The organism is Duganella callida, from assembly GCF_004614165.1.
GTDB lineage: Bacteria > Pseudomonadota > Gammaproteobacteria > Burkholderiales > Burkholderiaceae_D > Rugamonas > Rugamonas callida.
Window position 1 is genome coordinate 1 of the sequence record NZ_SPVG01000260.1, and the last position, 55,341, is coordinate 55,341.

The 55,341-nt window shown below is 63.3% G+C and carries 55 protein-coding genes and 1 tRNA gene (1 of these 56 only partly in view); 36 read left to right on the plus strand and 20 right to left on the minus strand.

Annotated elements, in window-relative coordinates; translation table 11 throughout:
- Together E4L98_RS26835 and lpdA are read left to right on the plus strand one after the other, a co-directional pair.
- Window positions 1-1,010 (plus strand): 2-oxo acid dehydrogenase subunit E2 (locus E4L98_RS26835; protein ID WP_205746845.1); only part of this gene is annotated, 1,010 nt, incomplete at its 5' end.
- Between the two features lie 9 nt (window positions 1,011-1,019).
- Window positions 1,020-2,807, plus strand: coding sequence for a dihydrolipoyl dehydrogenase (gene lpdA / locus E4L98_RS26840; protein WP_135204599.1), 1,788 nt, complete (start codon window positions 1,020-1,022; stop codon window positions 2,805-2,807).
- A gap of 65 nt (window positions 2,808-2,872) precedes the next feature.
- On the opposite strand, the gene E4L98_RS26845 is transcribed toward lpdA, so the two are convergent.
- The 4 genes from E4L98_RS26845 to E4L98_RS26860 form a co-directional block, all read right to left on the minus strand.
- A complete protein-coding gene (locus E4L98_RS26845) occupies window positions 2,873-3,328 on the minus strand; it encodes a type II toxin-antitoxin system VapC family toxin (protein ID WP_167761465.1) in 456 nt (151 codons plus the stop codon).
- On the minus strand, window positions 3,270-3,533 hold the full coding sequence (locus E4L98_RS26850) for a hypothetical protein (RefSeq protein WP_135204601.1): 264 nt from the start codon (window positions 3,531-3,533) through the stop codon (window positions 3,270-3,272). Before E4L98_RS26850 ends, E4L98_RS26845 begins: the two co-directional genes overlap by 59 nt.
- A gap of 80 nt (window positions 3,534-3,613) precedes the next feature.
- Entirely contained in the window at window positions 3,614-4,912 is a 1,299-nt protein-coding gene (locus E4L98_RS26855; RefSeq protein ID WP_135204602.1) for a M20/M25/M40 family metallo-hydrolase, read from the minus strand.
- Window positions 4,913-4,953: 41 nt separating this feature from the next.
- Window positions 4,954-5,373: a PACE efflux transporter gene (locus E4L98_RS26860; protein WP_135204603.1), complete on the minus strand. Its 420-nt coding sequence runs from the start codon at window positions 5,371-5,373 to the stop codon at window positions 4,954-4,956.
- Between the two features lie 96 nt (window positions 5,374-5,469).
- Here E4L98_RS26860 and E4L98_RS26865 point away from each other — a divergent pair, with 96 nt between their 5' ends.
- On the plus strand, window positions 5,470-6,387 hold the full coding sequence (locus E4L98_RS26865; RefSeq protein ID WP_135204604.1) for a LysR family transcriptional regulator: 918 nt from the start codon (window positions 5,470-5,472) through the stop codon (window positions 6,385-6,387).
- On the opposite strand, the gene E4L98_RS26870 is transcribed toward E4L98_RS26865, so the two are convergent.
- The 4 genes from E4L98_RS26870 to E4L98_RS26885 form a co-directional block, all read right to left on the minus strand.
- Window positions 6,382-6,891 carry a GNAT family N-acetyltransferase gene (locus E4L98_RS26870; RefSeq protein WP_135204605.1) on the minus strand — a complete coding sequence of 170 codons (510 nt, stop codon included), beginning with the start codon at window positions 6,889-6,891 and terminating at the stop codon, window positions 6,382-6,384. The genes E4L98_RS26865 and E4L98_RS26870 overlap by 6 nt on opposite strands.
- Entirely contained in the window at window positions 6,888-7,826 is a 939-nt protein-coding gene (locus tag E4L98_RS26875) for an alpha/beta fold hydrolase (protein WP_135204606.1), read from the minus strand. The genes E4L98_RS26870 and E4L98_RS26875 overlap by 4 nt, the downstream gene beginning before the upstream one ends.
- The gene (locus tag E4L98_RS26880) at window positions 7,826-8,008 is read right to left on the minus strand and encodes a hypothetical protein (RefSeq protein ID WP_135204607.1); all 183 of its coding nucleotides are present in this window, start codon (window positions 8,006-8,008) and stop codon (window positions 7,826-7,828) included. Before E4L98_RS26880 ends, E4L98_RS26875 begins: the two co-directional genes overlap by 1 nt.
- Before the next feature lie 76 nt (window positions 8,009-8,084).
- Window positions 8,085-8,798 carry a TetR/AcrR family transcriptional regulator gene (locus tag E4L98_RS26885; RefSeq protein ID WP_135204608.1) on the minus strand — a complete coding sequence of 238 codons (714 nt, stop codon included), beginning with the start codon at window positions 8,796-8,798 and terminating at the stop codon, window positions 8,085-8,087.
- 132 nt (window positions 8,799-8,930) lie between these two features.
- On the opposite strand from E4L98_RS26885, the gene E4L98_RS26890 reads away from it, so the two are divergent.
- From E4L98_RS26890 to E4L98_RS26930, 9 genes are all read left to right on the plus strand, one after another.
- Window positions 8,931-10,055 carry an HlyD family secretion protein gene (locus tag E4L98_RS26890; RefSeq protein ID WP_135204609.1) on the plus strand — a complete coding sequence of 375 codons (1,125 nt, stop codon included), beginning with the start codon at window positions 8,931-8,933 and terminating at the stop codon, window positions 10,053-10,055.
- A 12-nt stretch (window positions 10,056-10,067) separates the two neighbouring features.
- A complete protein-coding gene (locus tag E4L98_RS26895) occupies window positions 10,068-11,684 on the plus strand; it encodes a DHA2 family efflux MFS transporter permease subunit (RefSeq protein WP_135204610.1) in 1,617 nt (538 codons plus the stop codon).
- Window positions 11,685-11,707: 23 nt separating this feature from the next.
- Window positions 11,708-13,171, plus strand: a complete 1,464-nt coding sequence (locus tag E4L98_RS26900) for an efflux transporter outer membrane subunit (protein ID WP_135204611.1) — start codon at window positions 11,708-11,710, stop codon at window positions 13,169-13,171.
- Window positions 13,172-13,348: 177 nt separating this feature from the next.
- Window positions 13,349-15,253: a methyl-accepting chemotaxis protein gene (locus E4L98_RS26905; RefSeq protein ID WP_135204612.1), complete on the plus strand. Its 1,905-nt coding sequence runs from the start codon at window positions 13,349-13,351 to the stop codon at window positions 15,251-15,253.
- A gap of 242 nt (window positions 15,254-15,495) precedes the next feature.
- A complete protein-coding gene (locus E4L98_RS26910; RefSeq protein WP_135204613.1) occupies window positions 15,496-17,196 on the plus strand; it encodes a dipeptidyl-peptidase 3 family protein in 1,701 nt (566 codons plus the stop codon).
- Between the two features lie 115 nt (window positions 17,197-17,311).
- Window positions 17,312-17,977 (plus strand): DUF2268 domain-containing putative Zn-dependent protease, encoded by a 666-nt coding sequence (locus E4L98_RS26915; protein ID WP_135204614.1) that lies wholly within the window; start codon window positions 17,312-17,314, stop codon window positions 17,975-17,977.
- Between the two features lie 85 nt (window positions 17,978-18,062).
- Entirely contained in the window at window positions 18,063-18,773 is a 711-nt protein-coding gene (locus tag E4L98_RS26920; protein WP_135204615.1) for a BON domain-containing protein, read from the plus strand.
- Between the two features lie 97 nt (window positions 18,774-18,870).
- Window positions 18,871-20,175 (plus strand): MFS transporter, encoded by a 1,305-nt coding sequence (locus tag E4L98_RS26925; protein WP_135204616.1) that lies wholly within the window; start codon window positions 18,871-18,873, stop codon window positions 20,173-20,175.
- A gap of 98 nt (window positions 20,176-20,273) precedes the next feature.
- On the plus strand, window positions 20,274-22,409 hold the full coding sequence (locus tag E4L98_RS26930) for a metallophosphoesterase family protein (RefSeq protein ID WP_205746846.1): 2,136 nt from the start codon (window positions 20,274-20,276) through the stop codon (window positions 22,407-22,409).
- A 94-nt stretch (window positions 22,410-22,503) separates the two neighbouring features.
- On the opposite strand, the gene E4L98_RS26935 is transcribed toward E4L98_RS26930, so the two are convergent.
- Window positions 22,504-24,618 carry a dipeptidyl-peptidase 5 gene (locus tag E4L98_RS26935; protein ID WP_135204617.1) on the minus strand — a complete coding sequence of 705 codons (2,115 nt, stop codon included), beginning with the start codon at window positions 24,616-24,618 and terminating at the stop codon, window positions 22,504-22,506.
- A gap of 88 nt (window positions 24,619-24,706) precedes the next feature.
- On the opposite strand from E4L98_RS26935, the gene E4L98_RS26940 reads away from it, so the two are divergent.
- The gene (locus E4L98_RS26940; protein ID WP_135204618.1) at window positions 24,707-25,552 is read left to right on the plus strand and encodes a PhzF family phenazine biosynthesis protein; all 846 of its coding nucleotides are present in this window, start codon (window positions 24,707-24,709) and stop codon (window positions 25,550-25,552) included.
- Here E4L98_RS26940 and E4L98_RS26945 read toward each other — a convergent pair whose 3' ends face one another.
- The 6 genes from E4L98_RS26945 to E4L98_RS26970 all read right to left on the minus strand — a co-directional run bounded on the left by E4L98_RS26945 (window position 25,553) and on the right by E4L98_RS26970 (window position 30,670).
- A complete protein-coding gene (locus E4L98_RS26945; protein WP_229257597.1) occupies window positions 25,553-26,338 on the minus strand; it encodes a substrate-binding periplasmic protein in 786 nt (261 codons plus the stop codon).
- An 8-nt stretch (window positions 26,339-26,346) separates the two neighbouring features.
- Window positions 26,347-27,126: a substrate-binding periplasmic protein gene (locus E4L98_RS26950; protein ID WP_135204619.1), complete on the minus strand. Its 780-nt coding sequence runs from the start codon at window positions 27,124-27,126 to the stop codon at window positions 26,347-26,349.
- 117 nt (window positions 27,127-27,243) lie between these two features.
- Window positions 27,244-27,319 (minus strand) — tRNA-Lys (locus E4L98_RS26955).
- A 51-nt stretch (window positions 27,320-27,370) separates the two neighbouring features.
- A complete protein-coding gene (gene tfpB / locus E4L98_RS26960; RefSeq protein WP_135204620.1) occupies window positions 27,371-29,167 on the minus strand; it encodes a type IV pilus assembly ATPase TfpB in 1,797 nt (598 codons plus the stop codon).
- Between the two features lie 26 nt (window positions 29,168-29,193).
- Entirely contained in the window at window positions 29,194-29,997 is an 804-nt protein-coding gene (locus E4L98_RS26965; protein WP_135204621.1) for a spermine/spermidine synthase domain-containing protein, read from the minus strand.
- 151 nt (window positions 29,998-30,148) lie between these two features.
- Window positions 30,149-30,670 carry a glycine zipper 2TM domain-containing protein gene (locus E4L98_RS26970; protein ID WP_135204622.1) on the minus strand — a complete coding sequence of 174 codons (522 nt, stop codon included), beginning with the start codon at window positions 30,668-30,670 and terminating at the stop codon, window positions 30,149-30,151.
- 444 nt (window positions 30,671-31,114) lie between these two features.
- Here E4L98_RS26970 and E4L98_RS26975 point away from each other — a divergent pair, with 444 nt between their 5' ends.
- From E4L98_RS26975 to E4L98_RS26995, 5 genes are all read left to right on the plus strand, one after another.
- The gene (locus tag E4L98_RS26975) at window positions 31,115-31,507 is read left to right on the plus strand and encodes a barstar family protein (protein ID WP_229257598.1); all 393 of its coding nucleotides are present in this window, start codon (window positions 31,115-31,117) and stop codon (window positions 31,505-31,507) included.
- 123 nt (window positions 31,508-31,630) lie between these two features.
- Complete coding sequence (purN, locus tag E4L98_RS26980; protein WP_135204623.1) at window positions 31,631-32,239, plus strand: phosphoribosylglycinamide formyltransferase; 609 nt, start codon at window positions 31,631-31,633, stop codon at window positions 32,237-32,239.
- A gap of 15 nt (window positions 32,240-32,254) precedes the next feature.
- Window positions 32,255-33,544, plus strand: a complete 1,290-nt coding sequence (locus tag E4L98_RS26985) for an RsmB/NOP family class I SAM-dependent RNA methyltransferase (protein WP_135204624.1) — start codon at window positions 32,255-32,257, stop codon at window positions 33,542-33,544.
- Between the two features lie 69 nt (window positions 33,545-33,613).
- On the plus strand, window positions 33,614-34,963 hold the full coding sequence (locus E4L98_RS26990; RefSeq protein ID WP_135204625.1) for a mechanosensitive ion channel family protein: 1,350 nt from the start codon (window positions 33,614-33,616) through the stop codon (window positions 34,961-34,963).
- 141 nt (window positions 34,964-35,104) lie between these two features.
- On the plus strand, window positions 35,105-36,301 hold the full coding sequence (locus E4L98_RS26995) for a DesA family fatty acid desaturase (RefSeq protein ID WP_135204626.1): 1,197 nt from the start codon (window positions 35,105-35,107) through the stop codon (window positions 36,299-36,301).
- 136 nt (window positions 36,302-36,437) lie between these two features.
- Here the strand turns inward: E4L98_RS26995 and rpmG are convergent, their stop codons facing one another.
- From rpmG to radC, 3 genes are all read right to left on the minus strand, one after another.
- Entirely contained in the window at window positions 36,438-36,608 is a 171-nt protein-coding gene (rpmG, locus tag E4L98_RS27000; protein WP_205746849.1) for a 50S ribosomal protein L33, read from the minus strand.
- A gap of 9 nt (window positions 36,609-36,617) precedes the next feature.
- Window positions 36,618-36,854 carry a 50S ribosomal protein L28 gene (gene rpmB, locus E4L98_RS27005; RefSeq protein ID WP_008451488.1) on the minus strand — a complete coding sequence of 79 codons (237 nt, stop codon included), beginning with the start codon at window positions 36,852-36,854 and terminating at the stop codon, window positions 36,618-36,620.
- Between the two features lie 161 nt (window positions 36,855-37,015).
- A complete protein-coding gene (radC, locus tag E4L98_RS27010; RefSeq protein ID WP_135204628.1) occupies window positions 37,016-37,690 on the minus strand; it encodes a RadC family protein in 675 nt (224 codons plus the stop codon).
- A 162-nt stretch (window positions 37,691-37,852) separates the two neighbouring features.
- Here radC and E4L98_RS27015 point away from each other — a divergent pair, with 162 nt between their 5' ends.
- From E4L98_RS27015 to E4L98_RS27040, 6 genes are all read left to right on the plus strand, one after another.
- Entirely contained in the window at window positions 37,853-38,305 is a 453-nt protein-coding gene (locus E4L98_RS27015) for an FKBP-type peptidyl-prolyl cis-trans isomerase (RefSeq protein ID WP_135204629.1), read from the plus strand.
- 7 nt (window positions 38,306-38,312) lie between these two features.
- A complete protein-coding gene (gene ispH / locus E4L98_RS27020) occupies window positions 38,313-39,278 on the plus strand; it encodes a 4-hydroxy-3-methylbut-2-enyl diphosphate reductase (protein WP_135204630.1) in 966 nt (321 codons plus the stop codon).
- 247 nt (window positions 39,279-39,525) lie between these two features.
- The gene (locus E4L98_RS27025) at window positions 39,526-40,455 is read left to right on the plus strand and encodes a branched-chain amino acid ABC transporter permease (RefSeq protein ID WP_135204631.1); all 930 of its coding nucleotides are present in this window, start codon (window positions 39,526-39,528) and stop codon (window positions 40,453-40,455) included.
- Between the two features lie 12 nt (window positions 40,456-40,467).
- Entirely contained in the window at window positions 40,468-41,685 is a 1,218-nt protein-coding gene (locus E4L98_RS27030) for an ABC transporter permease subunit (RefSeq protein ID WP_135204632.1), read from the plus strand.
- 10 nt (window positions 41,686-41,695) lie between these two features.
- On the plus strand, window positions 41,696-42,466 hold the full coding sequence (locus tag E4L98_RS27035; RefSeq protein ID WP_135204633.1) for an ABC transporter ATP-binding protein: 771 nt from the start codon (window positions 41,696-41,698) through the stop codon (window positions 42,464-42,466).
- On the plus strand, window positions 42,466-43,188 hold the full coding sequence (locus E4L98_RS27040) for an ABC transporter ATP-binding protein (protein WP_135204634.1): 723 nt from the start codon (window positions 42,466-42,468) through the stop codon (window positions 43,186-43,188). The genes E4L98_RS27035 and E4L98_RS27040 overlap by 1 nt, the downstream gene beginning before the upstream one ends.
- A gap of 254 nt (window positions 43,189-43,442) precedes the next feature.
- On the opposite strand, the gene E4L98_RS27045 is transcribed toward E4L98_RS27040, so the two are convergent.
- Window positions 43,443-43,988, minus strand: coding sequence for a phasin family protein (locus tag E4L98_RS27045; protein WP_135204635.1), 546 nt, complete (start codon window positions 43,986-43,988; stop codon window positions 43,443-43,445).
- A 327-nt stretch (window positions 43,989-44,315) separates the two neighbouring features.
- Between E4L98_RS27045 and E4L98_RS27050 the strand changes: the two genes are divergently transcribed.
- The 3 genes from E4L98_RS27050 to pbpG all read left to right on the plus strand — a co-directional run bounded on the left by E4L98_RS27050 (window position 44,316) and on the right by pbpG (window position 47,126).
- The gene (locus E4L98_RS27050; RefSeq protein ID WP_135204685.1) at window positions 44,316-45,236 is read left to right on the plus strand and encodes a DMT family transporter; all 921 of its coding nucleotides are present in this window, start codon (window positions 44,316-44,318) and stop codon (window positions 45,234-45,236) included.
- On the plus strand, window positions 45,233-45,928 hold the full coding sequence (locus tag E4L98_RS27055; protein ID WP_135204636.1) for a nitroreductase: 696 nt from the start codon (window positions 45,233-45,235) through the stop codon (window positions 45,926-45,928). The genes E4L98_RS27050 and E4L98_RS27055 overlap by 4 nt, the downstream gene beginning before the upstream one ends.
- 130 nt (window positions 45,929-46,058) lie before the next feature.
- Complete coding sequence (gene pbpG / locus E4L98_RS27060) at window positions 46,059-47,126, plus strand: D-alanyl-D-alanine endopeptidase (protein WP_135204637.1); 1,068 nt, start codon at window positions 46,059-46,061, stop codon at window positions 47,124-47,126.
- On the opposite strand, the gene E4L98_RS27065 is transcribed toward pbpG, so the two are convergent.
- Window positions 47,108-47,887, minus strand: coding sequence for an IclR family transcriptional regulator (locus E4L98_RS27065; protein ID WP_135204638.1), 780 nt, complete (start codon window positions 47,885-47,887; stop codon window positions 47,108-47,110). The genes pbpG and E4L98_RS27065 overlap by 19 nt on opposite strands.
- A gap of 118 nt (window positions 47,888-48,005) precedes the next feature.
- Here E4L98_RS27065 and E4L98_RS27070 point away from each other — a divergent pair, with 118 nt between their 5' ends.
- The 9 genes from E4L98_RS27070 to E4L98_RS27110 form a co-directional block, all read left to right on the plus strand.
- Window positions 48,006-48,389 (plus strand): diacylglycerol kinase, encoded by a 384-nt coding sequence (locus tag E4L98_RS27070; protein WP_135204639.1) that lies wholly within the window; start codon window positions 48,006-48,008, stop codon window positions 48,387-48,389.
- Window positions 48,390-48,477: 88 nt separating this feature from the next.
- Window positions 48,478-49,482 carry a sulfate ABC transporter substrate-binding protein gene (locus E4L98_RS27075; RefSeq protein ID WP_135204640.1) on the plus strand — a complete coding sequence of 335 codons (1,005 nt, stop codon included), beginning with the start codon at window positions 48,478-48,480 and terminating at the stop codon, window positions 49,480-49,482.
- An 18-nt stretch (window positions 49,483-49,500) separates the two neighbouring features.
- Window positions 49,501-50,058, plus strand: a complete 558-nt coding sequence (locus E4L98_RS27080; RefSeq protein WP_135204641.1) for an RBBP9/YdeN family alpha/beta hydrolase — start codon at window positions 49,501-49,503, stop codon at window positions 50,056-50,058.
- Window positions 50,059-50,082: 24 nt separating this feature from the next.
- On the plus strand, window positions 50,083-50,721 hold the full coding sequence (locus tag E4L98_RS27085) for a peroxiredoxin (protein WP_135204642.1): 639 nt from the start codon (window positions 50,083-50,085) through the stop codon (window positions 50,719-50,721).
- A gap of 72 nt (window positions 50,722-50,793) precedes the next feature.
- The gene (locus tag E4L98_RS27090; protein ID WP_135204643.1) at window positions 50,794-51,567 is read left to right on the plus strand and encodes a sulfite exporter TauE/SafE family protein; all 774 of its coding nucleotides are present in this window, start codon (window positions 50,794-50,796) and stop codon (window positions 51,565-51,567) included.
- Between the two features lie 108 nt (window positions 51,568-51,675).
- Window positions 51,676-52,551, plus strand: a complete 876-nt coding sequence (gene cysT / locus E4L98_RS27095; RefSeq protein WP_371857290.1) for a sulfate ABC transporter permease subunit CysT — start codon at window positions 51,676-51,678, stop codon at window positions 52,549-52,551.
- Window positions 52,552-52,563: 12 nt separating this feature from the next.
- On the plus strand, window positions 52,564-53,433 hold the full coding sequence (gene cysW / locus E4L98_RS27100; RefSeq protein WP_371857291.1) for a sulfate ABC transporter permease subunit CysW: 870 nt from the start codon (window positions 52,564-52,566) through the stop codon (window positions 53,431-53,433).
- Window positions 53,434-53,436: 3 nt separating this feature from the next.
- On the plus strand, window positions 53,437-54,507 hold the full coding sequence (locus E4L98_RS27105) for a sulfate/molybdate ABC transporter ATP-binding protein (RefSeq protein WP_135204645.1): 1,071 nt from the start codon (window positions 53,437-53,439) through the stop codon (window positions 54,505-54,507).
- Window positions 54,504-55,341, plus strand: partial view of a CysB family HTH-type transcriptional regulator gene (locus E4L98_RS27110; RefSeq protein ID WP_135204646.1) — the 5' portion only. The gene runs 95 nt beyond the window's last position; only the first 838 of its 933 coding nucleotides appear in the window; its start codon is at window positions 54,504-54,506; the stop codon falls past the right edge of the window. Before E4L98_RS27105 ends, E4L98_RS27110 begins: the two co-directional genes overlap by 4 nt.

The following is a 55,341-nucleotide window of genomic DNA, read 5'->3' on the forward strand; positions in this document are numbered from 1 at the left end:
CGCCTGCACCAGCCGCCGCGGCTGCACCGGCGCCGGCTGCCTCGCACGGCTCGGTTGCCACCGGCAAGCTGGCGCACGCATCGCCATCGATCCGCAAGTTCGCCCGTGAACTGGGCGTGGACCTGGGCAAGGTGCCCGGCACCGGCGCCAAAGGCCGCATCACCCAGACCGACGTGCAAAACTTCGTCAAGGGCGTGATGGCCGGCACCGTGGCCGCGCCGTCCGGCGCGCCGGCAGCCGGTGGTTCGATCGGCGGCGGCGGCACCTTCAGCGTGCTGCCATGGCCGTCGCTGGACTTCAGCAAATTCGGCGAAACCGAACTGCTGCCGCTGTCGCGCATCAAGAAGATTTCCGGTCCCAACCTGCACCGCAACTGGGTGCAGATCCCGCACGTCACGCAGTTCGACGATGCCGATATCACCGATCTGGAAGCCTTCCGCGTCGAATCGAACAACGCCAATGCCAAGAACAAGGACGCGGTCAAGCTGACCATGCTGGCCTTCGTGATCAAGGCATCGGTCGCCGCGCTGAAGAAATTCCCGACCTTTAACTCGTCGCTGGACGAGAAGGGCGAGAACCTGATCCTGAAGAAGTTCTATAACATCGGCTTCGCGGCCGATACGCCGAACGGCCTGGTGGTCCCGGTGATCAAGAACGCCGACCAGAAATCGGTGACGCAGATCGCCAAGGAAATGACCGAACTGTCGGCACAGGCGCGCGAAGGCAAGCTGAAACCGACCGACATGCAGGGCGCGACCTTCACCATCTCGTCGCTGGGCGGCATCGGCGGTACGCACTTCACGCCTATCGTCAACGCGCCGGAAGTGGCGATCCTGGGCCTGTCCAAGGCATCCATGAAGCCGGTGTGGGACGGCAAGGCGTTCCAGCCGCGCCTGATGATGGGTACCTCGCTGTCCTACGATCACCGCGTGATCGACGGTGCGATGGGCGCCCGCTTCTCCGTGTACCTGAGCGAAGTGCTCGGCGACATGCGCAAAATTCTGCTGTAAGGAGCCGACATGAGCACTGTAGAAGTGAAAGTGCCGAATATCGGCGACTTCAGCGAAGTGGAAGTGATCGAGGTGATGGTCAAGGTGGGCGACACGATCAAGACCGATCAGTCGCTGATCACCGTGGAGTCGGACAAGGCCAGCATGGAAATCCCGTCGTCGCACAGCGGCGTGGTGAAGGAAATGCGCGTCAAGGTCGGCGACAAGGTCAAGGAAGGCGTGACGCTGCTGGTGCTGGAAGAAGCCGCCGGCGCGGCGGCTGCGGCTCCGGCGTCCGCGCCGGCCGCCGCGGCGGCTCCAGCTCCCGCACCAGCTCCGGCCCCGGCTCCAGCGCCCGTGGCGGCGCCGGTCGGCGGCAGCTACGCCGGCCAGGTGGACGTCGATTGCGACATGATGGTGCTGGGCAGCGGCCCTGGCGGCTACTCGGCCGCCTTCCGCGCCGCGGACCTGGGTCTGAACACCGTGATCGTCGAGCGCTACGATGTGCTGGGCGGCGTGTGCCTGAACGTGGGCTGCATCCCGTCGAAAGCGCTGCTGCACGTGGCCGCGCTGATCGATGAGACCTCGCACATGTCCAAGGCTGGCGTCAGCTTCGCCAAGCCGACGGTCGATATCGACCAGCTGCGCGCGCACAAGAATGGCGTGGTCAAGACCATGACCAACGGCCTGGCCGGCATGGCCAAGGCGCGCAAGACCCAGATCGTGCAGGGCGTCGGCCAGTTCGTCAGCCCGAACCACATCGAAGTCACCGCCAAGGACGGCAGCAAGAAAGTGGTGCAGTTCAAGCAGGCCATCATCGCCGCCGGTTCGTCGGTGGTGAAGCTGCCGTTCGTGCCGGAAGATCCGCGCATCGTCGATTCGACCGGCGCGCTGGAACTGCGCCAGATCCCGAAACGCATGCTGGTGATCGGCGGCGGCATCATCGGCCTGGAAATGGCCACCGTGTACTCGACGCTGGGCGCGCGCATCGACGTGGTCGAAATGATGGATGGCCTGATGCAGGGCGCCGACCGTGACGCGGTCAAGATCTGGCAGAAGTACAACGAAGCCCGCTTCGACAACATCATGACCAAGACCAAGACGGTCGCGGTCGAAGCGCTGCCGGAAGGGATCAAGGTCACCTTCGAAGCCGCCGAAGCCGGCGCCACCGCGCCGGCGCCGCAGGTGTACGACATGGTGCTGGTGGCCGTCGGCCGCAGCCCGAACGGCAAGAAGATCGCCGCCGACAAGGCCGGCGTTTCGGTGACCGATCGCGGCTTCATCCCGGTCGACAGCCAGATGCGCACCAACGTGCCGCACATCTTCGCCATCGGCGACCTGGTGGGCCAGCCGATGTTGGCGCACAAGGCGGTGCATGAAGCGCACGTGGCGGCGGAAGCCGCCGCCGGCCAGAAGTCGCACTTCGACGCGACCGTGATTCCATCGGTGGCCTACACCGATCCGGAAGTGGCGTGGGTGGGCGTGACCGAGGACGAAGCGAAAGCCAAGGGCATCAAGGTCGAGAAGGGCCACTTCCCATGGGCGGCCAGCGGCCGCGCAGTGGCCAACGGCCGCGCGGAAGGCTTCACCAAGCTGCTGTTCGACGCCGAGACGCATCGCATCATCGGCGGCACCATGGTCGGCACGCACGCCGGCGACATGATCGGCGAGATCGCGCTGGCCATCGAGATGGGCGCCGACGGCACCGACATCGGCAAGACCATCCATCCTCACCCGACGCTGGGCGAATCGATCGGCATGGCGGCGGAAGTCTACGAAGGCGCCTGCACCGACCTGCCGCCGCCGCGCAAGCGCTAAGCAAGTTCGCAGCATCAAAAAAGCCGGGACGCGTTCCCGGCTTTTTTCATTGGCTGGCGCAACGTTCAGAGCAGCACCACCACCGGCGGACGCAGCCCCAGCGCCGCCACCCGCCGAGCAAACTTGCGGTCATCGAACGAGGCCATGCTGCCAGATGTTCGATAGCTGGCGTGATGTAGCGCGTCCGTGAAAGAGGGGCCTTGTTGGTAGCTGGTTAGTGCCATGATAAGGGCTGGCCTGTCTTCGATAGTAAAATTCGCCATGCTTAACATGTGTTGATACACGCCGATGATCATTGGCGGCTTCATGTTGTATTTGCCCCGCATTAGCCATTCCAACTCAATAATTACTGTTTTGCATATCGCGAGCGTTTGGCCCGAATCAATCAAACTCTGAGCTAATGGCCGCTGGCGTTGTGCTTCTGCGTCAGTGATATCGTTGATATAGTAGCGGGCTAGAACATTAGTATCCAGGCCTGTCATTTCTGAATAGTTCGGCAGCGTCGAAGTCGGCAGGTGCAAAAGAATGCTCGATATTCACCATACCGTAGCCGCTGACGGATTTGGTTTTTGGGATAGGCAATTTTGTGCCGACAAACCTCATTTCGAGCTGGCAGCCATTCATGACGCAGTGGACCTGCGCGCCCGTCAGGATGCCGTAGGCTTCGATGATTTCCTTGGGGATGATGACGGTGCCGTCGCTGTTAACTGTGGTGAAAGTGTCCATGGCGTCCTCCCAATCGATTCGGCCATGGTAGCACTGAGGTTGGCTGCAGAGTTTGATCTATCTCCGCCTGGCGAAGCGGTCTAGCGCGTCAAGCGGTACAGCAGGACCGCGGTGCGGATGGTGGCGCGCTCGATGGAGGCGATTTCCAGGTCTTCGTCGGGCGAGTGGGCGCCGTTGCCGGTGGCGCCCAGGCCGTCCAGGCTGTCCAGCAGCGGCGCCACGAACTGCACGTCGCCGGCGCCGCGCTGGCCCGGCGGCAGGGCGGGAATCTCGCCCAGGCCGGCATCGGCACTGGCCTGCGAATAGATTTTCAGCACCGCCAGGTTGCCCGGCGTCGGCGACATCGGCGGATACGATTCGTGGAAGCTGATGCTGGCGCTGGTGCCCGGCAGGTTCTGCGCCACGATGGCCTTCATTTTCGCGTGCGCACGGTCGCGCTGTGCGTAGTTCAGGTAGCGCAGGTCGCCTTCGACGGTGGCGGTGCGCGCGATCACGTTGGTCTTGCCGGCCGCCTGGCCGGTGGTGCCGAGCGCGTTGGTGCTGCCTTCGGTGCCGCCGACGATCAGGCCGGGGCTGTAGGTCAGATCCGGCTCGGCCAGCTGCTGGCGGAAGCCGTCCAGGATGCGGGCCGTTTCGTAGATCGCACCATAGCCGGCACCTTCGCTGAAGATGCCGCTGGAATGCCCCTGCTTGCCGCTGACCTTCAGCTCCCACGACGACGAGGAACGGCGGCCGATGGTGCCGGTATCCTTGCCTTCCTTGTTGCGTACCGTGGCCTCGAACGCCAGCGCGATGTCGCTGCGCCTGGCGGCATTGACCATGTCGGCGCGCGAGACTTCGATCGGGTCGCCGGCGTTTTCCTCGTCGCCGCTGAACACCACGCTGATGCTGGTGTTATCGAGCGCGCCCACGCGCTGCAAGGCGCGCAGTGCCTCGATGATGATCACGTCGCCGCCCTTCATGTCGTTGACGCCCTGGCCGCGCACGCGCTCGCCGTTGCGCTGCCACAGCTGCACCGGGCTGTCCTTCTCGAACACGGTGTCGAGGTGGCCGATCAGCAGCAGGCGCTTGCCCTGTTTGCCCTCGCGCGTGGCGATCAGGTGGCCGGCGCGTTGCATGGCCGGCGGCATCTCCGACCAGCGGGTGGTGAAACCCAGTTGGTCGAACTGCTCGCGAAACAGCTTGCCGACCGCGCGCACGCCGTCGTGGTTCATGGTGCCGCTGTTGATGTTGACCGAACGCTCCAGCAGCTCCAGCCCCTGCGCCGAATGGGCTTTGACTTCGGCGACGATTTTCTGTTCGATGGGCGACAGCGCGGCGGCGTTGGCCGCGCCGCATGCCAGGGCCAGTACTGCAAGGACGTACGGTTTCAACTTCATGCGGCATTCCTCCGGTGTGTAGGTATGCCGCCGATTGTAGCTCAGGCTTGCGCCGATGCGGGCAGCCCGAATACGCGGTCGAACGCGAGGCTGAACAGGAAGGTATAGACCATGAAGAACAGTAGCAGGCCTATGTCCAGTATCAACGCCTGCAGCAGCGTGATGTTCAGCCACCAGGCAAACAGCGGCACCAGGATCAGCACCAGGCCGCCCTCGAAGCCGATGGCGTGCGCCGCGCGGCGCAGGAAGCCGCGGCCGCGCACCGTCTGGCGCGCTTCCCACGCCTCGAACGCGCCGTTGTAGATGAAGTTCCAGACGATGGCGATCGCGGACGAGGCGGCGCCAGCCACGCCGGCATGGCCGGCATCGTGCCCGGACAGCATCAGCACGCCGCTGGTCAGGCAGATCGCGATCAGTTCGAACAGGGTGACGTAGACCACCCTGCGTTTCAGGCCTTGCATGAGATTTCCTTCTGGATGACAACGCCCGGCATCCTATGGCGATCCGGCTGATGGGAAAAGTCAGCTGCTGTCAATTTTTCTGATAGATTGTCGGCTATGGCTTTTTCATCCGACAACATCGCGGTATTTTTGGCCGTGCTGGACCACGGTTCGTTCTCGGCCGCGGCGCGCGCGCTGGGACGGGTGCCATCGGCGGTCAGCATGGCGGTGGCGCAGCTGGAGGCGGAACTCGACCTGACGCTGTTCGAGCGCAGTTCGCGCGAAGTGCGGCCGACCGAATCGGCGCGCGCGCTGGAGCCGGAAGCGCGCCAGATGGCGGGCCAGCTGCGTCGCCTGCAGGCGCACGCGCTGTCGCTGCATCGGGGCCTGGAGCGCCGTCTGACGCTGGCGATCGCGCCCGAGCTGCTGTCGGCGCCGTGGAGCGAGCCGCTGGCGCGGCTGGCGCAGGAATTCCCGTCGCTGGAAGTGGACGTGCTGTCGGCGCCGCAGGACGCCGCGCTGCGCATGCTGCACGACGGCGCGGTGCAACTGGCGCTGCTGTACGAACGTCCCAAGGTCAACGACCACGAAAGCTTTCAGGAACTGGGCAGCGAGCTGCTGGTGGCGGTGATTTCGCCGCGCCACCCGCTGGCGCTGGAGCGCAACGGCAGCTTCCGGCTCGAAGACCTGGTCGACCTGCGCCAGATCGCCATCGTCAGCAGCGAGCCGGAAGGGATCGACCAGCGGGTGCTCATCTCGCGCAAGCTGTGGCGCACCGACAGCCACCTGGCGGCGCTGGGACTGGTGCGTTCGGGCCTGGGCTGGGCCTATTTGCCGCGCCGTCTGGCCCAGCCGCTGATCGCCAGCGGCGAACTGCTGGCGGTGGCCTTCGCCCACATGAGCAACGAACTGCGGCTGTGGGTGGACGTCGTCTGGCGCAACGACCGCCCGCAGGGCCTGGGCGCGCGCCGCCTGATCGCGCTGCTGCAGGATATCGAGGGCCTGGAGCCGCGGCCGCCGGCGGTCGCGCTATAAGGCGCAGTAGTACAGGTGCGACAGATGGTCGCCGCCGCCGACCTGCACCACGCGCGGCGCGGACAGCGTATCGCGCCTGAATCCGCACTTGTCCATCACGCGCTGCGAGCCTGTGTTGTGCTCGGAAATCCAGGCGCGCAGCCGGGTCAGGCCGTACCGGGTGCGCGCCACTTCCTGCAGATGCGTGAGCGCGGCACTGGCAAGACCCTTGCGCGCCTGATCGTGGGCGATGCGGTAGCCGACTTCGCCGATGCCGGCGTAGCGGTTGATGTAGCGCAGGTTGGCGCGGCCGATGATGGCGCCGTGGTCGTCCAGCAGCACGCAGGGATGCATGCCGCCTTTGCGCTGGGTTTCCAGGTAGTCGGCGATGTGGGCGGCCAGACCTGCGGGAGTGTAGAAGTCATCGCCGCGCGCTTCCACATACTGCTCGAACCAGGCGCGGTTTTCCAGTTCGAACGCCATCAGCCGCGCGGCGTCTTCGGCTTGCAGCGTGCGGATCATCATGGGTGGGCGGCGAGATAGGCCAGCGCTTGCTGGTTGAACAGGGCGGTCTGCTCCATCTGCGGCAGGTGGCCGGACTGGTCGATCTCGGTGTATTCGGTCTGCGGGATGGCCTGGCGGATGTGCGCCGACTGGGCCACCGGGATGGTCGGGTCCTGCCTGCCCCAGATCAGGTGCACCGGCGTGCCGGCCTTGGCGATGGCGGCGTACAGGCCGTCGAAGTTTTCCTGCGAGAGGCTCAGACGCGAACGGTACAGCGCGCGGCCGAAACCGTGGTACTGCATCTGCGGCCGGTAGCGCTCGGCCCAGCCGGGGAATCGGTCGGGATGCAGAAAGTCGCCGCTCTGGTTGGCGGCCATGTCCGGCACCGCGCCGACCTGGAACAGATAGGGGCCGAGCAGCGGCGTGCGCAGCTGCCATGGCAGCGTCGGGGCGCTGTTGGACGGATCGACCAGGTTCAGGGTGCGGATGCGCTGCGGATGCGTGGCCGCGTAATGCGCGCTGACGTAACCGCCGAACGACAGGCCGAACAGGTCGATCTTGCCATTCACCTTCAGTGCCTTGAGCAGCTCGTCGAGCTGGCGGTCGTAGAACGCGCCATCGTAGCCGGCGTCGGGACGGTCGGACAGGCCGCGGCCGTACAGGTCGTAGCGGATCACGCGGTAGCCGGCGTCGCGCAGGGCGGCGAAGGTGGGGTCCCAGATGTAAGAGGGAACCGAGAAACCATGCACCAGCACGGCCACGCGGCCATCCGCCGGGCCGGCCATTTCGTAATGGGTGACGCCGTCGCTGAGCGCGGCGAACGCGCCCGGCGCGGCGGCCTGCCGGCGCGCGGCATCATCGAGCTGTTGATGCTCGGGATTGCGGTACTGGTAATAGCCGGCCGCTGCGATGCCGGCCAATGCCAGCACCAGCACGGTCCGGCCCAGGGCCTTCATTAATTGACGGTGAAGCGGGCGGGGATTTCGATGCCACCGTTGCGCGCGGCGTCGGCATAGGCCTTCAGTTCGGCGATAACGGCATCCAGTTGCTCCTGGCCGGGGTTGGCCTGGAAGTGTTTGATGCGCTCGTTCATGAGCGTGATTTGTTTGCTCCAGTCCAGACGATTTGTTTTGCTCATGGTTGCTCCAATTTCTAAAAAACCAGTATAGAACAAATAGCAAATGTTTGGAGGCTTTTAATGTGCGCTGGCGTACTTAACGGCGCACGCCACGCAGGAACAGGTCCAGCCCCTCGGCCGCCGCCGCACGCAACTGTTCCATCGACATGGGCGCGTCGGTCGGGAACAGCAGCCGCGTCATGTGGTCGCCCATGATGCAATTGATCAGGAATACCGGCAGCACGTCGGGCCGCAGGTCGGCGCGCAGCTGGGTGGCGATGTCGGGCCGGGCAAAGAAGGCCGCCAGTTCCCGGCGCGTGCGCAGCGGACCGGCCTGATAGAAGGTTTCCGCCAGCTCCGGCGTGCTCTTGGCCTCGGCCACCACCATGCGGTGCAGGCTGCTGAAGGTCGGCAGCGATACCAGTTCGAGGAAGCGCACGGCGAAATCGCCGAGGATTTCCTCCATCGGCCGCGGATCGGTTTCCATGTTCTGCATGCCGCCGAAGAAGCGGGCGCGGCCGTCGGCGATGACGGCATTCAACAGTCCGGCCTTGCCGCCGAACTTGACGTAAATTGTACGGACCGCCACATGCGCCTCGCGCGCGATCATTTCCAGGCTGACCTTGCTGTAGCCTTTTTCCAGGAACAGCTGGCCGGCCGTATGCAGCAGCGCGGCGCGGCGGGCTTCCTTGTCGGATGCGCGCGGGCGCCCGGCGGACTTGCCGAAGCAGGGCGAATCGGGGAAATACTGGCCTTCCGGACAATCTTGCTCGTCCGGCGCGGCCGCGTCGGTCGGGGCGGTGGTATTCATGGCGGTGGAATGATAGCGAATGCCGCCATGCTAGTCCAAAAAAAAATGAAATGCAATCGTTTCATTTCTTGACTTTGTGCGCAAACCCGCCATAATGCACCTATCTCATTTCATTTTTTCCTGGAGCCATCCATGACCACCCAAGAACAAAAACTCAGTGCCGTGCCTCCCGCTCCCGCAGCGGCGCCGGCGGCGCCACCGGGCCAGCAGGGACCGAACCGCCGCGTGCTGGTGGTGGCGGCCGTCGTGGCGCTGGCGGCGCTGGGGATCGGCGGCCGCATGTGGTATCGCAGCGCCCATTATGTCGAGACCGAAAATGCGTATGTGACCGGTCACGTGCACCCCGTGTCGTCGCGCATTGCCGGCGTGGTCAGCAAGGTGCTGGTCAAGGATAACCAGATGGTCAAGGAAGGCGACGTCATCGCCGAACTGGATCCGTTCGATCAGGGCGTGAAAGTGGAGCAGATCCAGGCGCAGATCGCCTCGGCCCAGCAGCAGGTGGTGCAGGCCGACGCGCAGATCGCCCAGGTGCAGGCGCAGGCCAGCGCCGCCGCCGCCCAGGTGGCACAGTCGGAAGCGCAGCTGGTGCGCACCAAACAGGATGCCGAGCGTTTCGGCCAGCTGTACAACAGCCAGATGAAGGCCGTGTCGAAAGCCGAGCTGGACGCCGCCGTCGCCGCGCGCGCCAGCGCCGTGGCCGACGTGGCCGCGCGCAAGGACAGCGCCGCCGCCGCCAAGGCGCAGATCGCCTCCGCCAAATCGGCGCGCGACGTGCTCAACGCGCAGGTCGCCGTGCTGCAGGTGCAGCTGAAGGACGCCAAGCAGCAGCTGGCCTACAATCAGATCGTGGCGCCGGTGTCGGGCCGCATCAGCAAGCGCTCGCTGGAAGTCGGCCAGCGCGTGCAGGCCGGCCAGCAGTTCGCCGCGCTGGTGGAAGAGGATGTCTGGCTGATCGCCAACTTCAAGGAAACCCAGCTGCCGGACATGAAGATCGGTCAGGAAGTGAAAGTCTCCGTGGACGCGATTCCCGGCCGCGAACTGATCGGCCGCGTCGACAGCTTTGCGCCGGCGTCGGGCGCGCAGTTCTCGCTGCTGCCGCCGGATAACGCCACCGGCAACTTCACCAAGATCGTGCAGCGCGTGCCGGTCAAGGTCACCTTCAAGCCGGAGGACGTGCGGGCGCTGAGCGGCCGCCTGGTGCCGGGCATGTCGGCGGTCGCCGAAGTCGCGATCAATCAAAAAGAATCGCAGAAATAAGCGGAGCCTCCCATGGCCAGTACGACTATCGATACGCCGGCGGCCGGCGGGAAGCCGTTCGCCCCGCCGGCGCCGTCCGAGAAGGTGTCCGGACGCACCTGGCTGGCGGTGGCGGCCGGCATGCTGGGCGCCTTCATGGCGGTGCTCGACATCCAGATCACCAATTCCTCGCTGAAGGATATCCTCGGCACGCTGTCGGCCACGCAGGAAGAGGGCTCGTGGGTCGCCACCGCCTACCTGGTGGCGGAGATCATCGTGATCCCGATGACCGGCTTGTTCGTGCGCGTGTTCGGCATGCGCGCCTACATGATGGGCACCACCGCGCTGTTCCTCGGCTTCTCCACGCTGTGCGGCTTCGCCTGGAATCTGCCCAGCATGATCGCCTTCCGCATGCTGCAGGGCTTCACCGGCGGCGCGCTGATCCCGATGGCGATGACGCTGGTGATGGCCAAGCTGCCGCCGTCCAAGCGCGCCACCGGCATGGCCATCTTCGGCCTGACCGCAACGCTGGCGCCGTCGATGGGACCGACCCTGGGCGGTTACCTGAGCGAGCTGTATGGCTGGCCCTCGATCTTCTACATCAACTGGGTGCCCGGCCTGCTGCTGATCGGCGGCATCGCCGTCGGTCTCGACAAGGAAAAGCGCAATCTCGGCCTGCTGTTCAACGCCGACTGGACCGGCATCTTCTTCATGGCGCTGGGCCTGGGCAGCCTGACCGTGTTCCTGGAAGAAGGCAATACCAAGGACTGGTTCGATTCCCCGTTCATCAATACCTTCGCCGCGCTGGCGGTGATCGGTCTGCTGGGCTGGGTGGTGAACAGCGCGATCCGCAAGCAGCCGTTCGTCAATCTGGGCCTGTACGGTCAGCGCAATTTCACCGCGGCCACCGCGCTATCGATGGCGATGGGCATGGGCCTGTATGGTTCGGCCTTCATCCTGCCGCTGTTTCTCGCGCAGATCCCCGGCTACTCGCCGATGCAGATCGGTGAAGTGATCATGTGGGCCGGCCTGCCGCAGCTGTTCATCATGCCGTTCGTGGCCAAGCTGTCGTCGAAAATCGACAACCGCATCCTGTGCTCGTTCGGCCTGCTGCTGTTCGGCGGTTCCTGCCTGATGAACGCCTACATGGACGCCACCACCGGTTACGACCAGCTGCTGCTGTCGCAGATCGTGCGTGCGCTGGGCCAGCCGTTCGTCATGCTGACCCTGTCGAACTTCGCGATGAACGGCATCCAGCCGAAAGACATGCCGTCGGCATCGAGCCTGATCAACATGACCCGCAACCTGGGCGGTTCGATCGGCATCGCGCTGCTGGCCACCGCGCTCACCAACCGCGAGCACTTCCATTCGGCACGCATCGGCGAGGCGGTCAGCAATTACTCGCTGGCGACGCAGGACCGTCTGAATGCGATGACGTCGAACTTCCTCGGCCAGGGCTTCGACCCGGCCACCGCGGCCAACATGGCGCTGAAGGCGGTCGACGGCGTGGTGCGCCGCGAGGCTTACGTGATGGCCTATAACGACGGCTTCTTCCTGGTGGCGATGGTGCTGTTCGGCTGCATCGGCGTGCTGTGGTTCTCGGACAAAGTCAAAGCCCCTTCGGGCGGCGGCGGCGGCGGCGCTCACTAACAAAAAATCCAACTGAGGTAATCATGATGAATTCAGCTTTGAAGCGCCTGACGCTCGCTGTCTCCGTAACCCTGGCCGTCACCGGCTGCGCCACTGTCGGCAGCGATTTCAAGGCGCCGGCCAATGTGGCCGATGCGGCGTTCCGTCATCAGCCGGCGGCGGCCAGCCAGGCCACGCTGCCGGCGCAATGGTGGACCGTGTTCAACGACGACACCCTGAACCGCCTGGAAGACGCCGCGCTGCGCGACAACCCGAGCGTGCAGGCAGCCGCCCAGCGCCTGCTGCAGGCGCTGGCGCAGGCCAACGTCTCGCGTGCCAGCGAACGGCCGCAGGTCAATGTCAGCGCCGGCGCCGCCTACGAGCGCACCTCGGCCGAGACCTCGACCGGCCAGCTGTTCGGCGGCCAGTCGATCAAGGGCGCCAACTACTCGGTCGGTTCCAGCTTCTCCTACGAGATCGATCTGCTGGGCCGCGTGCGCCGCCTGGTGGAAGCCGCCGACGCGCAGGCGCTGGTCGCCGAGGCGGACCGCGACGGCGTGCTGCTGATGCTGTCTTCGCAACTGGCCACCACCTACTGGCAGCTGCGCGGCCTGGACGCGGAAATCGCCATCCTCAACGGCGCGCTGGACACCCGCCGCGAAACCGAGGAACTGGTGACCGCGCGCTTCGACGCCGGCCTGTCGAACGAACTGGACGTCTCGCGCGCGCGCATCGAACGCGCCAACGCGCAGGCCGACCTGCACGAGGTGCAGCGCCAGCGCAATCTGCTGGAGCACAGCCTGGCCACGCTGGTGGGCGCCTCGCCGTCGGCCATGCTGACCGCCGCCAAGGCCGATGCCGCCGCGCTGCCGCCGCCGCCGGCGATTCCGGTCGGCCTGCCGGCCAGTCTGCTGTCGCACCGTCCCGACCTGGCCGGCAGCGTGGCGACGCTGCGCGCCGCCAATGCGCAGATCGGCGTGGCGGAAGGCGCGTTCTATCCATCGTTCTCGTTGACCGGCAACTTCGGCTTTGCTTCGGAAAGCTTGAGCAACCTGGCCAAGGGCGATGCGCGCCAGTTCAGCATCGGTCCGCTGGGCCTGTCGCTGCCGGTGTTCGACGGCGGCCGCAACAAGGCCAACCTGGCGATCGCCAAGGCGCGCTACGAAGAGGCGGTGGCCAATCACCAGACCAAACTGCTGACCGCGCTGCGCGAAGTGGAAGATGCGCTGTCCGATGTGCAGCAGCGTCAGTTGCAGGGCGAGGCGCAGAAGACTTCGCAAGTGGCGGCGGCGCGCGCCTACCTGGTGGCGCGCACCCGCTACGAGCGCGGCGTCTCGACCTACCTCGACGTCACCGACGCCCAGCGCAGCGCGCTGGCGGCCGACCGCGCGGCGGTGCAGATCAACACCCAGCGTCTGCTGGCCGCCGTCTCGGTGGCGCGCGCGCTGGGCGCCGGCTGGCAGCCTTCGCCGCAGCTGGCGCAGGGCACGCAGATCGCTCAAAAGTAAGACCCTCCTGACGCGGACGAGGCCAGCGGCAGATGTGCCGCTGGCCCTATGCGTTTCCCTCCCCAGCAACAGTCCAGACGTCTTGCTTGCCTTGCGGAACTGACGCGTGGCATGATGTGCCACGCAGTGTTCCGCCCCCGTTTCTTCCGCTGGCACCACCGTTCTACCGGAGAGATTATGTTCGCAAACATGAGAGTGGCGACCCGCCTGGGTCTGGGTTTTGGTGCTGTTGTTGTGCTGTTGCTGGTGCTGTCCGTGGTCAGCGTGGTCCGGCTGGCGGCCATCAACGACGGCATGCAGCTGATCATGGAAGACCGCTATCCCAAGGTGCTGCTGTCGAACGAGGCGATCAAGCTGACCATCGATAACGGCCGCATTTTGCGTAGCATGCTGCTAGCCACTTCCGACGCCGAGCGCGACAAGTTCAAGACCATGGCCGAAGCCAACCGCCCCAGAATTGCCGACGCGATGGCGCGCATGGACAAAATGATCAGCACCGAAAGAGGCCGCGTGCTGTTCAGGGAAATCAGCGAAAAGGGCGCGGTGCTGACGCCCAAATACGAGCAGCTGTACGCGTTGATGCGCAGCGATCCGACCCGCGCCGCCGAGTTCCTGCGCAACGATTTCGCCGCCGCCAATACCGCCTACTGGGGCGCACTGGAGGCGCTGGCCAAATTCCAGAGCGAGCTGATGGATCAAAGCGCCAAGGCCGCCGGCGATACCTATGCCGAGACGCGAAAGATCGTCATCGGCCTGGCCACCGTTGCCGTGCTGGCGGCGGTGCTGGTCGCCACCCTGATCACGCGCGATCTGGTGCACCGGCTGGGCGGCGAGCCGGCGTATGCGGCCGGGCTGATGCAGCGCGTCTGCGACGGCGATCTCAATTGCGAGGTGCGCATCCGCCCGGGCGACAACAGCAGCCTGCTGTTCGCGGTCAAGACCATGCTCGACAAGCTGCGCCAGGTGATCGACGGCCAGCGCCAGGTGGTGGAGGCGGCCAACCGCGGCAACTTCGATGCGCGCGTCGATCTGAACGGCTTGCAGGGCTTCCAGCGCGACCTGGGCGAGGGCTTGAACCAGCTGGCGATCACCACCGGCGCCAGCATCAACGACATGGTGCAGGTGATGGGTGCGATGGCCGAAGGCGACCTGACCCGCAACATCAACAAGGATTACCAGGGCGCGTTCGGCGAACTGAAGACCTATGCCAACAACACCATGGCGCGGCTGGCCCAGGTGGTGGGCGAGGTCAACGCCAACGCCGAGGCGCTGGCGGCCGCGTCGGAGCAGGTCAGCTCCACCGCGCAGGCGCTGGCGCAGGCGGCCAGCGAGCAGGCCGCCAGTGTGGAAGAGACCTCGGCCTCGGTCGAGCAGATGACGGCCTCGGTGTCGCAGAACACCGAGAACGCCAAGGTCACCGACGGCATCGCCGGCAAGGCCGCCGGCGAAGCGACCGAGGGCGGGGCGGCGGTCAAGTCCACCGTTGCCGCCATGAAGCAGATCGCCGCCAAGGTACTGATCATCGACGATATCGCTTACCAGACCAATCTGCTGGCGCTGAACGCGGCGATCGAGGCCGCGCGCGCCGGCGAGCATGGCAAGGGCTTTGCCGTGGTGGCGGCCGAGGTACGCAAGCTGGCCGAACGCAGCCAGGTGGCGGCGCAGGAAATCGGCCAGGTGGCCGGCAGCAGCGTGGATCTGGCCGAACGCGCCGGGCAGATGCTGGATGCGATGGTGCCGAGCATCAAACGCACCTCGGACCTGGTGCAGGAAATCACGGCGGCGTCCGAGGAACAGTCGACCGGGCTGTCGCAGATCAACGCCGCCATCACGCAACTGAGCCAGACCACGCAGCAGAACGCGGCCGGTTCCGAGCAACTGGCCTCCACCGCCGAGGAAATGAGCGCGCAGGCCAGCGAGCTGCAGACGGCGATCAGTTTCTTCAAGGTCGCCGGCAGCGGCGCGGCGGGGCCGGCGCGCGCGCCGGTGCGCGACATCCGGTCCCGTCCGGCGCAGACGCGGCGCATGGCCAGCGAACGCTACGCCGTGCCGGTGGACGAGACCAACTTCGTCCGTTATTGAGCGCAGGCGGCCACTGTTGGCGCGCAGCCACTCGCTGCCGGAGGCAGTGGCGTGCGCCCAGTGCGACCCGTGCGGAAGGAATCGATGGGCAGCATTGTCCGTTTTTTGTCGGCTTCGGACCGATCGCCGCCAACCGCGGCGCCCTGTCGTATGCGCGCAGCGTGGACGGCGTCCAGAGCGGCAAGGTGTACAAGGCCTGGTAGTGCTTTACAATGTGGCCCTCACTCCACCCGAGGACCACAATGAAAAAAATCCTGCTTCCGCTGGCGCTCGCCGCTGCGTGCGCCAGCGTCTGTGCCGCACCGGCCGGCCTGGCCGAACTGAACCAGATGACCAAACGCTACGCGCCGGTCGCCCTGACCGCCGATACCCGCCAGCTGTCGGCCGGCGACAAGAAAGCCATCGCCAAGCTGATCGAAGCGGCCAGGATCATCGACGTGCTGCAACTGCGCCAGCGTTGGGCCGGCAACGAAGCGCTGTGGGCCGCGCTGCAAAAGGATACGACGCCGCTGGGCAAGGCGCGCCTCAACTACTTCTGGCTCAACAAGGGCCCGTGGTCGATCCTCGACGACCATCAATCGTTCCTGCCGGCGCAGGTGGCGGGCATCGCCGTGCCGGCCAAGAAGCCGGAAGGCGGCAACTTCTATCCGGAAGGCGCCAGCAAGGCCGAACTGGAAACCTGGATCAACGCGCTGCCGGCGATGGACAAGGAACAGGCGCAATGGTTCTTCACCGTGATCCGCAAGAACAAGGATGGCCTGTTCACCACCGTCAAATACTCGGACGAGTACAAGCCGGAGCTGGAAAAGGCTGCCGCGCTGCTGAAATCCGCCGCGGCCGACACCGACAACGCCTCGCTGAAGAAATTCCTGGAACTGCGCGCCGACGCCTTCCTGAGCAATGACTACCTGGCATCCGACTTCGCCTGGATGGACCTGGATTCGCCGGTCGACATCACCATCGGCCCGTACGAAACCTATAACGACGAACTGTTCGGCTACAAGGCCGCGTTCGAAGCCTACGTCAACATCCGCGACCAGAAGGAAACCGAGAAGCTCAACTTCTTCGCCAAGCACATGCAGGAGCTGGAAGACAACCTGCCGCTGGACGCGCAATACCGCAACCCCAAAGTCGGCGCGCTGGCGCCGATGGTGGTGGTGAACCAGGTGTACGGCGCCGGCGACGGCAACATGGGCGTGCAGACCGCCGCCTACAATTTGCCGAACGACGAGCGCATCATCAGCCAGCGCGGTTCCAAGCGCGTCATGCTGAAGAACGTACAGCAGGCCAAGTTCAAATCGACACTGACGCCGATCGCCAGGCTGGTGCTGCGGCCGGCCGACCAGAAGGACATCGACTTCGACTCCTTCTTCACCCACATCCTGGCGCACGAAATCACCCACGGCCTGGGGCCGCACATCACCACCGTGGACGGCAAGCCATCGACCCCGCGCCAGGACCTGAAGGAAGCCTACTCGACCATCGAAGAAGCCAAGGCCGACATCACCGGCCTGTACGCGCTGGCGTACATGATGGACAAGGGCCAGCTGAACGGCACGCTGGGGCAGGGCGAAGCGGCCGAGCGCAAGCTGTACACCACCTTCCTGGCCTCGGGCTTCCGCACCCTGCACTTCGGGCTGACCGACTCGCACGCGCGCGGCATGGCGATCCAGATGAACTACATCCTCGACAAGGGCGGCTTCATCTCGCACGGCGACGGCACCTTCGCGGTGGACTTCAAAAAGATCAAGCAGGCCGTGGCCGACCTCGACCGCGAATTCCTGACCATCGAAGCCACCGGCGACTACGCGCGCGCCAAGGACATGATGGCCAAATACGTGGTCATCCGTCCCGACGTGCAAAAAGCGCTGGACAAGATGAAGGCGGTGCCGAACGACATCCGTCCGGAATTCAAAACCGCCAACACCATGCTGGCGAAATAAATTCCCCGATTCTGACTCCGGTTCCAAAAGGTTAAACGTTACAACTCGTCTACGTAATAATTTACCTGCCTAAAGGCAATTTTTATTGCCGGGCGCGTGATACATTGGTTCCACTATGTTGAAACGCGCCTTCCTCCCCCTGCTGCTCCTGACGTCCGCGTATGCCGCTTCGGCTGAGCTGACGGAAATGGAAACCCGCTGGCTGCAAGCCGGTTCGTCTGTCCTGGCCTACGCCAAGCAGGAGCTGAAGCTGCCGATCGATATCACGGTGCAGCCGCAGGCACGCGCCAATGATGTGCCGCTGGCACTCGGCTATCAGGACGGCCGCTGCAAGCTGGTGCTGTCGATGCGCGGCAATCCCAGCGCGGAAGATATCCTGGCCGATGTGCCGTCGGCGCAACGGCCGCTGATGATCGAAGCCATGGTCGCCCACGAGATCGGCCACTGCTGGCGCTACACGCAGGGCGTGTGGCACGCCGTGCCGGCCGGCTTCGAGCAGGCGCCGCAATCCGAACAGGCCGAGGCGCTGCGCGACACCCGCCGCGAGGAAGCCTACGCCGATCTGGTGGCGCTGGCCTGGATACAGCAGCGTCATCCCGAGCAATACACCAATGTCGCGGCCTGGATGCGCCACGTGCGCGAACCGTCTCCCGCGGCCGGCTCGCACAGCACCGTGGCGTGGCTGCAACTGGCGCCGACCGGCGCGGCGTTCGCCTCGGCCGGCTCGGTGTTTGATCAAGCCAACACGGTGTGGCGTAAAGGCCTGATGCAAGAACCGTAATGCCGGACTGTGTACGTTTCCGCACAGAGGTGGTAGCGCGACAGGCGTTTAATGTGTCCATCAACCACCACAAGAGGGACACATCATGAACAAGTTACTGTGCTTCGTGCTGGCGACCGCCGCCAGCTGCGCATTTGCCGCCACCCCGAATAACGACACGGTTGCCTACAAAGCTGCGATCAACAAGTCCGACGCCGACTACAAGACCGCCAAGGCCGCGTGCGATGCGCAGTCGGGCAACGCCAAGGATGTCTGCCAGGAACAAGCCAAGGTCAACCGTGCGAACGCCGAGTCGATGGCCGCCATGCAGTACAAGAACGATAAGAAGTCGGTGGAAAAAGCACAGATCAACGTGGCCGACGCCAACTATGACCTGGCCAAGGCCCAGTGCGCCTCGCGCAACGGCGCCGACAAGGACAGCTGCATGAGCACTGCCAAGTCGCAGCACGTCGCCGCCGTGGATGACGCCAAGGCCGGCAAGAAAGCCGCCGACGTCGCCCAGACCGGCATCGATTGCAGCGCCATGACCGGCTCCGACAAGGCATCGTGCGAAGCGCGCTCGAAAACCGAGCTGGCCAAGGACGCCATGGCTGACACCACCATCACCACCAAAGTGAAGACCGAACTGCTGGCGGAGCCGGCCCTGAAGTCGCTCGACGTCCACGTGGAGACTGTGAACGGTACCGTGATGTTAAGCGGCTTCGTGCCGTCGCAGGCCGAAGTCGACAAGGCTGTTGACGTCGCCCGCAATGTCAAAGGCGTCAATAAGGTGCAAAGCTCGCTGCGCATCAAGTAAGGCTGCCTGCCCGGGATCGCTGCCCGGGCATTTTTTTTCTTGTATTCATGATGATCATCATTTAAAATCCAGGGTATTCCATCCTCGAAGGATCATCATGTTTGCTCAACCTCTCTCCAACTGGCTGCACCGGCGCGGCTGGCACTTTTCCTGGGTGATCGTGGCCCTGACGTTTTTGACGGCGTTGTCGTCCTCGGCCGCGCTGGGATTGCCGGGCGCACTGATCCAGCCATTGTCCAAAGAGTTCGGCTGGAATGTCGAAGAGATTTCGTCGGCGCTGGCGGTGCGTTTCGCGCTGTTCGGCCTGATGGGACCGTTTGCGGCCATCCTGATGGAGCGCTTCGGCGTGCGCAACGTGGTGGTCACGGCGCTGACGCTGGTGGCGGCCGGCATGGCGCTGGCCACGCGAATGACGCAGTTCTGGCACCTGGTACTGTTCTGGGGCATCATGCTGGGCATCGGCTCCGGCATGACCGCGCTGGTGCTGAGCGCGGTGGTGTCCAACCGCTGGTTCGAAACGCATCGCGGACTGGTGGTCGGTTTGCTGACGGCCAGCTCGGCCACCGGTCAGCTGATTTTCCTGCCGGTCGGCGCCTGGATGATCGAGCACTTCGGCTGGCGCCTGGCGGTGCTGCCGGTGTTCGCCTCGTGCGCGGTGGTGGCGATCGCGGTGTATCTGTTGATGCGCAACCGGCCTGGCGACGTCGGCCTGACGCCATTCGGCGCCGCACCCGGCACACCGGTGGTGGCCGGCGCGCCAGCCATGCACGTGACGCTGGCCACGCCGTTCAGGATACTGGCCGAGGCGTCACGCAGCCGCGTGTTCTGGATACTGGCCGCCACCTTCTTCATTTGCGGCCTCAGCACCAATGGCCTGATCCAGACCCACTTCATTTCGCTGTGCGGCGACGCCGGCCTCGGCCCGGTGCCGGCGGCCTCGGTGCTGGCCATGATGGGCGCGTTCGACCTGGTCGGCACCATCGGCTCGGGCTGGCTGTCGGACCGTTACGACAACCGCAAACTGCTGCTGATGTATTACGGCCTGCGCGGTTTGTCACTGCTGTGGCTGCCGTACTCGGAGTTCACCTTGTACGGCCTGTCGCTGTTCGCCATGTTTTATGGCCTGGACTGGATCGCCACCGTGCCGCCGACCGTGCGTCTGACCGGCGCCAGCTTCGGCAAGGAGAAGGCCGGCATGGTGTTCGGCTGGATCTTCTCGGCGCACCAGCTGGGCGCCGCCGTGGCCGCGTTTGGCGCCGGCCGCATCCGCACCTTGCTGCTGACCTACAACCCGGCACTGTTTGCCGCCGGCGCGGCCTGCCTGATCGCCGCCGCCATGGTGCTGATGATACGCAAGCCGGCCACCAGTGCCGCCGCCGCGCCCACCGCCAAGGCAGCATAAGCGGTAGCTGCGCCTGGGAGCGCTTCCAAAATGTAATCAGCTTGTCATTTGCGCAATCTACAATGCGGCGCAATTCAACCAGCCTGATGGAGTTTTGCATGCGTTACGCCTTACCCGGCGCGGCCGTCCTGGCCGCCGCTGCCGCACTGCTGACCGCTTGCGGCAGCGACGGTCTGCCCGTCACGGAAACCAATCCCGGTGACAGCTTCAATTCGACCGCCGTCGCCTTCATGAGCGACGTCCACTTCGAGAACATATACGGCGACCTGAAAAGCAGCCAGTTCGCCGGCATTCCCACCAAGGATGGCAAGAACGCCACCATCCGCACCATGTACGCGGAGCTGACCTCGACCCGGCTGTTCAACGAAAACTACTTCGCCTTCCGCGCCGCGCTGGACGACGCCTACGCCAAGGGCCTGCGCCTGGTGGCGCTGCCCGGCGATATCTCGGACGACGCCCAGCCGATCAACATCGATGGCCTGGTCGACATCCTGCACGAGTACCAGGCCAAGGGCATGCGTTTCTTCATCGCCCCCGGCAACCACGATCCCAACGAGCCCTACGACGACGACGAGGCGGGCAAGAACGATTTCCTGACCAAGGACGGCAAGGAGCAGAAGATCTACGCGGTCAACAACGCCGCCTGCAAGGCCAAGGACACCAGCGTGGTCTGCACCAACCAGCTGATGGAGCAGGGCTACGACAAGCTGCTGACCAAGCTGGCCGAGTTCGGCTACGCGCCGAACAAGAGCGACGTGTATTGGGAGACGCCGTTCACCACCTACGCCGACGGCAAGTACAGCTACGACGCCGCCGCCGCCGCGGCCGATCTCGGCAAGCGCCAGTTCGAAATCTGTGCCGAAGGCGAAGGCGGCAAGTACAAAGTGGCCGGCAAGACCTACACGCGCTGCACCAGCATCATCGACGCCAGCTACCTGGTGGAGCCGGTGAAAGGCATCTGGCTGCTGGCGCTGGACGCCAACGTGCACGTGCCCAACGCCAGCTTCGATCCGGCCAATCCGAAGAACTTCAAAGGCTTCGACAACGCCGGCGACGCCGGCTGGAACAAGGTGCAGACCCACAAGATCCATCAGATGGAATGGATCAAGTCGGTGGCCGCGCGCGCCAAGGCGCAGGGCAAGCAGCTGATGGCGTTCTCGCATTATCCGACCATGGACTTCTACGCCAACCAGACCGATGCCATGAAGGCCGTGTTCAAGTCGGGCGCGTTCCAGATCTCGCGCATGCCGGCGGCCGCCACCACCGCCGCGCTGGCGGCCACCGGCCTGCCGCTGCACGTCGGCGGGCACATGCACTTCAACGGCACCAACGACTACAAGGACAGCGCCGGCAACTACATGGTCAACGTGCAGTCGCCGTCGCTGGCGGTGTTCGGCGCGGCGTACAAGATCGTCAGCTACCAGAGCAAGGACATGATCGACGTGCAGACCGTGGGCCTGAACAGCGTGCCGCGCCACAACGAACTGTTCCCGTACTACCAGGTGGAGTATGACTACCTGCAGGGCAGCACGGCCGCGGGCGACGTCGCCAAGCGCTGGAACCGCGGTATCCTCGACAGCAAATCGTACGGCGAATTCACGCGCACCTATTTTGGCGAACTGTCGCGCCTGCGCTTCATGGGTGATTACTGGCCGTGCGAAATGAAGGAAGCGGCGATGTCGCTGGATCTGCGCCAGATGCTGATCCTGTCGCAGCTGCAGACCAAGGTGACGCTGGCGCAACTGAAGGACAACCCATCGGTGCTGCCGATCACCGCCAGTTGCGCCGCGAAAGGCACGCCATCGGGCGACGCGGTGGCCGCCAGCCAGCTGACTGCCGACTGGGCTGCCGCCAGCGCCAAGGCCGAGCAGATCGCCGCCGCCGCCAACCTGAAGCTGGCCGACTTCGCCAAGGTCAGCGCCTACGAGTTCTATGGCGACTTCCACCGCACCGCCTACGCCGGCGAGCTGGCGCTGCGCGACATGGGCAGCGAGCGCGTGGCACAGTACAAGGTGGTGATGGGCGCCTTCCCGGCCGCGCCGGCGGCCATCCTCAAGGTAGGCGATCAGCTGTCCGACCAGAACCCGGTGCACGTGGCGTTCCAGTCGCAGTTCAAGCAAGTGTTCGCGATCCTGAAAGGCCTGGGCTCGGGCAAGCCCAGCGATCACTTCACCATCGACCTGAAAGCGCAAAAGCTCAGCAACGCCAACAGCAGCGCGCTGAGCTTCAACTAAAAGTCGGGGTCAGTTCTGCCAATCGCACACGGGCTCTGCCGTAGCGACCGCTACGGCAGAGCCCGTGTGCGATTGGCAGAACTGACCCCGGAGTTTATTTGAGGTACTTGGCCAGCCAGCCGTGCACTTCGCTGTAGAAGTAGCGGCTGTTTTCGCCTTTGAGGATCCAGTGGTTTTCGTCGGGGAAGACCAGCAGTTTGCTCGGTACATTCAGGCGCTGCTGGGTGGCGAAGTTCATCAGGGCGTTGTTGGCCGGCACGCGGTAGTCCAGTTCGCCCACCGAGATCAGGATCGGCGATTTGAAGCCGGTGCCTTTCTCGAAGTTGCCGCCCTGTAGTACCGGGCTCTGTTCGCGCCACACCGCCTTGTCGCCCCACACCGGGCCGCCGCTGTTGACTTCGCGGCCGTAGACGCTGTCGCTGGTGCCCCATTGCATGATCAGGTCCATCTCGCCGGCGTGGGAGATGATGGCCTTGTAGCGGGTGGTGGTGGCCTGCAGCCAGTTGGCCAGGTGGCCGCCGTAGCTGGCGCCGCCGGCGGCCAGTTTGCTGCCGTCGATGTAGCTGTATTTTTTGACCGCTTCGTCGACCGCTTCGTTGATTTCATCGCCCGGACCTTTCAGCGGATCGCCCTGGATGGCGCGGGCGAATTCTTCGCCGTAACCGGTCGAGCCCTTGTAGTCGGTCAGCAGCACGACGTAGCCCGGCTGCGCCAGCAGGTGGTAGTTCCAGCGGATCACGAACTGGTCGCGCCACATGTTGGCCGCGCCGCCGTGGATCACGGCAAACAGCGGGTATTTTTTCGCCGGGTCGAAGTTGGCCGGTTTGACGATCATGTTGTGGATCATGCGGCCGTCACTGGCCTTGAACCAGAAATGTTCGGGCGCCTGCCAGTCGATGGTTGCCGCGCGCTCGGTGTTGAAGGCGGTCAGGCGCTTGGGCGCGCCGTTGCCGAAGGCGTACACCTCCGGCGGGTTGATCGACGATTCCCACACGCCCACCAGCGCCTTGCCGCCGGCGTTCAGCGAGCCGATGCTGCCGGTCGGCAGCGATGGTTCGTCGCGCAGGTCGCCGCCGGCGTAGTTGACCGAATGCAGTTGCTCGAGGCCGGCGTGCTCGTAGCTGAACACCACGCGGCCGCTGCCGGCCGGCAGCGCGTAGCGCGAGATCGAGCGGTCCAGCGCGGCGGTCAGGATGCTCGGCGCCGGATTGCTCACCGGCCAGGCGAAGCTGGCCAGGCGCGAGACGTCGTACACCTTGCCCGGTTCTTCCGCTTCGTTCAGGGTGAACAGGGTCTTGCCGTCGGCGCTGAATTTGAGGTTGTTGTAGCTGTGCTTGTCGGCGGTGAGCTGGGTTGCTTCGCCGCCGCCCAGCGGCAGGTTGAACAGCTGGGTGTAGCCGGAGGCGCGCGCCAGTTCGTCGCGGTTGATCGAGGCCGAGAACACGATGGATTTGCCGTCCGGTGCCCAGATCGCGTCCAGGTTCTGGCCTTCGTCGCCCTGGCCGCCGCCGAAGCCGGGTAACTGCGCCAGCCTGGTGCCGCTCAAGACGTCGCGCGGCTTGGCGCCGACGGCGGCGTCCATCACGAACAAGCGCACTTTTTTGTCGTCCAGCCATTTGTCGAAGAAGCGCGGCGGGAAGCTTTCGTAGGCGCGCGCCGAGTATTTACGGTCCTTGCGCTCCTTGGCGGTTTTCTTGACGTCGTCCTCGGTGACGTTGCCGGGGTAGAGGTCGCTGACGAACAGGATCTGCTTGCCGTCCGGGCTGAACTTCGGCTGGCGCGCGCCCAGGGTGAGGGTGGTCAGGCGCTGCGCCTCGCCGCCGCCGGCGACGTCGATGCGGTAGATCTGGCCGGCGTCATCGCCTTCGCGCTTGGCCACGAAGATCAGTTGCTTGCTGTCCGGCGACCAGTTGAGCGCACCTTCTCCGCCCTTGCTGAAGGTCAGGCGACGCGCCGGCGTGTCGTCGGTCAGCGACTTGATCCACAAGTCCGACCATTGCTCCTTGCTGTCGTATGCCGGATCGGTGACGGCGAACACGGCCCAGCGGCCGTCCGGGCTGGGCTGCGGTGCGCCGACGCGCTTCATCAGCCAAACGTCCTCATGGGTAATGGGGTGCTTGGCCGGCGCGATATCGGCGGCAGCCAGGGCGGCGCCGGCGGAATAGGCCGAAATGATGAAGGCAAGCACGGAAAGTCGCGGTATAGTCATGGCGAATTCGCTATAAAAGTCGGTGAAACAAAGATAGTGGCCATAACCGTCATTGCTGTCAATCAACCAGTCCTCTTTTGGAGACAACATGCAGACCATTACCAAAGTTCACAAAGTCGCCGCCTTCACGCGCGGTGACCACGGCGGCAATCCGGCCGGCGTGATGATCCGGGCCTCGCTGCCGGAGGAGCCGGCCATGCAGCGCATCGCCGCCGAGATGGGCTACTCGGAAACCGTGTTTGCGGCGCCGCATGAAGACGGCTGGCGCGTACGCTATTTCTCGCCGGACGGCGAAGTGCCGTTCTGCGGCCACGCCACCATCGCGCTGGGCGCCGTGCTGGCGCAGCAGAACGGCGACGGCATCTTCCCGCTGACCACCAACCACACGCGCGTCACGGTCGAGGGCCGCGCGCACAGCAATGGCGCCGTCGCCTCGCTGCAGTCGCCGGCGACCTCCAGCGCGCCCGCCGCGCCGGCGCTGGTGCAGGAAGCGCTGGCGCTGTTCGGTTACCAGCTGGCCGATCTGGACGACCGGATTCCGCCGGCCGTGGCCCATGGCGGCGCCGATCACCTGGTGCTGGCGCTGAACAGCCGCGCGAAGCTGGCCGCGATGCGCTACCAGCTGGACGCCGGCCGCAGGCTGATGCAGCGCTACGGCATCACCACCATTTCGCTGGTGTACGCCGAGACGCCGCAGCGCTTCCATGCGCGCAATCCGTTTGCCTCGGGCGGGGTGTATGAAGATCCGGCGACCGGCGCCGCCGCGGCCGCGCTGGCCGGCTATCTGCGCGATCTGGACTGGCCGCATGGCGGACAGATCGAAATCATCCAGGGCGAGGACATGGGCGCGCCCTGCCATCTGCAGGTGGAGATTCCCGCGCAGCCGGGCAGCTCGATCCGCGTCACCGGCAGCGCGCGCATGATGGGTGAATAGTCAGGCCCATTTTTGCAGGATGCGCGCCAGTTCGCCATTCTTTTCCAGCTGCTCGATGGCGCGCTGCACGCGGGCGCGCACAGCCGGGTCGACGTGGGTGCCGAGCGCCATGTAGACCTGGGTGGTGGCCATCACGGCCGGCAGGATTTTGACTTTGCCGGCGGCGCCGGCGCGGTCGATGAAGCCCTGCATGCCGGGCGCGCGGTGCAGGAAGAACCGGCCTTTGCCGGCGATCAGTTTCTGCAGATTGGCGGCCGGGGTGGTGGCGCTGGCGTCGACCTGCAGGCCGCCGATGCGCTCCAGCATGCCGGGCGCGGTGTAGCCGCGATTGACCAGGATCACCCCTTGCGGACCGAGCTTGCGCACATCGTCCCAGTTGTTGATGGTGGCCGGATCGCCGGCGCGCGCGATCAGCTGGTAGCGCAGCTGGAACAGCGCCGGTTCCAGAAACACATACTGGCGCGCGCGCTCGTCGGTGCGCTGCACGGCGCACAGGGCGTCGTGCTCATGGCTGGCCAGTTGCGACAGCGCCTGCAGGGCCGGCGTCCATTGCTGGTCGCCTGCGAAGACGACGCCGGGATCGGTGCGCTCGATGGCGCGATACAAGTCCACGCACAGGCCGACCACGCGGCCGATGCCGGCCGGGATATATTTGGGCTCGGTGCCTTCCTGCGCCACCACCTTCAGTACCACCGGTTGCGCCGCCCAGGCGCGGCCACCGGCCAGCGCCAGATACAGCGCCAGGCACAGCGCGACCGCCGCCGGCAATCGTTGTCGTAACATCATTCCTCCGCTCAATCCCATTTGCGCACCAGCCGTTCCAGCTCGCCTTTCTTTTCCAGCGCAAATAACGCACGAGCGAGCCGTTCGCTGACACGGCTGTCCAGCTGTTTGCTGGCGGCAAAGTATAACTTGGCGCTGTACATCACCTGCGGCAGGATTTTGATTTTATCGGCGGTGCCGGTGCGCTCCAGCAGCTGGTGCAGGCCGGGGCCGCGGTGGAAGTACAGGCGGCCGCGGCCGGCCAGCAGCTTTTGCAGATTGAGTTCCTGCTGGGCGGCGCTGGCGTCCACATGCAGATTGCTGATGGCGGCCAGGATTTCAGCGGCGGCGAAGCCGCGGCTGATCAGCACCACGTCGTCCGGGCCCAGCTTGCGCACGTCGTTCCAGCCGTTGATGACGATGTGGTCGTCGGCGCGCACGAGGAAGTGATAGTCGATGTTGAGCAGCGGCGGGCCGATATAGTTGAAGCGCTTCTCGCGCTCCGGCGTGCGCTGGATGGCGCACTGCACGTCCTCGACGCCGGTTTCCAGCTCGGAATAGGCGCGGATCAGCGGCTTCCAGCGCTGGTCGCCGACAAAGCGCAGCCCGGGATCGACCCGTTCGACGGCGCGCATGATGTCGATGCAGAGGCCGGTGATGCGGTCGCCGGCCGGGACAAATTTGGGCTCGGTGCCCTCCTGCGCGGCGGTGCGCAGCTGGATCGGCGGCGCGGGCGGCGCCGCGTGGGCCAGCGAGACACAGCACCACGCCGCCGCCAGCCATCCGCGCCTGCTGCTAGACCAACCCCGCATATCATCCCCAAAGACCGGCGTCCCGCGCCCACGGGCGCTAGCTTACACCAGCAGTCCCGTGCAACGCGTACAGGCGAAAAAAAAGCTTCCGGTCTGGAAGCTTTTTCTGGAATTCGGTGGTAGGCCGTGCGGGATTCGAACCTGCGACCAACGGATTAAAAGTCCGCTGCTCTACCAGCTGAGCTAACGACCCCCGAAAGAGGCCGTATTATATACAGCTCTCCACCAATCTGCAAAGCATTTTTTACTTCATGCCCTGGGCGGCAGTGACCTTCAGCACTTCGTCGGCGGTGGTCACGCCTTCGGCGATCTTCAGGGCGCCGGCGATGCGCAGCGGCTTCATGCCGTCGGCGATGCTCTGGCGGCGCAGGGCGTTGATGTCGGTCTGCTCGCGGATCTGGGTGCTGAACGCTGCGGTCACCGTCAGCAGTTCGTACAGGCCGGTGCGGCCGCGGTAGCCGGTCTGGCGGCATTCGGGACAGCCGACCGGCTTGTACACCTGCGCCGGCTTGGGCAGTTGCGCCTCGCCGGCCAGGCTGTGCCAGATATCGTCGCTGAGCTCGCCGCTTTCCGCCTTGCAGTCTTGGCACAGGGTGCGCACCAGGCGCTGCGCCATGATGCCGATCAGCGTCGCCTCCAGCAGATAGTAGGGCACGCCCAGTTCCAGCAGGCGCATCACGGCCGACGGCGCATCGTTGGTGTGCAGGGTGGACAGCACCAGGTGGCCGGTCAGCGCCGCCTGGATCGCCATCTCGGCCGTGGCCAGGTCGCGGATCTCGCCGACCATGATGATGTCCGGGTCTTGCCGCATCAGCGCGCGCACGCCGTCGGCAAACGACAGCTCGATGCCGGGCTGCACCTGCATCTGGTTGAAGGCCGGTTCCACCATCTCGATCGGGTCTTCCACCGTGCAGACGTTGACCTCGGAAGTGGCCAGCGCCTTCAGCGTGGTGTACAGGGTGGTGGTCTTGCCCGAGCCGGTCGGGCCGGTGACCAGGATGATGCCGTGCGGACGCTGGGTCAGCGCATCCCAGCGCTGCGCGTCGTCGAGCGGGAAGCCGAGTTCCGGCAGGGTCTTGACCACCACTTCGGGATCGAAGATGCGCATCACCAGCTTTTCGCCGAAGGCGGTCGGCAGCGTCGACAGGCGCAGCTCCACCTCCTGGCCGCCGGCGGTGCGGGTCTTGATGCGGCCGTCCTGCGGGCGGCGCTTCTCGATCACGTCCATGCGCCCCAGCAGCTTGATGCGCGCGGTCATGGCGATCATCACCACCGCCGGCACCTGATAGACCTGGTGCAGCACGCCATCGATGCGGAAGCGGATCGCCGCCATGTCGCGCTTGGGCTCGAGGTGGATGTCGGAGGCGCGCTGCTCGAACGCGTACTGCCACAGCCAGTCGACGATGTTGATCACGTGCTGGTCGTTGGCGTCGACCTGCTTGTTGGTCTTGCCCAGTTCGACCAGCTGCTCGAAATTATTGCGCAGCGTCAGGTCGTTGGCGCTGGACTTGTTGGCCTTCTTGATCGACTTGGCCAGGCTGAAGAACTGCGAGGTGTATTGCGCGATGTCGAGCGGATTGGCGATCACGCGCTTGACCATGCGGCGCGAGATCTTGGCGATCTCCGCTTCCCACTCGTGCGCGCAGGGATCGGCGGTGGCCACCACCAGCGTGTCGGCGCTCAGCTCCACCGGCAGGATGTTGAAGCGCGCCGCGTAGCTGGCCGACATCACATCGGCCACGCGGGTGAAATCGATTTTCAGCGGATCGATGCGGATGAAGGGCAGGCCGACGCGCTGCGCCAGCCATTCGCACAGCGCGTCCAGGGTCAGCAGCTTGTGCGGCGGCTGCGCCGACAGCAGCTTGACGTGCGCCACCGCGCTGAGCGGATGCATCGGGCCGCTGGTGTTCTTGAGGATGGCCTGGCTTTGCGCGTACAGCTCCTTGACCTCGGCCTTGCGCACCATGCCGTCGGCCAGCAGCCAGGTGTAGATCTGCTGCAGATCGAGCGGGGCCGCCTTGCTCGCGTGGGGGAGGTTCATGGTTGCGGCCCGCCTTTCCGTCAGGGTTAGAGGCCCGCCGCGATCCCTTTGATCCAGGACTTGGCCGGCAATTTGGTGTCGGCGACGATCTGTGCCGCCCGCGTCTTCAGCGCCTCGAGGTCAATCTCGCGCGCGCGTTTGAAGGCGATGGCGACCACATTACCATCATGCACCTGCGGCAGGCAAATCACCTGCGCGAAGGCGAACTTCATGGCCTTCAGATTGCGAGCGTAGCTCGGGTGGTCGCCGAACAGATTGACGGTCATCACACCGTCTGCGCACAGGACTTGATTGCAGGCCTGGTAGAACTCCGGCGTGTCGAGCACCGGGCCGCGCGCGGTGGCGTCGTACAAGTCTACCTGCAGCGCATCGAGCGTGTCGGCGTTGGCCTTGTCGTGGACGAAGTCGAGCGCATCCATTTCCAGCACCTGCAGGCGCTCATCGTCGGGCGGCAGCTTGAACATGGACGCGCAGATGGCGATCACCGACGGATTCAGCTCCACCGCCGTGACCTGCGCCTGCGGGAAGGTGGCGTAGCAGAACTTGGTCAGCGCGGCCGTGCCTAGGCCGAGCTGGGCGATGCGCCGCGGCTGCTCCACCCACAGCATCCAGGCCATCATCTGCTGCGCGTATTCGAGTTCCGGCCAGTTGGGCTTGCGGATGCGCATGGCGCCCTGGACCCACTCCGTGCCGAAATGCAGATAGCGTACGCCATCGCTTTCCGACAGGGTCACCGGCGCATATTTCGGCTTGCGGGTCTTGGCCGGCGCCGGCGCCGCAGCGCGGCGCGACGATTCTTCTTTTTCGATGGATTTACGTTTGATCAGCATGGGATGCATTATCTGAAAACAACAATGCCGGCGCAAGGCCGGCATTGCAAGCAAATCCGGGGTCAGTTCTGCCAATCGCACACGGGCTGTGCCGTAGCGAGCGCTACGGCACAGCCCGTGTGCGATTGGCAGAACTGACCCCGGATTGATATCAGCGCTGGGCTGGTTCGACCACCACGCGCAGGCGCACGCGCTCGCCCGGGTCGTAGGACATCAGGCTGGTGTAGTTGCGGCCACGGTAGTCGTAGGTCACTTCGTAGCCCGAGGTGCGCGATTCCCAGTGGTCGACGGTGCGGCATTGTTTGACCGCCTGGTCGCTCACCGGACCGCTGTTCGGGGTGTTGGCGTTGTCGACGCGGTCGCCGACCAGGGCGCCGGCAATGGCGCCGGCCGCGGTGGCTACCGAGCGGCCCGAGCCGCCGCCGATCTGGTTACCGGCCAGGCCACCCACCAGGCCGCCGACGATGGCGCCGCCGACACTGCGCTGCGGCGCCGGCTGCTGTACCTGCACATATTCGGTACGGCATTCCTGGCGTGGACGGTTGACTTGTTCCACCTGCGGGCGCACGCTCACCACGCGGCCGAAATCTTCAAAATCCGCACCCTGGGCCTGGGCCAGCGGCAGGGCGCCTACGCTCAACAGTGCTGCGATCAGTTTGGCTTGCAAGTTCATGAGATACCTCGTTCTGGTTCAGGGTGTCTATCAGACGAATTCTGATATTGCATGGTATGTATGGTAATCCGGCGGCACCAAGGCGACTAGTGCCCGACAGGTATCTGTGGCAACAAATTGTAACAGCAGGCCAGTTTGCCTGCCGCTTTCAAAGGGTAGACCCAATTGTGCCGATTTGGCCCCTAAATCCTTTAAAAAGCTTCTGTTTTTAACAAATATTGCGTTAGACATCACATACGTGTTGATCTGGGAGGAACAACACGTTACCCTAATAAGCGTATGGGATTCAGAAACACATGAATCAACCATGGCCAGCGCCGACCCGCCAGCCATGTTTAGTGGACAGGTGCTCAAATTATTTACTCATTAATTCACAAGATAGGCACGCACAACAGCAAAGTGGACACACCGTACACACCAGGTCAAATTGAGGGAAACGAGAGCTTGCTGGCCAGCGTGCCGCCGAATCTGGTGCAGTCGATCCGGGCCTTTCGCGTCGGTGAACTGCAGGAAGAGGCCGCCCGGTTGGGGCAGCACTTCCTGTACGCGCACTGCATCGCCGGTGCTACCAAGCAACAGGTGATGGGCATCATCTCGGAGTCGTTCCTGTTTCCCAAAGGGGTAGGCAAGAATTTCGACGGGCTGCGCGAGACGCTGACCGAGACCATGGCCAAGGCCGGCGAGCAGCCCGGTTTTCTGGTTGTGCTGGAACAATTGCCAAACGCCCAGAAATTTGACAAGGAAGCACGGGAAACCCTGCTGGACGTGTTCCGCGACGCCGCCGATTACTGGGCCGACAAGAAAGTGCCGTTCCGGGTGTTTTACTCGTTCGAGTAAGCCCGCGGCCTGCCGCGCTCCGGCGCGGCGGGGTATCCAGCGTCCGCGCTGGCCCTGCTGCATTGCAACAATCCTTGCCTTTCGGTGGTCCGGCGACCCCAAGACGAGGTACAATGCCGGGTTATGAAAAATATCGTCATCCTGATTTCCGGTCGCGGCAGCAATATGGAAGCGATCGTCCATGCGCTCGAGAACGAGCGCTGGCCCGCGCGCATTGCCGCCGTCATCAGCAACCGCGCCGACGCCGCCGGCCTGGCGTTTGCCGCTGAACACGGAATCGCCACCGCCGTGGTGGCCAACAAGGAGTACGCCAGCCGCGCCGAATTCGACGCCGCGCTGCAGACCGTGATCGACGGCTATGCGCCCGACCTGGTGGTGCTGGCCGGTTTCATGCGCATCCTGACCGAGCCGTTCGTCGCGCACTACGCCGGCCGCATGCTGAACATCCATCCGTCGCTGCTGCCGCTGTTCCCGGGCCTGGCGACGCATGCGCAGGCGCTCGCCGCCAAGGTGGCGGAACATGGCGCGACGGTGCATTTCGTAACGGCCGAACTCGACCATGGCCCGATGGTGCTGCAGGCGTCCGTGCCTGTGCTGCCGGACGATACGGTCGAAACCCTGTCGGCACGCGTGCTGCAACAGGAGCATGTCATCTATCCGCGCGCGGTGCGCTGGTTCGTGGAAGACAGGCTGACCATCACGCAGGGCACGGTCCAGGTGGACCACAGTTAAACGAAAAGGAATTCCATGAGATTGCCACCAGCGATACTCGCCAACGCCGAAGAAGTGTTGCGCGAGATTTTGCGCTTTGCCGCGCCGGCCGACACCACCCTGTCGCGCTATTTCAAAGACCATCCGCGCCTGGGCGGCCGCGAACGCGGCGCCATTGCCGAGTGCATCTATAACGTACTGCGCAATAAAAACTTTTACACCGATTTCTCCGAGCAGGGCGGCGGCGCCACCATGCGCCGGCTGACCCTGCTGGGCATGAGCGACGCGGTCGGCCTGGAATCGCTGGGCGGCGTCACAGCCGACGAAGCGGCCTGGGTGCAGGGCATCATGGCGGTGGATCGCAAGCTGATGCACAAGTCCAGCCGCTCCAACATGCCGAAATGGCTGTTCGAGAAGCTGGTGGCGCAGTTCGGCGAGGAAGAAACGCTGGCGCTGGCCGACGGCATGAACCAGCCGGCGCCGCTGGACCTGCGCGTCAACGCGCTCAAGGACAATCGCGAGGCGGTGGTGGCCAAGCTGGCCGAGGCGCCGATCAAGGCCGAGCCGACGCCGTACGCGCCGCTGGGCCTGCGTATCCTGACCAAACCGGCCCTGCAGAATCTGCCGCTGTTCAAGGATGGCCACATCGAGGTGCAGGATGAGGGTAGCCAGATCCTGTCGGCGCTGGTCGGCGCCAAGCGCGGCGAAATGGTGGTGGATTTCTGCGCCGGCGCCGGCGGCAAGACGCTGTCGCTGGGCGCGACCATGCGCAACACCGGCCGTCTGTACGCGTTCGACGTGTCCGAGAAACGCCTGACCAAGCTGAAGCCGCGCCTGGCGCGCAGCGGTTTGTCGAACGTGCATCCGGTGGTGATCGCGCACGAACGCGATGCCAAGATCAAACGCCTGGCCGGCAAGATCGACCGCGTGCTGGTCGACGCGCCATGCTCGGGCCTGGGCACGCTGCGCCGCAATCCGGACGTGAAATGGCGCCAGCAGCCGGGGGCCATCGCCGAGCTGCAAGCCAAGCAGGCGGCGATCCTGGACGGCGCCGCGCGCCTGGTGAAAGGCGGCGGCCGCCTGGTCTACGCCACCTGCTCGGTGCTGGAAGACGAGAACGACTTCATCGCCAAACAGTTCCTGGAGACCCACCCGGACTTCGAACTGGTGCCGATGAACAAGGCACTGGCCGAGCAGAAGATCGAGCTGGAGATGGGCGATTACCTGAAGCTGCTGCCGCACAAGCACCAGACCGACGGCTTCTTTGCCGCGGTGTTCGAGCGCAAGCCGATGCCGAAAAAAGCCAAGGAAGCGGAAGAAGAGTAAGTATGGAAAGCCGGGGTTCTCCCGGCTTTTTGCTATGCTACGCACCTCGCTAACTCGGTAAGCAAAGCAATGTCCCAACAACAGCCCCTGTTCAACCTGATCGAAGATTTGTCCGGCGACCTGCGCGATCCCAGCCTGCTGTGGCAGCTGGCGGCGATCATCGCCTCGGTGGTGATCGGATTCGGGCTGGCGCGGGTGTTGCGCAAGCGTTTCGGCCGCCATCGCCATCAGGCCGGACCGACGGGGGTGCTCGGCTTCGGAGTGGAAAGCTTCGGCCGCGTGATGGCGCCGCTGTCGGTGATCGGTCTGCTGGCGCTGTCGCGGCTGCTGCTGCTCAAGCATCACTACCATGTGAACCTGCTCAAGGTGGCGCTGCCGATCTTCGGCTCGCTGGCGGTGATCCGCTTCACCTTCTATCTGCTGCGCCGCGTGTTCGCGCGCAATGGCCGCACCATCAGCACCACCATGCTGGCGTTCGAAAAAGTGTTCCAGTTGCTGGTGTGGCTGGGCTTCGTGCTGTACATCACCGGCTCGTGGAACGACGTGCTGCAGTTCCTCGACGATACCATCCTGCCGTTCGGTAAGTACAAGGTGTCCGTGGCCGATATCCTGCAAGCCACCGTGTCGGTGATCGTGCTGCTGATGCTGGCGTTGTGGGCCGGCGCCGCGCTGGAAGAATGGCTGATGAAGGTGCAGGGCATGCACACCAATCTGCGGGTGGTGATGTCGCGCACCGCGCGCGCGGTGCTGATCCTGGTGGCGGTGCTGATGAGCTTGTCGCTGGTGGGCATCGACCTGACCGTGCTGTCGGTATTCGGCGGCGCGCTCGGCGTCGGCCTGGGCCTGGGTCTGCAAAAGATCGCCAGCAATTATGTGTCCGGCTTCGTGATCCTGCTCGACCGCAGCCTGACCATCGGCGACATGATCACGGTCGACAAGTACAGCGGACGCGTCACCCAGATCAACACCCGCTACACCGTGCTGCAAAGCCTGGACGGCATGGAATCCATCGTGCCGAACGAGATGCTGGTGTCGGGCGCGGTGCAGAACTCCTCGCTGTCCAACAGCCTGGTGAATATTTCGACCAAGGTATCGGTGGCGTACGACACCGATGTCGATTTCGTGATCCAGCTGCTGAGCGAGGCCACGCTGACGGTGGAGCGTGTGCTGAAGGAAAAATCGCCGTCGGTGAACCTGAGCGCATTCGGCGCGGACGGGTTGGAGCTGACGGTCAGTTTCTGGATCAACGACCCGGAAAATGGCCGCGGCGGCGTGACCTCCGATGTCAATCGCGCAATCTGGCGCGCCTTGAAACAGAACAATATCTCTGTACCTTTCCCGCAACGGGAAATGCGTATCCTCGGCAGCGTGCCGACGCCCCTCGCGGGCCAGGAAAGCACGACCGTGCCTAAGGAATAGTCAGTGATTCAGGGCAAACCTTACTCAAATCAGCATTAATTCGTCGTACAATGACGTCCAAAAGTAAGAACTGGCGGGAGTCTCGCGCCTGTTAAAAACACAATTCCTGGCGACCGGGACGCGCCCCAATTTGGAGTAGTAATGAGCTTATACGCAGTACTGGATTTCCTGTCGAACGGCATCACCCGATTCAGCGGCTGGGAAGTGTTCTTTTACACCATGGCGGTCACCCACATCACCATCGCCTCGGTGACGATCTACCTGCACCGCTGCCAGGCGCACCGCGCGCTGGACCTGCACCCGATCGCCAGCCACTTCTTCCGTTTCTGGCTGTGGCTGACCACCGGCCAGGTGACCAAGGAGTGGGCATCCATCCACCGCAAGCACCACGCCAAGTGCGACACCGAGGAAGATCCGCACAGCCCGGTCACGCGCGGCATCAAGAAAGTGTTCTGGGAAGGGGCCGAGCTGTACCGCGCGGAAGCCAAAAACCAGGAAACCATGGACAAGTACGGTCACGGCACGCCCGATGACTGGATGGAGCGCAACGTCTATACCCGCCACAGCGCGCTGGGCGTATCGATGCTGCTGGTGCTGAACTTCGTGCTGTTCGGCGTAATCGGCGTCACCGTGTGGGCCGTGCAGATGCTGTGGATTCCGATCACCGCGGCCGGCATCATCAACGGTATCGGCCACTACTGGGGCTACCGCAACTACGACTGCGCCGACGCGGCCACCAACATCATCCCGCTGGGCTTGCTGATCGGTGGCGAAGAACTGCATAACAACCACCACACCTTCGCCACGTCGGCCAAGCTGTCGTCCAAGTGGTACGAGTTCGACATCGGCTGGGGCTACATCCGCGTGCTGGAAATGGTGGGCCTGGCCAAAGTCAAGAAACGCGCGCCGGAACCGAAGTTCGCCAAGGGCAAGCAGCAAGCCGACTTCGACACCCTGCAATCGGTGATCGCCAACCGTTACGACGTGATGGCCAAGTACGCCAAATCGATCAAGCACGCGTGGAAAGAGGAACTGGAACACCTGAAGCACAAGGCCGAGCTGGAAGCGCGCTTCCTGAAATCGTCGCGCAAGCTGATGCAGCGTGAGCCGGCCAAACTGGAAGCGCCGCAGAAGCAGCAGCTGGTGGAACTGTTCCAGCACAGCAAAGCGCTGGAAACCATGCACAACATGCGTGTCGAGCTGGGCGTGATCTGGGAGCGTTCGCACTTCACCCGCGACGACCTGCTGCACAAGCTGCAGGACTGGTGCAACCGCGCCGAAGCCTCGGGCATCAAATCGCTGCAGGACTTCTCCCTGCGCCTGCGCAGCTACGCGTAAGCAAGTCGGGGTCAGAGCCGACATTCGGACATTGATTCGCATACGATCAAATGTCCGAATGTCGGCTCTGACCCCGACTCAAAAAAAAGCCGCTGAATTTGCATTCAGCGGCTTTTTTATTGAAGCGAAGACCGGATTACTTGATCTTGGTTTCTTTGTACATCACGTGCTTGCGTGCCTTGGGATCGAACTTCATGATCTCCATCTTGGCAGGCATGGTACGCTTGTTTTTGGTGGTGGTGTAGAAGTGACCGGTACCTGCGGTCGATTCCAGCTTGATTTTGTCGCGGCCAGTTTTCGCCATGATAGCTCCCTATTAGACTTTTTCGCCGCGTGCGCGCATGTCGGCCAGGACGGCATCGATGCCGACCTTGTCGATTACACGCAGACCAGCGTTGGACAGACGCAGGGAGACCCAGCGGTTTTCAGATTCAACAAAAATACGACGGTTCTGCAGGTTAGGCAGGAAACGACGTTTGGTTTTGTTGTTTGCGTGGGAAACATTGTTGCCGACCATCGGCTTCTTCCCAGTAACTTGGCAAACACGTGCCATAACGCACTCCTTAAAAGACATTCCACAATTGGAAAAACGAGAGTATATCCAAAAAAATCAGGATTTTCAATCACTTACGAAAAACAATTGTGTCTCGATTAAATCAAAAAATTTAACAATTGTGAACCGGCGCGTAAACCCTTGAGCCGACAGGGGTAAACCTACAGCTGGCCATGCTCGGCGAAGGAGTGCACCTGATGCCCGGCGACCACAAAATGGTCGAGCACGCGGATCTCGACCAGGGCCAGCGCCTGCATCAGCGCGCGCGTCAGCAGCAAGTCGGATTCGCTGGGATCGGGCGTGCCGGACGGGTGGTTGTGCGCCAGCATCACCGAGGCGGCGTTGCGCGCCAGTGCTTCCTTCACCACTTCACGCGGGTAGACCGAGGTGTGGGTCAGCGTGCCGCGAAACAGTTCGCGGCTGTCGATCAGGCGGTTCTTCACGTCGAGGAACAGCACATGGAAGGATTCGAAGGACTTGCCGGCAAACGCCACCCGCAGATAGTCCTTGACCGCCCTGGGTGAGCCCAGCACGACGCCCTGGCGGATTTCCTCCAGCAGCGCGCGCCGCGCCAGTTCCATCACCGCCTGCAGTTGCGCGAACTTGGCCGGCCCCATGCCGTGTACCAGCGAAAATTCCTCCAGGTTGGCGCCGAACAGTTTTTGCAGCGAACCGAAGTGCTGGATCAGCTCCCTGGCGAGCGTGACGGCGTCCTTGCCGGTCACGCCGGTGCGCAGGAAGATCGCCAGCAGTTCCGCCTCCGACAGCGCCTGCGCGCCCTCCCGTATCAGCCGCTCGCGCGGACGTTTTTCCTGTGGCCAGTCCAGTATGGGCATGACAGTTCTCCTTCCACCCTGCCATTATTCGGTACCGCGCGCAGGGCGCCACTGATCTGGTCAAGCCTGCGGCTTTTTCATGCCTTTATTTAGCCGGCGGCGGGCGTAAATCGCAAGGTGGCTTACAATATGGCCTTTGTCAGTTCATCGAAGCTTAAGTCCATGTCTAACGAGCAACCTGTCGTCAACGCGTCGTCGTACCTCACCTTGAATTACCGTCTGGCTTCCATGGACGGTAGCGATATCGTCACCACCTTCGGCAGCACGCCGGCCACGCTGCTGCTTGGCCAGGGCCAGCTGGCGCCGGTGCTGGAAGAGTTGCTGATCGGCCTGCCCGAAGGGACGCACAAGACGTTTGACCTGGAACCTGGTGTGGCGTTCGGTCCGCGCAATCCTGAGCTGATCCGGCATGTGTCGCGGGCGACGCTGGACGAAAACTCCGCGCCGGGCACCGATTACCAGATCGGCGATCTGGTCGACTTCGCCGCGCCCGGCGGCGGCCGCTTTGCCGGCATCCTGCGCGAGCTGGGCGAGGAGGCCTGTTTGTTCGACTTCAACCACCCGCTGGCCGGCCAGCCGGTGAAGTTCGAAGTCCAGCTGATTTCTGTGCTGTGAGGATGGCATGAGCGATAAAGAACTTCTGTTGGCCCAGCCGCGCGGTTTCTGCGCCGGCGTCGACCGCGCGATCGAAATCGTCGAGCGGGCATTGGTCCAGTTTGGCGCACCCATCTACGTGCGTCATGAAATCGTCCATAACGCTTACGTAGTCGCCGATCTGCGCGCAAAAGGCGCCATTTTCATCGAAGATCTCAACGAAGTGCCGGCCGGCCAGACGCTGGTGTTCTCCGCCCACGGTGTCTCCAAGGCGGTGCGTGCGGAAGCCGATGCCCGCGGCTTCAGCATTTTCGACGCCACTTGCCCATTGGTTACCAAGGTGCACGTGGAAGTCGCCAAGATGCGCAAGCAGGGCTGCGAAATCATCATGATCGGCCACAGCGGTCATCCCGAAGTCGAAGGCACCATGGGCCAGACGGAAGAGGGCATGTACCTGGTCGAGACGGTGGAGGATGTGGCTCGGCTGCAAGTGGCGAAACCGCAGCAGCTGGCCTACGTGTCGCAAACCACGCTGTCGGTGGACGATACGGCCGATATTATCGCTGCGTTGAAAGCGAAATATCCTGCCATTATCGAACCGAAAAAAGGCGATATCTGCTACGCCACCACCAATCGCCAGGAAGCCGTCAAATTCATGGCGCCGCAGGTGGAGGTGGTGATCGTCGTCGGCAGCCCGAACAGCTCGAACTCCAACCGTCTGCGCGAAGTGGCGGAAAAGAAGGGCACGCCGGCCTACATGGTCGACAACGCCACCCAGATCCAGCCGGAATGGCTGGAGGGCAAACTGCGCGTGGGCGTCACCGCCGGCGCCTCGGCGCCCGAAGTGCTGGTGCAGGCGGTAATCGATCGCCTGAAAGAGTTGGGTGTGCGCAGCGTGCGTCCGCTGGAAGGCGTGGAAGAGAACGTCACCTTCCCGTTGCCCAAGGGCCTGGATGGCGGACAAAAAACTGCACCAGTTGAGGGCGTGGTTTAATACCTGCCCCGCAGAGCGTCCGGAATTAAATTCGGTGCATCTGTTGTTATTTCGCTGTTAGTTTTCCTGAATTCTGGCTATCATTTGCTTCGCTCTAAAAAGTTGTCGTTTCGGCTTATAAACCGGGGCGACGGAGACGAACGGTCAGGCATGAAACTTGCATCGTGAACGTGTAGTCAACGGCGGCACTACGGGTAACCGGGTGCCGTTTTTGTTACATGTCGACATAACAACGGTAAAGGCACAGATGGATACTTTTATCCAACAAATTATTAACGGGCTAGTGCTGGGCAGCATGTATGCACTGGTCGCGCTCGGTTACACCATGGTGTATGGCGTCCTGAATCTGATCAACTTCGCCCACGGCGATGTGCTGATGATAGGCGCGATGACCGGTTTGACCATACTCAACCTTCTCAACCAGCACGCGCCGGACTTGCCCGGCTACGTCAAGCTGGCGATCGCCATCGGCGGTGCGATCCCGGTCTGCATGCTGGTGAACGTGATCATCGAACGCGTGGCGTATCGCCGCCTGCGCAACGCGCCGCGGCTGGCGCCGCTGATCACGGCGATCGGCGTGTCGACGCTGCTGAACACGTTTGCGATGATGATCTGGGGCCGCAATCCGCTGCCTTTCCCGCAACTGCTGCCATCTGATCCTGTCCTGATCGGTGGCGCCGTCATTACGCCGACGCAGATTCTGCTGCTGGCGCTGGCGCTGGTGTCGATGGCCGGTCTGGTGCTGCTGGTGGAAAAGACCAAGATGGGCCGCGCGATGCGGGCCACCGCGGAGAACCCGCGTGTTGCCGGCTTGATGGGCGTCGATTCGAACAAAGTGATCGTGGTGACGTTCGCGCTGGGCGCGGCACTGGCGGCGGTGGCGGGCGTGATGTGGGGCGCCAACTATGCCTCGATTCAATTCTCGATGGGCTTCCTGCCGGGCCTGAAAGCCTTTTGCGCAGCGGTGCTGGGCGGCATCGGCAACATTTATGGCGCGATGGTGGGCGGCATTGTGCTGGGCATCATCGAGAGCCTGGGCGCCGGCTACATCGGCGACCTGACCGGCGGCTTCCTCGGCAGCCATTATCAGGACATCTTCGCGTTTGTGGTGCTGATCCTGGTGCTGACGGTGCGGCCGTCCGGCATCATGGGCGAGCGCGTGGCGGACCGGGCATAAGGAGCAGGACAGATGGCTATTCTGAGTTTCGATACCACCCGCCAGCCGCGCAAGGCGTACACCAGCATGGCGGTGCTGCTGTTGTTGCTGGTGGCGTTTCCGTTCTTTGCCGCGCAATACGGCAATTCCTGGGTACGCATCGCCGACATGGCGCTGCTGTACATCATGCTGGCGCTGGGCCTGAACATCGTGGTCGGCTTCGCCGGCCTGCTGGACCTGGGCTACATCGCGTTTTATGCGGTCGGCGCCTATCTGGCCGGCCTGCTGGCCTCGCCCCAGTTCGCCACGCTGCTGGAATCGGTGATTTCCGAGTATCCGATGCTGGGCGACTGGCTGGTGTCGGTGCTGGGGCCGGAGGTCCAGCAGAACGGTATCCACCTGTCGGTGTGGGTGATCGTGCCGCTGGCGGCCGCGCTGGCGGCCTTCTTTGGCGCCTTGCTGGGCGCGCCGACGCTGAAGCTGCGCGGCGACTACCTGGCCATCGTGACGCTGGGCTTCGGCGAGATCATTCGTATCTTCATGAACAACCTGAATGAGCCGATCAACTTCACCAACGGCCCGCAGGGCATCAACCTGATCGACCCGATCAAGGTGTTTGGCGTCAACCTGGCCGGCGAGGCCGGTTCGCGCGCGACTGTGTTCATCGGCGGCTACGGCATGCCCTCGGTCAACGCCTATTATTTCCTGTTCCTGCTGCTGTGCATCGCCGTGATTTTTGTCACCTCGCGCCTGCAGCACTCGCGCCTGGGCCGCGCCTGGGTGGCGATCCGCGAAGACGAGATCGCCGCCAAGGCGATGGGCATCAATACCCGCAACGTCAAGCTGCTGGCGTTTTCGATGGGCGCTTCGTTCGGCGGCATCGCCGGCGCCATGTTCGGCGCCTTCCAGGGCTTTGTGTCGCCGGAATCGTTCTCGCTGACCGAGTCGATCGCCGTGCTGGCGATGGTGGTGCTGGGCGGCATAGGCCACATTCCCGGCGTCATCATGGGCGGCGCGTTGCTGGCGGCCTTGCCGGAAATCCTGCGTCACGTGGTGGAACCGTTGCAGGAAAAACTGTTCGGCCACGTGCTGATCGAGGCGGAAGTGCTGCGCCAGCTGCTGTACGGCCTGGCCATGGTGCTGATCATGCTGAACCGTCCGGCTGGCCTGTGGCCCGCGCCCAAGCATGAGGATCGTCCGGATGGCGATTCCGACACCAAGAATCAGTCGTCCGGCGTGATGGCGGCTTGAGGAGACAGTGATGAGTGAACAAGTAATGCTCCATATTGCCGGCGTCAACAAGCGTTTTGGCGGCCTGCAGGCCTTGACCGACGTGGGCATCAAGATCATGAAGGGCCAGATTTACGGCCTGATCGGCCCCAACGGCGCCGGCAAGACCACGTTTTTTAACGTGATCACCGGCCTGTACCAGCCCGATACCGGCACGTTCGAGCTGGCCGGCCAGCCATATTCGCCGTCGGCGCCGCACGAGGTGGCCAAGGCCGGCATCGCCCGCACGTTCCAGAACATCCGCCTGTTCGGCGAGATGACGGCGCTGGAAAACGTCATGGTCGGCCGCCACGTGCGCTCGAAGCAGGGCGTGTTCGGCGCCATCTTCCGCCACAAGGCGGCACGCGAGGAGGAGGCCGACATCCGCCGGCGCGCGCAGGAATTGCTGGACTTCGTCGGCATCGGCAAGTTCGCCAACCGCACCTCGAAATTCCTGTCGTATGGCGACCAGCGCCGTCTGGAGATCGCCCGCGCGCTGGCCACCGACCCGCAGCTGCTGGCGCTGGATGAACCGGCGGCCGGCATGAATGCGACCGAAAAAGTTGCACTGCGGGAGTTGCTGGTGAAGATCAAAGAACAGGGCAAAACGGTGTTGTTAATCGAACACGACGTCAAGATGATGATGGGACTGTGCGATCGCCTGATGGTGCTGGAATATGGCAAGCCAATTGCTGAGGGTTTGCCGGCTGAAATACAAAGCAATCAGGCGGTCATCGACGCCTACCTGGGAGGATCGCATTAATGAGCGACAATGTTCTAAAAGTATCGGGACTTAAAGTCGCGTATGGCGGCATCAAGGCCGTAAAAGGCATCGACCTGGAAGTCAATCAGGGTGAATTAATCGCACTGATCGGCGCTAATGGCGCCGGTAAAACCACAACGCTGAAAGCAATCACCGGTACTTTGCCGCCTTGTAAAGTCGATGGGACTATCAGTTATAAAGGCGAATCGCTGAAGGGCACCAAATCTTTTCATCTGGTTGAAAAGAAGCTGGCAATGGTACCGGAAGGGCGCGGCGTATTTACCCGCATGACGATTGTTGAAAATCTGATGATGGGCGCTTATACGCGTAACGATAAAGCCGGTATTGCAGCGGATATTGCGAAATGGTTTGATGTATTCCCGCGACTGAAAGAACGGGCGCAGCAATTGGCCGGTACTTTATCGGGGGGGGAGCAACAGATGCTGGCCATGGCGCGCGCATTAATGTGTCACCCGGACTTGTTATTATTGGATGAGCCATCGATGGGTTTGTCGCCGATCATGGTGGAAAAGATTTTTGAAGTGATCCGCAATGTATCGCAGCAGGGCATTACCATTCTACTGGTGGAGCAGAACGCCAAACTGGCCTTGCAGGCTGCGCATCGCGGCTACGTGATGGACTCGGGCAACATCACCATGACCGGCAACGCCAGGGACATGCTGGACGATCCGCGTGTGAAAGCCGCTTACCTGGGCGAATAAGCACCACATAGGGAGCCGCTCAGTTAGAGCGGCTTTTTTTCGCCCCACACATGCCAAAAAGTGGCTTATTTAAGCTGTTTTCTAGTATAGGCCGCCGTGTCATTCCCGCACAGGCGGGAATCCATGGTGACGATGATCTGCGGTTCCATGGATCCCCGCGTACGCGAGGATGACGAGCAGAAATAAAAAAGCCCCGGGGTAACCGGGGCTTTCGATTTAAATATCGGGCGCCCTACCGCGCCGGGATATTTGTTTTATTTCTTGGCAGCTGCGTTGGCGAACTGATTAACTGCGGAATTGAAATTACCTTCCATCGATTCAATTGCCTGCTTGGCGGTCTTGGTGAATTGCTCGTAACCGGCGCTGGCATTGCCAATGGCGGATTTAACGAAAGCCACCATATTTTCGGTGCCGGCCGGCGCGTTTTTGCTAACTTCTTCAACCAGCGAAATCACCTTGCGGTTGGTTTCGGCGATCTGGGTTTCCGCGGCTTTGCTGAATTCGGCGCCGGTGGTGGTGGCGATCGACGCCAGGTGACGGCCATAGGCCAGGGTTTTTTCTGCGTTCGGCTGCGCCTGTGCGGTGGCCAGCGAGAAGAATTCTTGTGGGTCCTTAGCGGCCAGCAATTGCTTGGTGGTGGCCGACGATTCTTCCAGCGATGCCTTGGCAGCGGTCAGATTCAGGTCGACGAATTTTTCGACGCCTTCGAATGCCTTATCGGTCAGCGACGAGAAAATAGCGAATTGCGCTTCAAAGTTGGCTTTGGTCGCATTGGAAAATTGCTCAGGAATTGCAAACATATAGATCTCCGGAAAATAGTCGTTGATGAATCACTGCTGGTGTTTCTAACCGTCGGCGGGAAACAGTGCAGCTCTATGTTTCAGACCGAACAACGTATTGTGCAACGCAACAAGGGCGATTTTACGGCCTTCAAAAATTAAGTCAAGCGATTTTTTGTGCGTTGCACCAAGGCATGTGAATTTGGTAAAAAATAAACATTTAACAAGGGAACTATTGCTAGGGTGTGAGGGAAACCGCGGCCTTCCGACGGGGAACGCGCTGCCGTGTTAGACTTGGATCAAACCCGTCGGCGCCGCCGATTGCCTTTTAGTCTACTAGCCTCGCCGATGCCCGAATCCTCTGGCCTAGTCGCCGCGACGCGGCACGCTTCATTTCTGTCGCCGCTGCCGCTGTTTTTTGTGCTGTTGTGGAGCAGTGGCTTCATCGTTGCAAAGTTCGGACTGCCATATGCGCCGCCATTGACCTTTCTGTTGCTGCGCTTCCTGGGCGTGCTGGTGGTCTTAAGCCCGGCCGTGTTGCTGTTGAGAGCGCCGTGGCCACGCGGCCAGATTGGCCATATCGCCGTCGCCGGGCTGCTGGTGCAGGCCGGGTATCTGATGGGCGTCTGGTGCGCGATCAAGCAGGGCATGCCGGCTGGTTTGTCGGCCTTGATCGTCGGTATGCAGCCCATCCTGACCGCTTTCGCCGCGCCGCTGGTGGGCGAGCGGGTGAAGCCGCGCCAGTGGCTCGGGCTGCTGTTCGGCATCGCCGGCGTCGGACTGGTGGTGGCCGCCAAGGTCAGACTGGTGGGGTTGTCGCCGCAGGCCGTGCTGCTGTGCGCGGGCGCCCTGCTGTCGATCACGATCGGCACGCTGTACCAGAAGCGCCATTGCCCGCGATTCGACCTGCGCGTGGGCACGCTGATCCAGTTTGCCGCCTCGGCGCTGCTGGTGCTGCCGCTGGCCGTTCTGTTTGAGGGACTAGGCCCGGATTTTGCTGCGGTGCATTGGACGCCGCGCTTTGTCGGTGCACTGCTGTGGTCGGTATTGGGCCTGTCGATAGGCGCGATTTTCCTGTTGTTCGCGCTGATACGGCGAAATGACGCCACCCAGGTCACCAGCTTGATGTATTTGACGCCACCGACTACCGCTATCATGGCCTGGCTGATGTTCGGCGAAGCGTTCAACGCCCCCGGCATCGCCGGCATGGTGCTGGCGGTGACCGGCGTGATTTTCGTGGTCAAAAAACCAAAAAGCGAGACGACATGATTTGCAGTCCAGAACAGCAAGCCGTCGACGCCGCGATCACCTCGCGTCGTTCGATCCGCGCCTTCCTGCCGACGCCGGTGGCGCACGAGGACATCGTGCAGATCCTGCAAGTGGCGGGCCGGGCGCCGTCGGGCACCAACACCCAGCCGTGGAAAGTGTATGTGTTACAGGGCGATAAGAAACGAGAGTTGTCTTCCGCCATCATGGACGCATACACCGACCCGGAGCAGGCCAGCCGGCACCAGGAAGAATATGCGTATTATCCGCGCGAGTGGGTGGCGCCCTACATCGACCGCCGCCGCAAGGTGGGCTGGGATCTGTATGCCTTGCTCGGCTTGACCCGCGACAACAAGGCCGGCATGGCCGCCCAACATGCCCGCAATTACGCGTTCTTCGATGCCCCGGTCGGCCTGATTTTCACCATCGACCGCATCATGGAGCAGGGCTCATGGCTGGACTATGGCATGTTCCTGCAAAACATCATGGTGGCGGCGCGCGGACGTGGGCTCGATACCTGTCCGCAGGCCGCTTTCACCCAGTTCCACCGCATCATTGCCGACCAGCTGCAGTTGCCGCCGAACGAGACCGTGGTCTGCGGCATGGCGCTAGGTGTTGCGGATTTGAGCAAGATCGAAAATTCTTTGATAACTGAACGTATGCGCATCGAAGAATTTGTTAAATTTGTTGAGTAGGAAAAGCTGTTTTTTCCTATATTGCGCGTACACAACCAATTGTGCCCGGAACGTTAAATTTGCTTGCGCTAGCTCAGCGATTTGCTACACTGCAACGATACTTGGCACGAATCTTTTTTGGGGAATACGAATGGTCAAACTCGCATTAAGCGCGCTTATTTCGCTGACGTTGGCAACTTCCGCCTTCACCGCCACGGCGGCGGATGCCAGCCCCACCGCGCCCAAAAAAGTCACCTTGAAAAAACGCCAGCCGGTGCGCGTGGCTGCTGCCGACACGGGCGAGCGTGTGGTCAAGCGCGTAATGCGGGTCAACGGCAAGCGCAAGGTGGTGTACCAGCGCGTGCTGGCCGCGGCGCCAGCGGTGCCCACCATGGGCGACCTGGCCGGCCTGAACGGCACCTACGATCCGCTGGACCTGAAGTCGAATGTGGCGCTGGTGCTGGACCAGGCCAATGCGGAAGTGCTGTTCGAGAAAAATTCCAACGTGGCGCTGCCGATCGCCTCCATTACCAAGATGATGACGGGCCTGATCGTGGTCGAAGCCAAGCAGGACATGGATGAGATCCTGACCATCACCGACGAGGACGTGGACCGGGAAAAGTTCAGCAGCTCGCGCCTGAAGGTCGGTACCCAGATGACCCGCGGCAACATGCTGCATATCGCCCTGATGAGTTCGGAAAACCGCGCAGCCTCGGCACTGGGCCGTAACTATCCGGGCGGCCGCGCCGCATTCGTGGAAGCGATGAACGCCAAGGCGCGCGAACTGGGCATGAACGATACCCATTACGTCGACTCGAACGGCTTGTCGAAAATGAATGTGGCCAGCGCGCGCGATCTGGCCAAGCTGGCGATGGCGGCCTACCAGCAGCCAATGCTGCGTCAGTTCTCGACCGACGCCAAGGCCACGGTCGAAGTCAGCAATGGCCGGCCGATGCAGTTCGGCACCACCAATTACCTGGTGGCCCAGCCCGACTGGACCATCGGCCTGCAAAAAACCGGCTTCATCAACGAAGCTGGACGCTGCCTGATGATGCAGGCGGTGATCGAGGGCCGCTCGGTGATCATGGTGTTCCTGGATTCCAAGGGCAAACTGTCGCGGACGGCCGACGCCGGCCGCATGCGCAAATGGCTGGAAGCGCTGCGTCCCGCCAACCTGGTCGGCGGCGCGACGGCGCAGGCTTATTCGACCGGAATGTAACCGAGGGTGGTGGAGATCTGCTGCGCGGTCAGCACCAGGTCTTCCAGCCAGTCTTCCTGCAGACGGTCGGCCGGCGCCGAGATCGACAGCCCGGCGATCAGCTTGCCGCTGTCGTCGTAGATGCCGGCGGCCATGCAGCGCACGCCCAGCTCCAGTTCCTCATTGTCGCGCGAATAACCGCGCGATTTCACCAGGCTCAGCTCCCGCTCCAGCCGTCCCAGATCGGTGATCGAATTCTTGTTGTGCCCGGCCAGACCGGTGCGCGTGGCGTAGGCGCGGATTGCCTTGGGCTCGTCCACCGACAGGAACAGCTTGCCGGTCGAGGTCAGGTGCAGCGGGCCGCGGCCGCCGATGGCGCGCACCACCTGCATGCCCGAGCGTTCCGAGAACGCGCGGTCGATGTAGACGATCTCGTCGCCCTGGCGCACCGACAGGTTGACCGTCTGCTGGGTTTTCTTGTGCAGTGCACGCATGAAATCCAGCGCCGCCTCGCGCACCGACAGCCGGCTCTTGACGACATTGCCCAATTCCAGCAGGCGCATGCCGAGGCGGTAGGTGCCCGGCTCGACCCGGTCGACAAAGCGGGTGACCACCATGTCGTTCAAGATCCGGTGCGCGGTCGAGGGGTGCAGCCCGGAAACCTTGGACAATTCCTTCAGGCTCACGGGATCGGGATACTTGGCCAGGGCATCGAGCAGCGCTACCATGCGCTCGATCACCTGGATGGTGGTCTTTTGCTCGGGAACGGATTCGATTTTCATGATGTGGTTGGTGCGATGCGGTATCGGATAGCTCTTTATACCATAATGCGGAAAAAGCGCGCAATTGATGGACGCAACTGATGCATAATGTGTCATTATTGATTTGTTGCTACATCTCATGCCTCCCCAAAGCGAATTCAAAAGTAAGAGCGGCCTCAAGCGTATCTACGCGGCGTTCTGGTATTCCATCGACGGTTTCAAGTCGGCGTGGAAGCATGAGCATGCGTTTCGGCAGGAAGTCAGTATTTTCGCGGTTGGCGCCATCATTGCCTTGATCTTGCGCATCTCGGCGTTTGAAAAACTGGTGCTGATCGGCGTGCTGCTGCTGATACTCATCGTCGAACTGATCAATTCTTCCATTGAGGCGGTGGTGGACCGGGTGTCGCTGGAGCGCCATCCGCTGTCCAAGAACGCCAAGGACTTCGGCAGCGCCGCCGTGCTGCTGACCTGTCTGCTGGCCATCGCCACCTGGGCGGTGGTGCTTTACAATCGCTTCTTATGATTTTCTTGTATATTGAACTGCTAAAAGCTTAGTTCTCATTTATAAAGGGCAGGATTAATCTGGAGATCTTCATTACTAGGGGAATCCGATGCTGTCCAAAAAAATCATCGCCGCTGCCGTTCTCGCCGTTGCCGCCATCGCCCCCGCGCTGGCCGCCGACATTTCACTGCTGAATGTGTCCTACGATCCAACCCGCGAGCTGTATCAGGATGTCAACGTCGCGTTCGCCAAAGAGTGGAAAGCCAAGAGCGGCGACACCGTCAAGATCAAGCAATCGCACGGCGGCTCCGGCAAACAGGGCCGCGCCGTGATCGACGGCCTGGAAGCGGACGTGGTCTCGCTGGCACTGGCCTACGATATCGACGCCATCGCCGAGCACAAGCTGCTGGCGCCGGACTGGCAGAAAAAGCTGCCGCATAACAGCACCCCGTACACTTCCACCATCGTGTTCCTGGTGCGCAAGGGCAATCCGAAAGGCATCAAGGATTGGGCCGACCTGATCAAGCCCGGCGTCTCGGTGATCACCCCGAATCCGAAAACTTCCGGCGGCGCACGCTGGAACCACCTGGCGGCCTACGGCTACGCGCTGCGCGCGCCGGGCGGCAGCGAAGCGTCGGCCAGGGACTTCCTGACCAAGCTGTACAAGAATGTGCCGGTGCTCGATTCCGGCGCGCGCGGCGCCACCACCACCTTTGTCGAACGCGGCATCGGCGACGTGCTGATCGCCTGGGAAAATGAAGCGCTGCTGGCGATCAAGGAACTGGGACCGACCAAGTTCGACATCGTGGCGCCGTCGGTGTCCATCCTGGCCGAACCGCCGGTGGCGGTGGTCGACAAGGTGGTCGACAAGCGCGGCACGCGCAAGGTGGCGGAGGCATATCTGAACTTCCTCTACACTGACGAAGCGCAGGACATCATCGCCAAGAACTACTACCGTCCGGCCACCGAAAAGGCGGCCAAGAAATACGCGTCGCAGTTCCCCAACGTCAAGCTGTTCACGCTGGCGCAGGTGGCCGGTGACTGGACCAAGGCACAGAAGACCCACTTTGCCGATGGCGGCCTGTTCGACCAGATCTATCAACCCAACAAGTAAGCCAACAAGTAAGTGTCCATGGCCAGCGTCCTCGCCGAATTCCGCGTCCTGATTGCGCCCGGTCTGCACAACAGCGGGCCGGACCACTGGCAAAGCCGCTGGCAGCGCTTGTTCCCCGCGTTCGAGCGGGTGCAGCAGGACGACTGGGAAATGCCTGACCTGGCGCGCTGGTCCGACCGCGTGGATGACGTGCGCCGGCGCGACCGCCACAAGCCCACGCTGATCGTGGCACACAGCTTTGGCGCGCTGGCCAGCGTGCACAGTCTGGCCGGCGACGCGCACGGCGTTGCCGGCGTGCTGCTGGTGGCGCCGGCCGATCCCGACAAGTTCCGGGTGGCCGCGCTGCTGCCGCAGCAGGCGTTGCCGGTGCCGTCCATCATGGTTGGCAGCACCAACGATCCGTGGATGGCGGCGCCGCGTGCGCAGTTGTGGGCGCAGCGCTGGCATAGCCGCTTCATCAACGGCGGGCCGCTGGGCCACATCAATGCCGAGTCCGGCCTGGGCGACTGGCCCGAAGGATTGGAAACCTTGTATTTTTTAGCAGAGCAGGCGCACAATGGCGCACTGTCCACGTGACACCTTACACTTCTGGAGACCAAAATGACCATCCGCCTGGGCGATACCGCGCCCGATTTTGAACAAGACTCGTCGATCGGCAAACTGAAATTCCACGAATGGGCTGGCGATTCGTGGGTCGTGCTGTTCTCGCACCCGGCCGATTTCACGCCGGTCTGCACCACCGAGCTGGGCCTGACCGCCAAGCTCAAGCCGGAATTCGACAAGCGCAACGTGAAAGCCATCGCGCTGTCGGTGGACCCGGCCGAATCGCACCAGGCGTGGATCAAGGATATCGAAGCGACCCAGAACACCGTGGTCGGCTTCCCGATCATCGCCGACGCCGACCGCAAGGTGTCCAACCTGTACGACATGATCCATCCGGAAGCCTCGGCGACGGCCACCGTACGTACCCTGTTCGTGATCGACCCGAACAAGAAAGTGCGCCTGACCCTGACCTATCCGATGAGCACCGGCCGCAACTTCGACGAAGTGCTGCGCGTGATCGATGCGCTGCAGCTGACCGACGGCTACACCGTGGCCACCCCGGGCAACTGGAAGGACGGCGACGACGTGATCATCCCGCTGACCGTGCAGGACCCGGACGTGCTGAAACAAAAATATCCCAAAGGCTACACCGCCGAACGTCCATACCTGCGTGTGACGCCGCAACCGAACAAATAAGCTTATAAAGATTCCGTTGTTTGGAAATTTCCTCCGAGTAGGTACCCTGCGGGCCTACTTTGGGGAAATTGTATGGACTTATCGTTTGTTGCCTCAGGATTTGCGGTCGGCCTGCTGGTCGGCATGACCGGCGTCGGCGGCGGCTCGCTGATGACGCCGCTGCTGACCTTGCTGTTCGGCGTGGTCCCGGCGGTGGCGGTCGGCACCGATCTGGCGTTTGCCTCGCTGACCAAGGGCGTCGGCACCTTCACCCACAAAATGCGCGGCACCGTCCACTGGGACATCGTGCGCCGGCTGTGCCTGGGCGCGCTGCCGGCAGCGCTGCTGGCCAGCTTCGCGCTCAAACATTTCGGTACGCTCAACCGGGAAATCGGCCAGGTCATCCGCTACATGATCGCCACCTCGGTGCTGCTGACCGTGGTCGCGCTGCTGTTCAAACGCAAGATGCTGGCCTGGATCACCGCCCACCCGGAACGCCAGCTGCAGGGCGCGGCGCTGCGCAACGCCACCATCTCCTGTGGCGCCTTGCTGGGCATCCTGGTGACGATTTCCTCCATCGGCGCCGGCGCCATCGGCGCCACCCTGCTGGTGATGCTGTATCCGCGCCTGACCGCCGCCGAAGTGGCCGGCACCGACATCGCCTATGCCGTGCCGCTGACCGCGATCGCCGCCGCCGGCCACTGGTGGCTGGGCTCGATCGACTGGACTTTGCTGCTGAACTTGCTGGTCGGTTCCGTGCCGGGCATCACCCTGGGCGCCTATGCCGCCCGCGCCGTGCCCGAGCGCCTGCTGCGCGGGTTGCTGGCGGTCACGCTGGTGGCTGTCGCCGCCAAGCTCATTTGGTAACGCTTATAGCTGAAACATCTAACCAAATGAGAAATGCTTCGTTTGTATTATGAAGCATAGATGAGAATATGCAGCCCTTATAGAAGGATTTGTAATAAGGGAGCCTCCATGTCTGCAGTTCTCGCCGCGCCGGCCGCTGGCACGCCAGTGGCCGCCAAGGGCGCACCATTCCGCGTCATGCCGGGCTTCCGGCTGTCGCTGGGTTTCACGATTTTCTACCTGACGCTGATCGTCCTGATCCCGCTGTCGGCCGTGTTCCTGAAAACCTTCACGCTGAGCTGGGAGTCGTTCTGGGCCACCGTCACCTCGGCGCGCGTGGTGGCTTCCTACAAGCTGACGTTCGGCGCCTCGCTGATCGGCGCGTTCATCAACGTGATCTTCGGCGGCATCGTGGCGTGGGTGCTGGTGCGCTATGAATTCCCCGGCAAGCGCATCGTCGATGCGCTGGTCGATCTGCCGTTCGCGCTGCCCACCGCCGTGGCCGGCATCACGCTGACGTCGCTGTATTCGTCGAACGGCTGGATCGGCCGCTACATCGAAGGCGTGCTGGGCATCAAGGTGGCGTTCACGCCGCTGGGCGTGGTGATCGCGCTGACCTTCATCGGCCTGCCGTTCGTGGTGCGCACCGTGCAGCCGGTGCTGGAAGACGCCGAGCGCGAGCTGGAGGAGGCCGCCGCCAGCCTGGGCGCCAACGCCTGGCAGACCTTTTCGCGCGTGGTGTTCCCGACCATCCTGCCATCGCTGATGACCGGCTTCGCGCTGGCCTTCGCGCGCGCCACCGGCGAGTACGGTTCGGTGATCTTCATCGCCGGCAATATGCCGATGGTGTCGGAAATCACGCCGCTGTTCATCATCACCAAGCTGGAGCAGTACGACTACGCCGGCGCCACCGCGATCGCGGTGGTGATGCTGGTGGTGTCCTTCATCCTGCTGTTGGCCATCAACCTGTTGCAAGCCTGGGCGCGCGGAAAGTCGGGGAAATAAATGAGTGGAAATGTGAGTCGCCGCGGCGAGCTGCCGTCGGCCCCGGATGTGCTGGAGCCGCGCTGGGTGCGTGTGGTCCTGATCGCCGTCGCGCTGATCTTCCTGACGCTGTTCCTGTTCGTGCCGCTGGTGTCGGTGTTTTTCGAAGCGCTGAAAAAGGGCTGGGACGCCTACAGCGCCGCCATCTTCGAAGACGACGCGATCTCGGCCATCAAGCTGACGCTGATCACCGCCGCCATCGCCGTGCCGCTGAACCTGGTGTTCGGCGTGGCGGCATCGTGGTGCATCGCCAAGTTCGAATTCCGCGGCAAGAGCATCCTGCTGACCTTGATCGACCTGCCGTTCTCGGTGTCGCCGGTGATCTCCGGGCTGATCTATGTGCTGCTGTTCGGCGCGCAGGGCTGGTTCGGCCCGTGGCTGCAGGAGCACGATATCAAGATCCTGTTCGCCGTGCCGGGCATCGTGCTGGCCACCGTGTTCGTCACCTTCCCGTTCGTGGCGCGCGAGCTGATCCCGCTGATGCAGGCGCAGGGCAGCGAAGAGGAGGAAGCCGCCATCGTGCTGGGCGCGTCCGGCTGGGACACCTTCCGCCGCGTCACGCTGCCCAACATCAAGTGGGGGCTGCTGTACGGCGTGATCCTGTGTAACGCCCGCGCCATGGGCGAGTTCGGCGCGGTCTCGGTGGTGTCCGGCCACATCCGCGGCGAGACCAACACCATGCCGCTGCAGGTCGAGATCCTCTACAACGAATACAACTTTGCCGCCGCCTTTGCCGTGGCGTCGCTGCTGGCGCTGCTGGCCCTGGTGACGCTGGTCGTGAAAACCTTTATCGCCTGGCGCCTGAACGAATCGGTCGCCGACGACGTGCGCATTACGGAGTGAACCATGACAATCGCAGTCAAGAACATCAACAAGCGTTTCGGCGATTTTGTCGCCCTCAACAATATTTCGCTGGACTTCCCGCAGGGCGAACTGACCGCGCTGCTGGGACCGTCCGGCTGCGGCAAGACCACGCTGCTGCGCTGCATCGCCGGCCTCGAACATCCGGACTCGGGCCAGGTGCTGCTCGACGGTAAGGATGCGTCCGCGCGCCACGTGCGCGAGCGCCAGGTCGGTTTCGTGTTCCAGCATTACGCGCTGTTCAAGCACATGACCGTGTTCGAGAACGTCGCGTTCGGCCTGCGGGTCAAGCCGCGCAACGAGCGGCCGTCGGAAGAGCAGATCCGCCGCAAGGTCAAGGAACTGCTGGAACTGGTGCAGCTGGACTGGCTGGCCGACCGTTATCCGCCGCAGCTGTCGGGCGGCCAGCGGCAGCGGATCGCGCTGGCGCGCGCGCTGGCGGTGGAGCCGCGCGTGCTGCTGCTGGACGAGCCGTTCGGCGCGCTGGACGCCAAGGTGCGCAAGGAACTGCGCCGCTGGCTGCGCCGCCTGCACGACGAGCTGCACGTCACTTCGATTTTCGTCACCCACGACCAGGAAGAGGCGCTGGAGGTGGCCGACCAGGTAGTGCTGATGAACAAGGGCAACGTCGAGCAGATCGGCGCGCCGGACGAGGTGTACAACCATCCGGCCTCGCCGTTCGTGTACGGCTTCCTCGGCAACGTCAACATGTTCCATGGCCGCGTGCAGGATGGCGTGCTGGCCAGCGGCGATGCGTCCTTCCACGTGCCGGACCAGCCGGCTGCGGCGGGCAAGGGCATCGCCTATGTGCGGCCGCACGAGCTGGACGTGGACCGCTATACGCCGGGCGCGGAAGGCATCGTGGTCAAGCTGCGCCGCGCGCACGCCATCGGTCCGCTGGCCCAGCTGGACCTGGAGCGCGGCGATAACGCCGAGCTGATCGAAGCGGTGATACCGAACGAACGCTTCAGCAGCCTGGGATTGCAAGAAGGAGAAACCCTGGTGGTGCGTCCCAAACGCTTGCGCGTGTTCGTGGATGAAGGAGCGTCCATATGAATTTTCAACAGTTACGATCGATCCGCGAAGCCGCGCGCCGCGGCTACAACCTGACCGAAGTGGCGAATGCCCTGTTCACCTCGCAACCGGGCGTGTCGCGCCAGATCCGCGAGCTGGAAGATGAACTCGGCGTGGTGATCTTCGAGCGCAACGGCAAACGCCTGACCGGCATGACCGAGCCCGGCAAGGGCATCCTGAAGATCATCGACCGCCTGCTGATCGAGGCCGAAAATCTGCAGCAGGCCAGCCTGGAATACACCGGCCAGCAGAGCGGCACGCTGAGCGTGGCGGCCACCCACACGCAGGCGCGCTATGCGCTGCCGAAGGTGGTGCAGAGCTTCCGCGCCGCCTATCCGGAGGTGCGCATCGCCCTGCAACAGAGCGCGCCCGAGCACATTGCCGAATGGATCTTGTCGGGCAAGACCGACATCGGCATCGCCACCGAAGGCTTGTCGGCGTTCCCGGACCTGGTGTCTTTCCCGTGCTACCGCTGGAGCCATCTGATCGTGGTGCCGGATGGCCACCCGTTGCTGTCGCGCTCGCCGATCCGGCTGGCGGATCTGGCCGAGTTCCCGCTGATTACCTACGACGTCGGCTTTACCGGCCGCGGCCACATCGACGCGGCGTTCGACCAGGCCGGCGTCAAGCCCGACATCGTGCTGACCGCGATGGACTCGGACGTGATCAAGCAGTACGTGGCGTTGGGCCTGGGGGTGGGCATCGTCGCCTCGATGGCGTTCGACCATGGCCGCGACAAGGGGATGCGCGCGGTGGAAGCGTCGCACCTGTTCGCCTCGAATACGACGCGGCTGGCGGTGCGCAGGGGCGCTTACC

What these genes read in the sequence shown, in the direction of transcription:
- E4L98_RS26935 (WP_135204617.1), bottom strand. Translation starts at nt 24,618, where the DNA reads ATGACTATACCGCGACTTTCCGTGCTTGCCTTCATCATTTCGGCCTAT.
- E4L98_RS27105 (WP_135204645.1), top strand. Translation starts at nt 53,437, where the DNA reads ATGACAATCGCAGTCAAGAACATCAACAAGCGTTTCGGCGATTTTGTC.
- E4L98_RS26950 (WP_135204619.1), bottom strand. Translation starts at nt 27,126, where the DNA reads ATGCGGGGTTGGTCTAGCAGCAGGCGCGGATGGCTGGCGGCGGCGTGG.
- E4L98_RS27015 (WP_135204629.1), top strand. Translation starts at nt 37,853, where the DNA reads ATGTCTAACGAGCAACCTGTCGTCAACGCGTCGTCGTACCTCACCTTG.
- E4L98_RS27030 (WP_135204632.1), top strand. Translation starts at nt 40,468, where the DNA reads ATGGCTATTCTGAGTTTCGATACCACCCGCCAGCCGCGCAAGGCGTAC.
- E4L98_RS26860 (WP_135204603.1), bottom strand. Translation starts at nt 5,373, where the DNA reads ATGCAAGGCCTGAAACGCAGGGTGGTCTACGTCACCCTGTTCGAACTG.
- E4L98_RS26925 (WP_135204616.1), top strand. Translation starts at nt 18,871, where the DNA reads ATGTTTGCTCAACCTCTCTCCAACTGGCTGCACCGGCGCGGCTGGCAC.
- cysT (WP_371857290.1), top strand. Translation starts at nt 51,676, where the DNA reads ATGTCTGCAGTTCTCGCCGCGCCGGCCGCTGGCACGCCAGTGGCCGCC.
- E4L98_RS26900 (WP_135204611.1), top strand. Translation starts at nt 11,708, where the DNA reads ATGATGAATTCAGCTTTGAAGCGCCTGACGCTCGCTGTCTCCGTAACC.
- radC (WP_135204628.1), bottom strand. Translation starts at nt 37,690, where the DNA reads ATGCCCATACTGGACTGGCCACAGGAAAAACGTCCGCGCGAGCGGCTG.
- E4L98_RS26920 (WP_135204615.1), top strand. Translation starts at nt 18,063, where the DNA reads ATGAACAAGTTACTGTGCTTCGTGCTGGCGACCGCCGCCAGCTGCGCA.
- E4L98_RS26930 (WP_205746846.1), top strand. Translation starts at nt 20,274, where the DNA reads ATGCGTTACGCCTTACCCGGCGCGGCCGTCCTGGCCGCCGCTGCCGCA.
- ispH (WP_135204630.1), top strand. Translation starts at nt 38,313, where the DNA reads ATGAGCGATAAAGAACTTCTGTTGGCCCAGCCGCGCGGTTTCTGCGCC.
- E4L98_RS26945 (WP_229257597.1), bottom strand. Translation starts at nt 26,338, where the DNA reads ATGATGTTACGACAACGATTGCCGGCGGCGGTCGCGCTGTGCCTGGCG.
- E4L98_RS27090 (WP_135204643.1), top strand. Translation starts at nt 50,794, where the DNA reads ATGGACTTATCGTTTGTTGCCTCAGGATTTGCGGTCGGCCTGCTGGTC.
- rpmB (WP_008451488.1), bottom strand. Translation starts at nt 36,854, where the DNA reads ATGGCACGTGTTTGCCAAGTTACTGGGAAGAAGCCGATGGTCGGCAAC.
- E4L98_RS27055 (WP_135204636.1), top strand. Translation starts at nt 45,233, where the DNA reads ATGATTTGCAGTCCAGAACAGCAAGCCGTCGACGCCGCGATCACCTCG.
- E4L98_RS26915 (WP_135204614.1), top strand. Translation starts at nt 17,312, where the DNA reads ATGTTGAAACGCGCCTTCCTCCCCCTGCTGCTCCTGACGTCCGCGTAT.
- E4L98_RS27085 (WP_135204642.1), top strand. Translation starts at nt 50,083, where the DNA reads ATGACCATCCGCCTGGGCGATACCGCGCCCGATTTTGAACAAGACTCG.
- lpdA (WP_135204599.1), top strand. Translation starts at nt 1,020, where the DNA reads ATGAGCACTGTAGAAGTGAAAGTGCCGAATATCGGCGACTTCAGCGAA.
- purN (WP_135204623.1), top strand. Translation starts at nt 31,631, where the DNA reads ATGAAAAATATCGTCATCCTGATTTCCGGTCGCGGCAGCAATATGGAA.
- E4L98_RS26990 (WP_135204625.1), top strand. Translation starts at nt 33,614, where the DNA reads ATGTCCCAACAACAGCCCCTGTTCAACCTGATCGAAGATTTGTCCGGC.
- E4L98_RS26850 (WP_135204601.1), bottom strand. Translation starts at nt 3,533, where the DNA reads ATGGACACTTTCACCACAGTTAACAGCGACGGCACCGTCATCATCCCC.
- E4L98_RS27035 (WP_135204633.1), top strand. Translation starts at nt 41,696, where the DNA reads ATGAGTGAACAAGTAATGCTCCATATTGCCGGCGTCAACAAGCGTTTT.
- tfpB (WP_135204620.1), bottom strand. Translation starts at nt 29,167, where the DNA reads ATGAACCTCCCCCACGCGAGCAAGGCGGCCCCGCTCGATCTGCAGCAG.
- E4L98_RS27080 (WP_135204641.1), top strand. Translation starts at nt 49,501, where the DNA reads ATGGCCAGCGTCCTCGCCGAATTCCGCGTCCTGATTGCGCCCGGTCTG.
- E4L98_RS26875 (WP_135204606.1), bottom strand. Translation starts at nt 7,826, where the DNA reads ATGAAGGCCCTGGGCCGGACCGTGCTGGTGCTGGCATTGGCCGGCATC.
- E4L98_RS27065 (WP_135204638.1), bottom strand. Translation starts at nt 47,887, where the DNA reads ATGAAAATCGAATCCGTTCCCGAGCAAAAGACCACCATCCAGGTGATC.
- E4L98_RS26885 (WP_135204608.1), bottom strand. Translation starts at nt 8,798, where the DNA reads ATGAATACCACCGCCCCGACCGACGCGGCCGCGCCGGACGAGCAAGAT.
- E4L98_RS27050 (WP_135204685.1), top strand. Translation starts at nt 44,316, where the DNA reads ATGCCCGAATCCTCTGGCCTAGTCGCCGCGACGCGGCACGCTTCATTT.
- E4L98_RS26880 (WP_135204607.1), bottom strand. Translation starts at nt 8,008, where the DNA reads ATGAGCAAAACAAATCGTCTGGACTGGAGCAAACAAATCACGCTCATG.
- E4L98_RS26995 (WP_135204626.1), top strand. Translation starts at nt 35,105, where the DNA reads ATGAGCTTATACGCAGTACTGGATTTCCTGTCGAACGGCATCACCCGA.
- E4L98_RS26855 (WP_135204602.1), bottom strand. Translation starts at nt 4,912, where the DNA reads ATGAAGTTGAAACCGTACGTCCTTGCAGTACTGGCCCTGGCATGCGGC.
- E4L98_RS26985 (WP_135204624.1), top strand. Translation starts at nt 32,255, where the DNA reads ATGAGATTGCCACCAGCGATACTCGCCAACGCCGAAGAAGTGTTGCGC.
- E4L98_RS27045 (WP_135204635.1), bottom strand. Translation starts at nt 43,988, where the DNA reads ATGTTTGCAATTCCTGAGCAATTTTCCAATGCGACCAAAGCCAACTTT.
- E4L98_RS26870 (WP_135204605.1), bottom strand. Translation starts at nt 6,891, where the DNA reads ATGATGATCCGCACGCTGCAAGCCGAAGACGCCGCGCGGCTGATGGCG.
- E4L98_RS26940 (WP_135204618.1), top strand. Translation starts at nt 24,707, where the DNA reads ATGCAGACCATTACCAAAGTTCACAAAGTCGCCGCCTTCACGCGCGGT.
- E4L98_RS27070 (WP_135204639.1), top strand. Translation starts at nt 48,006, where the DNA reads ATGCCTCCCCAAAGCGAATTCAAAAGTAAGAGCGGCCTCAAGCGTATC.
- E4L98_RS26965 (WP_135204621.1), bottom strand. Translation starts at nt 29,997, where the DNA reads ATGCTGATCAAACGTAAATCCATCGAAAAAGAAGAATCGTCGCGCCGC.
- E4L98_RS27075 (WP_135204640.1), top strand. Translation starts at nt 48,478, where the DNA reads ATGCTGTCCAAAAAAATCATCGCCGCTGCCGTTCTCGCCGTTGCCGCC.
- E4L98_RS26970 (WP_135204622.1), bottom strand. Translation starts at nt 30,670, where the DNA reads ATGAACTTGCAAGCCAAACTGATCGCAGCACTGTTGAGCGTAGGCGCC.
- E4L98_RS26910 (WP_135204613.1), top strand. Translation starts at nt 15,496, where the DNA reads ATGAAAAAAATCCTGCTTCCGCTGGCGCTCGCCGCTGCGTGCGCCAGC.
- E4L98_RS26895 (WP_135204610.1), top strand. Translation starts at nt 10,068, where the DNA reads ATGGCCAGTACGACTATCGATACGCCGGCGGCCGGCGGGAAGCCGTTC.
- E4L98_RS27040 (WP_135204634.1), top strand. Translation starts at nt 42,466, where the DNA reads ATGAGCGACAATGTTCTAAAAGTATCGGGACTTAAAGTCGCGTATGGC.
- pbpG (WP_135204637.1), top strand. Translation starts at nt 46,059, where the DNA reads ATGGTCAAACTCGCATTAAGCGCGCTTATTTCGCTGACGTTGGCAACT.
- E4L98_RS26865 (WP_135204604.1), top strand. Translation starts at nt 5,470, where the DNA reads ATGGCTTTTTCATCCGACAACATCGCGGTATTTTTGGCCGTGCTGGAC.
- E4L98_RS26890 (WP_135204609.1), top strand. Translation starts at nt 8,931, where the DNA reads ATGACCACCCAAGAACAAAAACTCAGTGCCGTGCCTCCCGCTCCCGCA.
- E4L98_RS26905 (WP_135204612.1), top strand. Translation starts at nt 13,349, where the DNA reads ATGTTCGCAAACATGAGAGTGGCGACCCGCCTGGGTCTGGGTTTTGGT.
- E4L98_RS27025 (WP_135204631.1), top strand. Translation starts at nt 39,526, where the DNA reads ATGGATACTTTTATCCAACAAATTATTAACGGGCTAGTGCTGGGCAGC.